The following is a 46,003-nucleotide window of genomic DNA, read 5'->3' on the forward strand; positions in this document are numbered from 1 at the left end:
AGGCCAAAAACTGTCACCCATCCAAGGCCAAAAACTGTCACCCATCCAACCGGGCTAAATCGTCACCTCTCTATCCGCTGGACAGGGGCCCGCCGCGCAGCGGTGGGAGGGTGAGGGGTCACACCCTCACCGCTTATCCCAAACGCCCTGCCGGCACGCCGTCGGACGTCTAAACCCCTCACCCTCCCAAGCTTCGCTTGGGCCCCTCCCTCTCCCTTTGGGAGAGGGCTTCAGGACTCTTCCTTCCACCCGTTCCGCAGCAGGTCCACCGCCAGCAGGTGCGCGGCCTCCAGCGTCATGTCCTCCAGCTGCTCCAGCAGGTCCAGGCGATGCTGGGGCGACCGGGTGTGGGCGTACAGCGCGCAGATGGCGTGCAGGCGCGCCCGCACCTCCAGCCGCGGCGACGGCGCCTGCAGCAGCGGCGAGGTCTCGGCCAGTTGGGCCGGCGCGTCGCCCTTGCGGCCGAAGGCCCGCTGCGGCGCGTCGAACTCGAGGGATTCCAGGCCCGGCCAGTCGAGGGCGTTCATCGTCTTGCTCCATGCACCTTGGGAAAACTCATGCGACCAACGCCGCCGCGCCGCACCGCAGGCCATTGACCCGCACATCGGCCTCGCCCACGCCCACGCCCAGCAAGTCGGTCAAGGCGATGATCAGGCCGTCCAGCGGGGCCGCCGCCGCCGCCAGCACCGGCTTCAGGGCCGCCAGTATGATGCTGTCGCCCAGGCCCAGGGTCAGGATGCTGTTGAGGAGCACGACGTCGAGATCCAGATTGGTCAGCAGCGAGGCCGTGGCCGCCGCCAGGGCGTCGTTGGTCTTCACCGTCTTGATCGCGCGGGCCTTCACGTCGGCGTCGGTGAAGTTCACGGTCTGCCAGGTCGCCCCGCCGATCGCCACGTCCGACTTGCCGGTCACCGTGAACAGCGGCGCCTTCACCAGGTCGGTCTTGGTCACGGTCAGGGGCTGCTTGAAGTCGTCGAGGCTATCGATGTCGATGTCGCCGATCTTCAGGGAACCAATGCTGGGCTTGACCTCCAGGGCGGTGGTCTTGTGGCCGCAGTCGATGCTCTTCAGCTTGGCCTCTCCGGACGCCAGCTCCACCAGAAGCGGCAAGCGCACCTGGGCCAACCCGCCCAGCAGCCCCGACCCCAGCAGCTTGGTGTCGATGAAGAGCCGCGTCTGGGCGGTGCGCACGATCACCGTCTTGTCCTTGGTGACGGTCATGTAGGGCGCGTTGTTGAGGGGCTCGCCGACCGCCAGCCAGACATCGACGTCGGCCAGACCCGGCACGGTCGCGCCCAGGTCCAGCTTGACCTGCCGGGCGCCCTGGCCGACCTGCAGGAGCGCCTGGGTCAGGTCCATGGCGTTCAGCGCCACCAGCGCGCTCTGACCGCCCGACACATGGTCCTGGCCGCCATAGGGCCCGAGCGAGACCAGGGCGTCCAGGTGGGCCTTCTTGCTGTTGCCGGCCGAGACCGCCAGGGACCGCGTCGCCGCCGCCGCCTGGGTGTCGCCGGCGGTGGTCAGGGCGTCGGCCAGGGCCTGGAGGGCCTGGCCGGTCGTCAGGTCGGCCGTGAGCACCTCGTTATAGGTCGCCGCCTCGAGGTCCAGGCGCGTCTTCACCGCGTCGAGATAGCTGAACAGGGTGACGTCGCTGGCGATCAGGGCGTTGTAGTCCATCACCGACAGATTGACCTGGCTGCCGATCAGGCCGCTCAGCAGGGCGTTGGCCAGTCCGCCCTGCAGGCTGAGCAGGCGCGTGCCGATCGAGAAGCTGGCCAGGTCGGCCCGCGCGGCCGTGGCCTGGCGCTTGATCGGCATGTAGGGGCGGCCCACCAGCGCCGCGCCGAAGAACAGGTCGGCCTGGCCGCTGACCGACACCTTGACGGCGTCGGCGTCGACGCTGGTCAATTGGAAGCGTTGCGCCACCGGCACGGCGGAATCGGCGGCGTAGCGCCCGGTGGTCACTTGCACCTTCAGCGGCGCGCGCCAGCCTTCGCCGTTGGCCTTCACCGTCGCCTCGGCGGCGACCTGGGCGCGGGCGATGTCGTTGGCCGCCGACATCGCCGCCAGGTCGGCGACGCCTTGCAGGCGGCGGGTCTGCAGAAACACCGAGCCGGTATCGACCGCCAGGGCGCACAGGGCGATGAGCATGGTCAGGGAAATGGCGGTGACGACCGAGATCGCGCCGCGCCGGTTCTCGCGGAAGGCGCTGAGGGGCGAGCCACGCATCGCGCCCTCAATAGCCTCCCATCTGGATCGAGGCCTGGCGCGCGATCTGGTCGGACGGCATCGGCGCCACGCCGCGCGCCGCGAAGGCGAAGGAGTCGGCGGCGTTGTAGGAGACCCGCACGGTCAGCCGGCCGTCCTTGTCGATGACCGTGGTCGACACCTTGCTGGGGGTCAGTTGGGCGTAGTCGCCGGCGCCGCTGGTCACCGACGCCTTGGCCAGGCTGGCGCGTTCGGCGACGGTCATGCCGGGGATGGCGGCGCGGGCGGCGTCGTTGGCCAGTTGCTGCACCGAGTGCGACATCCAGAAATAGCCGCCGTAGCCCATGATCCCCATCATGATCAGGATCAGCACCGGCGCCAGGAAGGCGAACTCCACCGCCACGGCGCCAGAATCCTCACCCCGAAATCCGAACCTCGAACCCAGCCTTCTCGCTTGCCTTTGCATCGGTCGATCTCCTGACGCGAAAGTCGCGCCTAGAGATTTCCACGGCCAAGCATGCGAGTCCGTGTATACGTAAAATGCGTAATTTCCGTACTTCACGGCGACTGCGTGCCTCGCCCCCCAGTGGTCGCCCTTCATTGTCGCTCAACTCTCGCGATGGTATTTTCCCCAGGAGGGCGGCGGGTTTGCTGGGGAGCGATCACTGGCAAGTCGGAGAAACCGGATTCTCTGTAGTTTCTGGAGAGGCCATGAAAAATCCCGTCGTCGCCGCGCACGCCACCGCCGGTGAAGTCAGTCGAAATTTCGGCCAATGGCAGGATGTCGCTCTCACTGGGCCGGTGATCATCACCCACCATGGCCGCCCACGCGTCGTGCTGCTGTCGGCCGATCGCTACGCCAGCTGGAGCGACATGCCCGAGGTCGCGGGCGCCGCCGGCGATCGCACCGCCGAGACCAGCCGCGAAGCCATTCTCGAACACCTGGCCGAGGGATTCATCGCCCTGGACCCCACCCTCCACGTCACCTCGGTCAACCCGGTGTTCGAGGCCCTGGCCGGCCGCAGCGCCGGTCAGCTGATCGGCGCCAACTGGAGCGACCTGTTTCCCCTGGCGCCCCAGGCGGTGATCGCCGAACAGATGCGGCGGGTGCTGCGGACGGGCGAGGCGGTCGAGTTCGAGGCCGACTCCACGCTCCAGAGCGGCCGCTGCTACGGGGTCCGCGTCTTCCCCTATCCGGACGGCGTGGCGGCCCTGTTCGTCAACCGCACCGAGGAGCACGACCTGCGCAACCGGCTGCGCTACGCCCAGGCCATGCGGGCGGCGACCGCCGCCCTGCCCCAGCTGGCGGTGGCCCGGCTGAACATCCGCGGCGTGCTGGCCGAGATGGACACCGACTTCCTGCGGCTGACAGGCTTTTCCAGCGCCGAGCTTCTGGACTGCCGGCTGACCGACATCATCCGCCCCACCGACCGTCGCGCCCTGACCCAGGCCCTGGAGAAGGTGCTGCAGGGCGGTCCGGCCGCGCGGGTGGCGACCGCCCTGATGGTCAAGGCCGGCGACGAGCGCCCGGTCGAGCTGTCCCTCGCCCCGATCCTGCGCGAGGGCGCCGCCGACGGCGTGATGGTGCTGATGATGACGGCGGACGAGGCGTAGGGCGCTTGGGCGGTTGAAATCGGGAGCGCCGTGCGTCCTTCAACGCCTACTGTCCGCAGCTCCTAGCTGTAGCGACGCACAATAATGGATGCCTCAACGCGAGATTCATGGCGTTTTTCGACGCGAATTAGCTGACACGGATAGTGTCGGCTAATCCACAGTGTACGAGACGCGAACCACATTGGTCGAGACTGGCGCACGCTATTTGAGATCGACGCACAGTCAATGAGACGCACGCATCGTGCCTGACAAACTTCCGAGATGTGCCCGGTTAGTGCTTTTGAACATACTGTAGCGAACAAACCTTGGGGTCGGCGCTATGGCGCGGCCGTCTCTTTCCCGCCCAGCGCGACCTTTTCCCGCTTTCCGGTTTGCGGGTCCGTGCGGTGAAGGTGAAAGGCCGCGTAGCGCTTCTGAGCTTTGCCAGACGACGCAGTCACGCTAGGACGCTACAGTTGCGAGCAAAGCAGGACGAATACATATGGTAGCGAGTTGGGCGCGAACTCCAGAACAGAACAAGGCGCTCGCGATCAAGCGGGTCCAGGTATTCCTCGACCACGTCAAGACGCTCTCGTTCGGGTTCATCGGAGCGGCCGCATTGACCCCGACCTTCAGGGGTCAGACGATCGGACCAGATGGCTGGCTCGTGATTGTGGTCTGTGGCCTCATTCTGGGCTTGATGGTATTGTTCGCTGATCACGTAAGGTGAGTGTGATGGAATTCAGCGCAATGAACGCGACGATGCTGGGGGTCCTCGGAGCCCTTGGCGCGATCGGCGTCCTCCTCCAGCTCCAGGTCATCAAGGCCGACAAAGCCGTCGCAGCGGACCTGGCCGAGCGTCAGAAGGCGGTTCCCGAGCCAGAGTCAAAGCCACAGCCCACGCGTCGATGGTTCAAAGGCACGATCAGGCACGGCCGCACGGCCGATCTTACAGAGGTTCCAGCCGTCACGCTGGACGTCGAGGGCGGCGGCGGTTTCGCCATCATCGGTGATCAGGTAGTCGCTGTGCCGAAGGCGCTAGAGGGCATCTACAAAGGCCGGCGATTTTTCTGGTCGATCACCGATCCGAACATCTCGCCTGTCAGCGGATCTGTCATCTCGCCCTCCGCTGGCGCAGAGTTCAGCAAGAAGGGTCTGAAGGGCTTCCTGTAAGGGACCTGGTGTTTCCCATCTCTGGTGCCACTCGACCACAGGACTCCACGATAATCGATCGCGAACTTTTCGAGGCCGCTGACATAGCGTCGACCCACTACCTGCTCCTGAAGAGCGACCTTCCCTCGCCTCTGGATATGCGCGCCGCTCTGAAGCGTCTCACAGATCGTACGTCAGTCTCAAATAACCTGCGTCCGTCTCAAGCTATGTGACTTGAGTCTCGTTTATTTTGCGTCGGCAGACACGTACAGTCTCCGCTAATTCGCGTCGAATTACGCCATGAATCTCGCGTCGAACCGTTCACTATTGCGCGCCGCTACACCTAACCCTCGGCCTGGACCTTGAGGCTGGCCAGGCCGGTGTCGAAGTCGGCGCCGATCATCTTGTCCATGTTGAAGAACACGCCCATCAGCTTGTGCATGTAGGGCGCGGGCCCTTCCATCGTCCAGGTGACGCGGGTGGCGTCGCCCTGCGGTTCCAGGGTAAAGACCACCTTGTTGTGGGCGGTGAACGGCTTGGTGAAGTTCAGGTCCAGGGCCACCTTGGACGAGGCCACGGCCTGGGTGATCTTCATGTCGCCCACGCCGGCCTTGCCCTTGCTGTTCCAGCCATAGGTCGCGCCGGCGCCCGCCGCGGGGCTCGAGAAGGTCCGCTCCATGGCCGGATCCAGCTTCTCGTAGGGCGACCACGCACCCCAGCGGTGGAAGTCCTGGATCTGGGCGAAGATCGTCTCCGGCGGGGCCTTGATCACCGTCGAGCGGGTGACGCGGAAGATGTCGGGCCGGGTCGCCGCATAGCCCAGCAGGGCGGCGATCAGCACGACGATGACGATGGCGATGATCTTGATCATCCTTTTGTTCCCTCTGTTGGTCTTGGCGGACGGGACCGGCGACCGGTCCCGTCCAATCTTTCAGCCCTAGGTTTTGCGCATTTTCTTCACGCGAACCGGCATCCACTTCGCTCGAAAATGCTCTAAGCCTTCGGCGTGGTGGCCAGCGACCACGAGAAGCCGAACGGGTCTTTCAACTGGCCGTAGCGGTCGCCCCAGAACATCAGCTGCACGGGCAGGGTGACCTCGGCCCCGGCCGCCACAGCCCGGTCGAACCACTTGTCCACGTCGTCGACCTGCAGGTGCAGGGTGAAGGCGCCGGGCTTTTCCAGCGCGTAGCCGTGGTCGGGATAGGCGTCGCTGAGCATCAGCGAGTTGCCGTTGACGCGCAGGTGGATGTGCATGGTCCGGCCCTGTTCGTCGACCGGATGGCGGAACAGGTCCTGCGCCCCGAAGGCCTTCACATAGAAGTCGGCCGCGGCGGTGGCGTTGCTCGGCGACAGATAGGGCACGATGCCGCCGACCGGCGGCGGGCTGGCGGCGAGGGGTTGGGCGTCGGTCATGGTCGATTCTCCTGTTGGAGCTTGTTGCTGTGAGTAGTGATCGAGCGGGCCCGTTCAGGGCTTCAGGTGGACGGCCGCCTTGAAGCTGCCGTCCATCAGGAAGGGCACGGACTCGTGTTCGTGGACGATCGTCCAGGCGCCGTCGCGCTTGCGCAGGCCCAGGGTGGCGCGGAACCACAGATCGACGACCTCGCCGTCGGTCTTGGTTCCGGTCATGTGGGCCAGGCCGTGGACGAAGGCGACATCGCCGGCCACCGCGACGGCCGGATCGGCCAGGACGTAGCCGATCGGCCCCGTCCAGGTGTCGAACCAGCCCTGCAGCCCCTCGGCGTCCGGACCGGTCGTGCCCAGCGGCGGCGCCAGGGCGTACAGCGTCAGGTCCTCGCCCGTGACGGCGGCGACGCCCGCCGCGTCCTTGGCGCCCAGGGCGGCGGCCCAGGCGTCGACGGCGGCGCGGACAGCGGCTTCTTCGCTCATGGTCGTTTCCTTCTTCCGGCGCCCCGCGGGGCGGCATGCTCGAAGGACGAAGCCGACCCGGGCGATCCGACAGAGGCCGCGAATTATTTTTCGGCCGCCGCCCCGTCCGTCATCAACCGGTCCAGGTGCAGGCGGATGTGCGAAGCCTCGGCGGCGGTGTTGGCCAGGGCGATGGCCTGGTCGAAGGCGGCGCGGGCCTCTTCCCGGCGTCCCAGTTGCAGCAGCAGCCCACCTTTCAGGCCGAAGAAATGGAAATAGCCCGACAGCCGGGGCGCCAGCGGTTCGATCATCGCCAGGGCCGCCTCGGGCCCCGCCACCTTCGACACCGCCACCGCGCGGTTCAGGCTGACCACCGGCGACGGCGCCAGCTGTTCCAGGTCACCGTACAGCAGGTCGATCCGCGCCCAGCTGGTGTCCTGGGCCCGTTCGGCGCGGGCGTGCTCGGCGGCGATCGCCGCCTGCACCAGGTAGGGCCCCGGTCGGCGATGGCGCACCGCCTTGTCGATCAGGGCCAGGCCCTCGGTGATCATCCGGCGGTTCCACAAGCCTCGGTCCTGGTCCTCGAGCAGCACCACCGCCCCCTCGGCGTCGAACCGGGCCGGGGCGCGGGCGTGCTGCAACAGCAGCAGCGCCGTCAGGCCCATGACCTCCGGCTCGCCCTGGAACAGCCGCAGCAGCAACCGCGCCAGCCGGATAGCCTCGTCGCACAGCGAGCCCTTGGCCTGCACGGCCTCGCCGCTGGCCGAATAGCCCTCGTTGAAGATCAGATAGACCATGGCCGCCACCGCGTTCAGCCGCTCGGCCCGCTCGAGCGGGCCAGGCGTGTCGAACGGCACGTCGCCGGCCCCGATCCGGGCCTTGGCCCGGGTGATGCGCTGCTCCATCGCCGCCTCGCTGACCAGGAAGGCGCGGGCGATCTGCCGGACCGACAGGCCCGAAACGATGCGCAGGGCCACGGCCACCTGCTGGGTGGCCGGCAGGTCGGGGTGGCAGCAGATGAACAGCAGCCGCAGCACGTCGTCGCGATAGTGCTCGCCGTCCAGGCGGTCGGCCAGGGCGGCCTCGGCGTCGTCGAGGTCGGAGATCAGCTCTTCCGACGGCAGGGGCGCGGACTTGCTGCGCTTGCGCACCCCGTCCAGCGCCGCGTTGCGGCCGACCAGGATCAGCCAGGCGGTCGGATCGCGCGGCGGGCCGTTCTTGGGCCAGGCCTTCAGGGCCCGCAGGCAAGCGTCCTGGAAGGCCTCCTCGGCGGTGTCCAGGTCGCGGAAATAGCGCAGCAGCGCCGCCACCGCCTGCGGACGGGCCGCGGTCAGGGCCGCGTCGATCCAGGCCCCGTCCATGCCGGCTCCTCCCATGCTCGCCATCTCGCTCATGCGCCGAACCGTTTCATGGCCCCGCCCAGGACGGTGCGGACGGCGACGGGCCGGTACAGGCCGATCGGACGGATTTCATAGGCGCCGGCCCCGGGATTGGCCATCGCCAGTTCGCGCGCGGCGTCGATCGCCTGCTCCAGCCCGTCGCAATCGACGACATAGAAGCCCAGCAATTGCTCCCGGGTCTCGGCGAACGGGCCGTCGATCACCAGCACCTCGCGGCCCTTGCGCAGGGTGACGGCGGTGGTGGTCGGCAGCAGGCGGGCCACCGGCCCCAGCCGCCCTGTCACGGCCAGCTTCTGTTCGACGATCGCCAGCCTGCTCATCACCGCAGCATCCTCCGCCGAGGTCCAGGCGCCGACCACGTCCTCGCAACTGTAGCAAAATATGGCGTAAAGCATCGGACCGCGCACCTCTCGTTCCCAGGACGATCAGCGACGCCTCAACCCGACACGCGGCGGTAAAATTCGCGCCGCCTCGCGCCGCCCACGGTGAAGTAGCCATATTTCGAACAGGGCGCTCCCCCATGGTTAACTGGCCTGGAGCGACATCGGGCAAGGGGGATGCTGCTCAGCCGGGAGTCGTTCGTGTTTCAACTTGTCTCTGTTTTCATCATCGTCTTCCTGCTCGCCATGCTGGCCTGGCCGAGCGTGGCGCCGCGCCTCAAAAACCTGCGGCGCAGGCGCAGCCGGCGGCTGCGGCGGTATTTCCAGGACTGATCCCCAGCTGGACGACACGCCGCGCGGCCGTGGTGGCGGGCACGCCCGCGCCGAGGCGCTGCACACCCAGGGCCTCTTCTGACCGACCTGAGGAGGTTCCCGTTCCTGACGGAACGTCAGCGCGCACGAGAATCCGTCGGGACTCTTCGCGGAACAGCGCGTTGGACGATCAGCCTACTTGGCGCCCGCCTCGTCGAGTACTTTTATCTCCGCCAGGATATCGTTCGAGATGTTGAGGCACTGCTGTCCGGTGAGGTTTTCCTTTCCGGCGTCCGCCCGTCCCTTCGCATAGAGTGAACTCCAGAGGCCGGCGATAGCGTATTGATCCTTGATCTGGTCGGGATTGTCGCCGCCCGACATCGATTTGACCATGTTGTCGGCAGTGGCTTTCGGAAAGTACTGCTCACAGACCCCGAAGATGTAGGCCACTTCTCCCAGCAAGCTCATGCGCTTCTGGTAAACTTCAGGACTATCTTCCGCCAATGCTGGTCCCGTCAGGACCAGCAGAGCCGCCACGGCCAGCACTACGCGCATCTCGAAATCCCCCAACCCTGGCGCGAAGGTATGCGTCGGGGTCGGAAAGCTCAAGCTGCCGTTGCGCTTGCCGCATCGGCCGCGAAGGGTCGGGAACGCGGCGTCAATCGTGAAGGGCCATCATGCGTCAAGGCAAGCTGGCGGAGCTGGTGAAGAAACCGCCGACGCCCAGAACACTCGGTTGGGGGCGTTGGTGGCTGGGGGCGGGATCGAACCGCCGACCTGTGGGTTATGAATCCACCGCTCTAACCATCTGAGCTACCCAGCCCGCGCGAAGCGGAGGCGGGCTTATAAGCGCAAAGCGGGGGCGGCTTCAAGCCCGTCCGAGCATCAGATCGAGCACCGCGTCGAGACGCCGCTTCAGGCTCTCCGGACCATAGTCGGCCAGCACCTTGGCGCGGGCCGCGACGCCCAAGGCCACGGCGGTTTGGGGCGCGGCGATCAGGCCCGCCAGGCTGGCGGCCAGGGCGGCGGCGTCGCCCGGCGGGACCAGGCGGCCGTCGACGCCCTCGGCGATCATCTCGACCGGGCCCGGAATGGCGCTGGAGACCACCGGCAGGCCGACGGCCATGGCCTCCAGCAGCACCAGCGGAAAACCCTCCTGGTACGACGGGAAAGCGAAGACGTCGCCGGTGGCCAGGAAGGCCGAGACGTCGCTTCGCCAGCCGACCAGGCGCACGCGATCGCCCAGGCCATGCTCGGCGATCAGCCCCTCCAGCTTGCCGCGCTCGTCGCCCTCGCCGGCGATCTCGGCCTCGAAACCCTGCCCCTGGTCGCGCAGCTGGGCCAGGGCGACGACCAGCACGTCGAAGCCCTTCTTGGGGTGCAGACGGCCGGCGGCGACAATGCGGGGCGCGCAAATCCCGTCCTTGAACGGCGTCGCCAGGACGGCCGGCGGCCTGACGGCGTTGGGCACGAAGTGGACGCGGTCGGCCGGGACGCCACGCTCGATCGCCAGATCGGCCAGGTGCCGGCCGACGCAAATATAGTGGGTGCGGGTGGTCTCGACGTCGAAGGCCGGCTTGTGCACGCAGACCGCCAGCACCGCCTCGGGCGGGGCGACCCTGGCCAGCAGCCGGGCCGGGCGCTGGCCGTGGCTGAGGATCAGGTCGGGGGTCCTGGCCTTGACCAGCCGCCGGGCCGCGCCCAGCGTGACCGGGTCCCAGTCGGTATAGGCCGGCAGGGTCGCCAGGGGCGGAACGCGGCGCGCCTCCTGGGCGGCGACCTTGCCGCCGGTCCGCACCACGCCTGTGGCCGCGCCGCCGCTGGCGGCCGCATAGGCCTCGAGGATCGGCTGGTAGTCGAGGAACACCTGCTCCAGGCCGCCCAGACCCTTGCCCAGCATGGCGTGCAGGATGGCGGTCAAGGCGGACTCCGCGAAACAGGCCAGGGCGTGGCGAGGCCGGACCTTCGTCGGGGCGCCCCTGGAAGTCAACGTCGCACCCCTTCTCCCAGACTGTCATCCCGGGCGTAGCGCAGCGAAGACCCGGGACCGCCGAAAGCGCCGGCGCTCAGGCCCCGGTCCCGGATCGGCGCGCTGCGCGCTTGTCCGGGATGACAACGAAAGTTGGCGCGTTCCAAGGCAGGTAAGGTCTGATGACAACCGGACGTCGCGATGACAACCTAATCACCTGCCCGCCCCCAACTGGACAGTCCCCATGCGTCTTCGCCACCTCACCCTCGTCGCGCTCGCCCTGTCGGCCTGCGGTCCCGCCGGCCAAGTCCAGGCCCTGCCGAACCCGCCGGTCCAGACCGCCGCGCCCAACGCGCCCGACCAGAAGCCCGCCTTCCCGCAGCAGACCCGCGCGCCCGAGGAGAAGCTGGGCGTCGCCTACCAGGTCGAGACCCTGGCCACCGGCCTGAACCATCCCTGGAGCCTGGCCTTCCTGCCCGACGGGTCCAAGCTGGTCACCGAACGGGCTGGCGCCCTGCGGATCCTCGGCGCCGACGGCAAGCTGTCGCCGGCCGTCGCCGGCCTGCCGGCGGTCTATGCCGAGGGCCAGGGCGGCCTGCTGGACGTGGCGCTGGACCCCGACTATGCCAGGAACGGCCTGATCTACTGGACCTATGCCGAGGCCCGCAAGGGCGGCGGCAACGGCACGACGGCGGCGCGTGGCAAGCTGGTCCCGGGCGCCGCGCCCAGCCTGGAGAACGTCCAGGTCATCTGGCGCCAGGCGCCGGCCCTGGACTCGTCCCTGCACTTCGGCGGCCGCCTGGCCTTCGCCCGCGACGGGGCGCTGTTCGTCACCACCGGCGAGCGTTCGATCCTCCCGGGTCGGATGCAGGCCCAGCACCTGGACGCCGCCCTGGGCAAAGTCATCCGTATCCGTCCCGACGGCTCGATCCCCGCCGACAACCCCTATGTCGGCAACCCGCAGGCCAAGCCCGAGATCTGGTCGATGGGCCACCGCAACGTCCAGGGCGCGACGATCAACCCGTGGACCGGCCAGCTGTGGACCGCCGAGCACGGCGCCAAGGGCGGCGACGAGATCAACACCCCCAAGGCCGGCAAGGACTATGGCTGGCCGACCATCACCTATGGCGAGGACTATTCCGGCAAGCCGATCGGCGACGGGATCACCCAGAAGGCCGGCATGGAGCAGCCGGTCTATTACTGGGACCCGGTGATCGCCCCCTCGGGCCTGGCGTTCTACGACGCTGGTCTGTTCCCGGCCTGGAAGGGCAGCCTCTTCGTCGGCGGCCTGAAGGGCTACCTGGTGCGCCTGACGCTGAAGGACGACAAGGTAGTGGGCGAGGAGCGCCTGCTGTCGGAGCTGAACTTCCGGATCCGCGACGTGCGGGTGGGCCCGGACGGGGCGGTGTACGTGGTCACCGACGAGGACGACGGGCGGGTGCTGAGGCTTTCGCCGAAGGGGTAGGGATAAAGTCCTCCCCCTGTGGGGGAGGTGTCGGCGAAGCCGACGGTGGGGGGAGTGATAGGCGGTCGACCGGCGCACAAGTCCACCGCCCCAAGCTCCCCCCACCGGTCGCTACGCGACCGCCTCCCCCACAGGGGGAGGACCTCCTGCCCATCCTACCTCGGCTTGCCCTTCCGCGCCTCCCACAGGCTCGCCGCCAGCGACGGCTTGCCCTTCAGCAGGGTCGCGGCGGCCATGCCCGCCAGGAACGACGCCGTGGGATGGGCCTGCATCAGGCCCATCACCCGCTGCTCCAACGGCGGCTGGCGGACGCGGTCCCTGTGCTGCTTCTGCAGCAGGGCCCAGACCGCGACCACCACGGCCGCCACCGCCGCGACGATGGCGTAGGCCCAGGCCGCGCCGACCCACTGACTGAGAAAAGCGAACACCGCCATCGCCCCGGCCACGGCGGCGATCGCGGCGGCCATGATCAGCCCCGCCCCCGCCATCAACCGCGAAATCAGTTTGTCGATGAAGTCATCGAGCATCGCGCCCTCCTGAAAAGCCAAGATCGCAACGCGCGAAACGAGAGTTGGTGGCAAATGCCGTGCGTCCTTCGAGGCCTGCTGCGCAGGCGCCTCAGGATGAGGGTTTCAGAGCCAACTCACGGTCCTCATCCTGAGGTGCGAGCCGAAGGCGAAGCCTCGAAGGACGCAGGGCCTTACGCCGCCAGCCGCCGCGCGACCTCTTCGCCGATGGCCAGCGAACTGGTCAGGCCGGGGCTCTCGATGCCGAACAGCGCCATCAGCCCTTCCAGGCCGTGGGTGTCGGCGCCGCGCAGCTGGAAGTCGGGCTGCGGTTCGTCCGGGCCGTGCAACTTGGGCCGCACCCCGGCGTAGTCGGGAACCAGTAGGTCTTCCGGCACGGCCGGCCAGAACTTGCGGATATAGGCGGCGAAGGCGGCGGCCTTGGCCGGGTCGACCGAATAGTCGGGGGCCGGGACGTATTCCAGGTCGGGGCCGAACACCGCCTGGCCGCCCAGGTCGTTGCGGTAGTGGGTGCCCAGGGCCCCGTGGATCGGCGGCGGATAGATCAATCGCTGGAACGGGGCCTTGGCCGCCAGCCGGAAATAGACGCCCTTGCCGAAGTGGCCTTGCGGGATCTGGTCCTTCGGAAAGTCCTCGATGCGCGCCGCCACGGCCTGGGCCGACAGGCCCGGCGCGGTGACCAGCAGCCGGCAGGTCAGGGTCGCGGCCTCGGCCCCGCCGATCCGCACGGCAAAGCCGCCGCCGGCAAGGGGACTAGCGCCCTCGAACGGCGTATTGACCACCACCGCCCCGCCGGCCGCCTCGACCTCGCCCTGCAGGGCCAGCATGTAGTCGTGACTGGCGAACACCCCACTCTCCGGCGACAGCAGGGCGGCGTGGGCGTTGAGGCCGGGCTCCAGGGCCCGGGCCTGGGCGCCGGTCAGATGCTCCATGCCCTCGACGTCGTTGGCCAGGGCCTGGTCGAAGATCGTCTCCAGCCGCGCGACCTCGGCCTCGTCGGTGGCCACCACCAGCTTGCCGCACTTCTTGTAGTCGACGTGGTGCTTGTCGAGGAACGCGTAGAGCAGCCGCCGGCCCTCGACGCACAGCCGCGCCTTCAGCGAGCCGGTCGGGTAGTAGAGCCCGCCATGGATCACCTCGGAATTGCGCGACGACACCCCCTGGCCGATATGGCCCTCGGCCTCCAGCACCGCGACGACCAGGCCGCGCTGGGACAGGGCGTAGCCACAGGCCAGGCCCACGGCGCCGGCCCCCACCACGACGGCGTCGAAATCGAAGGCTTGGGTCATTTCAAGGTCGCCGAATGCTCGACCACGCGGATCAAGACCTCGCTGTCGGTCACCTCATAGAAGATGACATAGGCCCCATAGGGAAGCCGACGAAAGCGCGGATGACTACCGACCGCCTGGGCCATGAAGGGAAAGGGAACAAGCTTGTCCAGATCCGTGCGCAAGGCCGACACGAACCGCTCGGCCGCTCGCGGGCTGTCGGCCGCGATATGATCGCGGATGCGGTTCAGGTCCCGCACCGCGCGCGGCGTCACGACAAGCTTTCGGCTCACTCTCCGGCGGCCTCGGCGCGCGCCTTGAGGTCCGTTAGCATCTCCGAGAAGAACGCTTCCGCATCAACACATTCGGCGGGATCGACCACCTCCGCCTCAAGCTCGTCGAGAAGACTCTCGAGCTTTTCCGAACCGCCCACGATCTCGGCGGCGCGACGATAGTTCAACTCGGCCAGCTCGGCGGCGACGGCCTCCTCCAGCGACGAGAATTCGCCACGTTCGACCCGCGCCTGAAGATCGAAGGCGTCTTCGGGCGAAAGGGTCACGGCGACCGGGGCTGGATGGACCGGCTTGTTCATGCCCCGAGCCTATCACGAAGCCTGGGGCGCGCCAGTCTTCACCCCTCCCACTGGCTCCACCACGGAGCGACGACGCCGAAATCCGTTATCGAATATTCTTCGGCAAGCGAGCGCCGTGGATCACGCGCTCGATGAAAACATCCAGGTCGGAGAAGCGGTACAGGATGATGTAGGGCGGAAAAGATAGTCCACGAATACCCGCGCCGTAGATCGGCCGAGCCGGCCCCAGTTCAGGATTGTCGCTCAAGCCCGCCGTTCGCTCGACCAGCGCCTCGACGAACCTGCGCGCGGCACAAGGGCGGTCCTTGGCGATCCAGTCGCCAATGCCGATGAGATCAAGCTTCGCGCGACGCGAAAACCGGATCCGCCTCAATCGCCGCCCTCGCCGTAGCGCTGGCGCAATTCCGCGAACACGACTTCGGCGTCCAGATAGTCGCCATCCTCGATCGTCTTCTCGATCGACAACCGGATCGCCTCGACGTCGTCGGTGACGCCGAACTCCATCCGGTCGGCGAAGGCGCTGGCGGCCACAAAGATCGCTTCGCCCACCGATTCGAACACGCCCTTATCGACCAGCGGCTGGAACCGCGCCGCGAGGGACGGCGGGATGAAGAAGGTGTCAGGCGGGCGAACAGGCTTGTTCATGCCCCGAGCCTATCACGAAGCCCGGGGCGCGCCAGTCTTCACCCCTCCCACTGGCTCCACAGCGTCGCCGCGTCGGCCTTGGCGGTGACCACCGAGGCGTCCTTGACGTGGCCGTAGCCGCGGATGGCCTGCGGGACCGCCGCGATGCGGGCCGCGAGCGGCAGGCGCTCGGGGGTCAGGCCGCCGGCCAGGCGGTCGAGGGTGAGCTCGTAGTCGGCGAGCAGACCGCGCTCCATGCGGCGTTCCTCGGTCTTGCCGAACACGTCGAGCGGCCCGCCGCGCAGGCCCTTCATCCTGGCCATCAGCGGGAAGGCGTAGTCGAGCATCCAGCCACCGAACGCCATCTTGCGCGGATGGCCGTCCTTGTCCTTGGCGCCGATGATCGGCGGGGCCAGCCAGACCTTGGCCTTGCCGCCCTTGAAGGTCCCGGCCAGCTCGGCCGCGAACCGCCCGTCCGTGTACAGACGGGCGACCTCGTATTCGTCCTTGTAGGCCATCAGCTTGTAGAGGTTGACCGCCGCCGCCCGGGTCAGGGCCTCCCCGCCGCCGGCCGCCGCCTCGGCCAGGGCGACCTTTTCGATCCTGGCGGCGTAGCGCCTGGCGTAGGCCTCGTTCTGGTAGGCGACGAGGTCGGCGGTGCGCTTGGCGATCAGCTCGGCCAGCGGCATGGTCTCGGGAGTCGGCACGTCGGCGTCGCGCGGACCGGCCGAGGCCGGGTCGTGGGCGACGCGGCGGCCCAGCTCGAAGGCGGCCAGGTTGGACTCGTAGTCCACCCCGTTCAGCTTGATGGCCCGATAGACCGCGCGGCTGGACAGCGGGATCACCCCGCGCTGCCAGGCGAAGCCGACCATGATCATGTTGGCGAAGATGGCGTCGCCGAACTGGCTCTCGGCCAGGTGCTGGGCCGGGCAGGAATCGAACGACTTGGTCGCGCCCTTGATCCGGCGGGCCATGGCCCCGCTGTCGAAGCGGATGTCACGGCTGGTGACGAAGTCGGCCGTCGGGGCGAAGTCGCTATTGCCGAACGCCGCCGTGCGGTCCTTGGCGTAGAGCGACAGGCCCTCCGGCGAAGCGGCCACCAGCATGTCGCAGGCGATCAGCACGTCGGCGCTGGCGGCGGGCACGCGGCCGCCGACCACCGTCTCCTCGGTCTCGCCGATCTTGACGTGGCTGAACACCGCCCCGCCCTTCTGGGCCAGGCCCGTCATGTCGACCACGCTGCCGGCCCGGCCGTCGACGTGGGCGGCCATGGCCAGGATCGAGGCCACGGTGGTCACGCCGGTGCCGCCGACCCCGGTGAACAGGATCTTCCGCACGCCGTGGAAGTCGTCGAACACCGGCAGCGGCGTCGAGTCCGCCGTCAGGGCCGGGACCTTCTTGGCCTGGGCGCTCTGCGCCCCTTCCAGGGTGATGAACGACGGGCAAAAGCCGTCGACGCAGCTGTAGTCCTGGTTGCAGGTCGACTGGTTGATCTTGCGCTTGCGGCCGAACTCGGTGTTCAGCGGCTCCACCGACACGCAGTTGGACTTGATCGAGCAGTCGCCGCAGCCCTCGCAGACCAGGGGGTTGATGAACACCCGCTTGGTGGCCTTGGCCATCGTGCCGCGCTTGCGGCGACGGCGCTTCTCGGTGGCGCAGGTCTGGTCGTAGAGCAGCACCGTCGTGCCGGGGGTGTCGCGCAGCATCTTCTGCACGCTCATCAGTTCGGCGCGCGGGAAAACCTCGACACCGGGGGCCAGGTCCTTGATGTCGGCGTAGCGTTCCAGCTCGTCGACGACGATCACCGTCCGGGTGACGCCTTCGCTGGCCAACTGGCGGGTGATCTGGGCGGGGGTGAAGCCGCTCTCGGCCCGCTGGCCGCCGGTCATGGCGACGGCGTCGTTGAACAGCAGTTTGTAGGTGATGTTGGCCCCGGCCGCGATCGCCGCCCGGATGGCCAGCGAGCCGGAGTGGTTGTAGGTGCCGTCGCCCAGGTTCTGGAAGACGTGCTTCTCGGTGGTGAACGGCGCCGCGCCCACCCAGGTCAGGCCCTCGCCGCCCATGTGGGTGTTGAGGTCGGTCGAGGGGTCGTTGAAGCTGGCCATGTAGTGACAGCCGATGCCGGCCAGGGCGCGGCTGCCCTCGGGCAGCTTGGTCGAGGTGTTATGCGGACAGCCCGCGCAGAAGAACGGCTTGCGAGCCTGGTCGGCGGCCAGACTGACGGCGGCGACGCCGGCCGCCGAGACGCGGTTCAGATAGGCCTGGGCCCGCTCCATGTGCGGTCCCTCCGGCAGGCGGTCGTAGATCGCCAGGGCGATTTCGGCCACCGACAGCGAGCCCAGCTCCGACAGCAGCGGATGACCGTGCTCGTCCTGCTTGCCGATGATTCGCGGCCGGGCGTGGGCTGGCAGGTCGTAGAGGGCGGCGCGCGCCTGGGGCTCGATCAGCCCGCGCTTGTGCTCGATGACCATCAGGGTCTCGAGGCCGGCGGCGAAGGCCCGCATGCCCAGGGGCTCCAGCGGCCAGGGCATGCCGACCTTGTAGATCGAGACGCCCAGGTCGGCGGCCTCCTCCAGGCTCATGCCCATGGCGGTGAAGGCTTCCAGCACGTCCTTGTAGGCCTGGCCCTGGCAGACGATGCCCAGCCGCGCCTTGCCGACCCGCACCGAGTGGGCGCCCAGCACCACTCGGTCGATGCCGTTGGCGCGGGCGAAGGCCAGGGCGGCGGGCAGCTTGTGGAGACGCAGGCGGCGCTCCTTCTCCATCGGCTGGTCCTTCAGCCGGATGCCCAGGCCGCCGGGGGGCATGGGGAAGTTCTCGGGAATAACGAGCTTGTGGCGGTCCAGCGAGACGTCGATGGTCACGCCTGAGTCCATGGTGTCGGCCAGGGCGATCATGCCGACCCACAGGCCGCTGAAGCGCGACATCGAAATGCCCATCAGGCCGTAGTCCAGCACCTCCTGCACGTCGGCCGGCGACAGCACCGGCATCTCGAAGTCCTGGAAGGCGAACTCCGACTGCGACGGCAGGGTCGAGCTCTTGCAGGCGTGGTCGTCGCCGGCCACCGCCAGCACGCCGCCGGTCGGGAAGCTGCCGGCGAAATTGGCGTGCTTGAAGACGTCGCCGGTGCGGTCGACGCCGGGCGCCTTGCCGTACCACATGCCGAACACGCCATCATGGGTCGCGCCCGGGAACAGGTTGGCCTGCTGACTGCCCCACACGGCGGTGGCGGCCAGGTCCTCGTTGAGGCCTTCCTTGAAGACCACGTCGTGGGCGGTGAGCAGCTTGCTCATGCGCGCCGCCTGCTGGTCCAACCCGCCCAGGGGCGAGCCGCGATAGCCGGACAGGAAGCCGGCGGTGTTGAGTCCGTTGCGGGTGTCGAGACGCTTGCGATCGAGCAGAACGCGGATCAGCGCCTGCACGCCGGTGATGAAGGCGCGGCCATCTTCGAGCAGATATTTGTCGTCAAGCGTGACTTCCGAGTGCCGCATAGCAAAAAAATTCCTCCCGGGTCTTCCTGCCCGCACAGCAATATCTTATAGAAACGGGGAAATTGTTTGCCCAAGGCGTGCCCGGTTCATGGCCGGTTTGCGCACGATCAACGCACTAAACACCCTCTGGGGGAGGAATTCTTGTCCGAACAACTCGACGCCGTGGATGCCAAGATCCTCGATCTCATCCAACACGACGCCGGACTGTCTGTCGCGGAGATCGCGGAGCGGGTCGGGCTGTCTTCCAGCCCGTGCTGGCGACGGATCAAAAGGCTCGAGGACGCGGGCGTCATCCAGCGCCGCGTGACCATCCTGGACCGCGAGAAACTGGGCCTGGGCTTCGAGGTCTATTGCACCGCCAAGCTGTCGCTGCCGACCAAGGAAAACCTCGACACCTTCGAGCAGGCCGTCGGCAAATGGGCCGAGGTGGTGCAATGCGCCACCGTCACCGGCGCCGCCGACTACGAGCTGCGCATCGTCACCCGCGACATGCGCGCCTTCGACGAATTCCTGCGCGACAAACTGCTGTCGCTGGGCCTGGTGTCCAATATCGAGAGCCGGATCGTCATCCGCGGCGTCAAGAATTCCACGGCGGTGCCGCTGGGGCTGGTCAGTCCGTATGTGAGCCCGCTGGGCTGATCTTTCCAAGCCTCCCCCTGTGGAGGAGGCGATCGCGCAGCGATCGGTGGGGGGAGTTTTAGGGTCGAAGATCCGGCTTGGGGCCATCGTCCGATCACTCCCCCCTCCGTCATCCCCGACCAAGTCGGGGACGACACCTCCCCCACAGGGGGAGGATTTTTGTTCTAGAATCCCCCTCTCGCTCCCGCCACAATGCCGGCTCCACCCCACCGGAGCCCTCCCATGATCGACCTCGTCATCGACCAGCGCCGCAAGGACCTCGGCGGGTTCGAGGTGGGCCGCGTGCTGCCGTTCCACAGCCACCGGATGGTGGGGCCCTTCACCTTCTTCGACCACATGGGCCCGGCCAGCTTCGCGCCCGGCTTCCCGCGCAATGTCGACGTGCGGCCCCACCCGCACATCGGCCTGTCGACCCTGACCTACCTGTTCGAGGGCGAGATCACCCACCGCGACAGCCTCGGCTCGGAGATCGACATCCGTCCCGGCGAGGTCAACTGGATGACGGCCGGCAGCGGCATCACCCATTCCGAGCGCTTCGAGACCCTGCGCCGCGACGGCGGCGTGATGCACGGCATCCAGGCCTGGGTGGCCCTGCCGGAAGACAAGGAAGAGATCGACCCGCTGTTTTCGCACCATGGCCGCGACGAACTGCCCAGCTTCGAGGACAAGGGCGGCCTGAAGGCCACGCTGGTGGCCGGCAAGGCGTTCGGCGTCGAGGCCAAGGTGCCGGTGTTCTCGCCGCTGTTCTACGTGCACTGGGAGCTGGCGGCCGGGACCAAGGCCGGGCTGCCTGCCGAATATCCCGAGCGCGCCGCCTATGTCGCCACCGGCAAGGTCGAGGTCGGCGGCCAGACCCTGCACGCCGGCCAGATGGCGGTGTTCGCGCCCGGCGAGACCATCGTCTTCGAGGCCCTGGAGCCCTCGACGGTCATGCTGCTGGGCGGCGAGCCGATCGGCCCGCGCTTCATCGAATGGAACTTCGTCCATTCGTCCAAGGACCGCATCGAGCAGGCCAAGGCCGACTGGCGGGCCGGCCGCATGAAGCTGCCCGACCTCGACCACGACGAGTTCACCCCCCTGCCCGAGCCGCCGCCGCCCCCGCCGCCGATGTCTTGAGGCGAAGAGCGGAGGGGGACAGGCGCATGCGCCTGTCCCCAAGGGGCGCCAAGAGGGCCCGAACTAGGTCAGCCGCTCCGGGCCCAGATCCGCCGTCTCGTAGTGCGCCGACAGCTTCGCGCACGCCCCCAGGAACAGCCCCTCGATAAACGCCATCGTCCGCCCGGTCCTGGCGACGATCTCGGCCAGCGCGTGGCCCCGCCCCGCCGCCATGTCCATCACCGCCACCTCCCGCGCCGACAGGGCCCGCCGCGCGGCGGCCAGGCGGTCCTGAGCGTCCAGGCGCTTGAAGCTGTCGTCCAGGGCCAGGGTCTTGCGGTAGTCGCGGCCGTACATCGCCGCGGCGTTGGCGTCGGCGAAGCTGATCGCCGGGCCGGCGTCTTCGATCGGCGCGGGAAGAGGGTCTTCGGGGGGCACGGGATCTTCTAGCCCAGAAGGCCGTGGATGGGGACAGGCGCATGCGCCTGTCCCCACTTCCAGCTCTTGACCCCGCGCGCTGTCGGACCGATCACATTCCCATGACCGATCTCGCCCTCGAAACCTTCATCCGCGGCCTGCCCAAGGCCGAGCTGCACATGCACATCGAGGGCAGCCTCGAGCCCGAGCTGATGTTCGAGCTGGCCGCCCGCAACGGCGTCGTCCTGCCGTTCAAGACGGTGGACGAAATCCGCGCCGCCTACGATTTCTCCAACCTGCAGGACTTCCTGGACATCTACTACCAGGGCGCGGGCGTGCTGCTCACCGAGGCCGACTTCAAGGACCTGGCCCTGGCCTATTTCCGCCGCCTGGCGGCCGACGGCGGGACCCACGCCGAAATCTTCTTCGACCCCCAGACCCACACCGACCGCGGCGTGGCGTTCGGCACGGTGATCGGCGGGCTGACGGCGGGCATGGAAGAGGCCGAGCGCACGCTGGGCGTCAGCTCCAAGCTGATCCTCTGCTTCCTGCGCCACCTGGACGAGGCCGCCGCCTTCGCCACCCTGGAACAGGCCAAGCCCTATCTCGACAAGATCGCCGGAGTCGGCCTGGACTCCTCCGAGGTCGGCCACCCGCCCGCCAAGTTCGCCCGCGTGCTGCAAGCGGCCCGCGACCTGGGCCTCAAGGTCGTCGCCCACGCCGGCGAGGAGGGCCCGCCGGCCTATGTCTGGGAGGCGGTGGACCTGATCAATGTCGACCGCATCGACCACGGCAACCGGGCGCTGGAGGACGACTGCCTGACCGCGCGGCTGGTGCAGGACGGCACGACGCTGACCGTGTGCCCGCTGTCGAACCTCAAGCTGTGCGGGGTGAGCGACCTCAAGCACCACCCGCTGAAGCGCATGCTGGCCCTGGGCCTGAAGGCGACGGTCAATTCCGACGACCCGGCCTATTTCGGCGGCTACCTGCTGGAGAACTACCTGCAGACGGCGGAAGCGCTGGACCTGACCCGCGACGAACTGGTGACCCTGGCCAAGAACAGCTTCACGGGGTCGTTCCTCGGCGAGGCGGAGAAGGCCAAGCGGGTGGCGGGGATCGACGCGTACGTGGCGGCGGCGAACTGAAACCCTCTCCCAGAGGGAGAGGGAGGGGCCCATGGCGGAGCCATGGGAGGGTGAGGGGTTTAGACGTTCGACGGCGTGCCGGCAGGGAATGGGGCCGATACGGCGTAACCCCTCATCCTCCCACGCTCCGCGCGGGCCCCTCCTTCTCCCTCTGGGAGAAGGTGATTTTTACAGCGCCCTACGCACCGCGTCCGCCAGCTCGTCCAGTTCCGTGATCCCCAGATCGGCATGGAACGGCAGGCTCAGCACTGACTTGGCCAGGCGGTCGGCCACCGGCATCTCGTCGCGGGCCGAGTGTCCCGGCCCCACGGGATTGGTCACGTAGCCCTCGGCGGCCAGCTTTGCGGCGACGGCGGGGGCAGCGCCTTCGGCCAGGCTGACGACCCAGGCGTCGGACACCCAGCTCATCCCCCAGCCCGGCTGGAAGCGGATCGGGGCGCCCAGCAGCAGCATGCGCAGGCGCTGGGCCGCGGTGGCCAGGCGCAGGCGCTGGCCCGACCAGGCCTCGAGCCCCGCCTCGCCGGCGAAGGCGGGCGCATCAAGGCGGGCGATGAAATCGGCGTCCTCGCAGGCCACGAACACGCCGCGTCCGCTGGGCAGGCCGACGACCACGGGAACCGGGGCGTCCATGACCACGTCAAAGCCCTCGCAAGCGTCGACGACGATCGGCAGGCCGGTCTCGGCATGGAAGGCGGCCCAGGCGGCCATGTCGGGCGCGCGGCCAAAGGCGCAGGTGGGGACGATGGCCTCGATCGGCGGCGGGGCCTCGCCCAGGCGCTCGCGCAGGTGAGCCGGATCGAACATCCAGCTGTAGGGGTCGACGTCGACCAGCCAGGGCTTCAACCCTGCGGCGGCGATGCCTTCGAGGGTGGCGGCGCAAGCCAGGGCCGGAACGATGCAGACCCCGCCGCGACGCGCGCCCGAAACGGCCAGGGCGGCGGCCAGGGCGGCGACCCGGGTCGAGACGGCGCGGACGGCGGTGGGACGGTCGAAACGCTCGGCCAGGCGGCTGTCGAGACCCGGCGCCAGGCCTTGTCGCAGCAATTGCTCGACGGCGGCGAAATCCTGCGGGACGCCCCGGGCGACGAGCTTGTCGCGCTTGCGGGCTTCCAACGACGGCGCGGTTCTGGGTTGAGGTTGCATCGGGACGGCGCTTCCGAAGATCCGGCTCTGCACAGGGCATCACCTTATGGTTAAGCAACCGTATCGAGTGACTCGCGGGGCGTGCATGCGGCGCGCCGTCGCGGCATTTTTGGGGCCGGAATCTTCCCGCTAGGCAGAAGCGGCCCAGCCGTCGCGCAATTCACGCTTCAAAACCTTGCCGATATGGCTGCGGGGCAGGGATTCCACCAGTTTCAGGTCGACCAGCCGCTGGGTCTTGCCGAGGCGCGCATTGACCCACGCCCTCAACCCCTCCGCGTCAATTCGCCCGACTCCCTCCATGGCGGGCCTTAACGCCACGAAGGCCACCGGCGATTCGCCCCAGGCGTCGGAGGGCACCCCGACCACGGCGGCCTCGGCGACGTCCTCGTGCTTGACGATCTCGGCCTCCAGGTCGCTGGGATAGATGTTGAAGCCGCCGCTGATGATCATGTCCTTCTTGCGGTCCATCAGCGTCAGGAAGCCGTCCTCGTCGAACCGGCCGACATCGCCGGTGCGGATGAAGTTCCAGCCCTCGGGCGAGACCCAGGTGGCTTCGGCGGTCTTGCCCGGCTGGCCGTGATAGCCGTTCATCATGCCTTCCGAGCGCCCGACGATCTCGCCGATCACCCCGGACCCGACCTGGACGCCGTCCTCGTCGATCAGCCGGATGTCGTGGCCGGGCGCGGGTCGGCCCACCGTGTGCAGCTTGTCCGGGTGCTCGTGGGCCATCAGGATGCAGGTGCCGCCGCCTTCGGTCATGCCGAAATACTCGACCAGCCCACCCGGCCAGCGCTGCAGCACCTGGGCCTTCAGCTCGGCCGCGAACGGGGCGCTGGTGCAGAGCTTCAGGTGGGTGGACGACAGGTCGAAGTCGCCGAAGTCGGGGCGGTCCATCAGCCGGCGGTACTGCACCGGCACCAGCATGGTGTGGGTCATGCGATGGCGCTGGGCCAGCTCAAGATATTTGCCGGCGTCGAACTTCTTCATCAGCACCACCGTGCCGCCGCCCGCCAGGGTGGGGAAGAAGCAGACCAGGGTGGTGTTGGAATAGAGCGGGGTCGACAGCAGGGTGACGGCCTCGCCGCCGTAACCGACCGCGTCGCCGCGGAACACGTGCTTCCAGCGCATGCCGTGCGACTGGACGATGCCCTTGGGCGCGCCGGTCGTGCCGCTGGAATAGATGATGTTGAACGGGGCCTCGGCGGTGATCGTCACCGACGCGGGCGTGGCGCCCTCCGGGGCCAGCCAGGCGTCGAAGGCGTCGCCGAACGCCGCGCCATCCAGGGCGATGTAGCGCACGGCGATCGGCGCGGGCGTCTGGGCCCGCGCCACGCCGGCGTCCATGAAGAACAGCCGCGCGCCGCAGTCGGCGACCATGCCGGCGATGGCCTCGGGCGTCGAGGACGGGGCCAGCGGCGCGACCGCGACGCCGGCCCGCAGGGCGCCGAGAAACAGGGCCGCGTAGGGAATCGACGACAGGGCGCAGACCGCGACGGCCTCGCCCGGCTTGATCCCATCGCGCTGCAGGGCGACGGCGACGCGGTCGGCCAGGGCGTCGAACTGGGCGTAGGTCACGGCCTCGCCGGTTTCCATGATCACGGCGGGATGGTCGGGGTTTTCCCGGGCCCGCAGCCGCAGGATGTCGCCCATCACGCCGTAGTCGGCGGTCATCATGGATTGGATCGAGGTCATGGCGATTTAAGTCCGCATCACAAAAACTGTTGTCATCCCGGAAGCCTCGCAGAGGCTGTCCGGGACCCAGGGGCGGTGCGCACCGCCCCTGGGTCCCGGGTCTTCGCTTCGCTACGCCCGGGATGACAACGGGAGAAGCGGAGATTTCAGATCAAGCGTCCTTGAAGCCCTTGCCCTCGGCCACCAGCCGTTCCAGCAGGGCCGACGGCTTGAAATCGTCGCCGAGCTTGGCCTGGAACTCCTGCATCCTGGCCAGGATCTTGGACAGGCCGACCAGCTCGCCCCAGAACATCGGGCCGCCCGAATAGACTGGCCAGCCGTAGCCGTTGATCCAGACGGTATCGATGTCCGAAGCCCGGATGGCCTTGCCCTCCTCGAGGATCTTGGCCCCCTCGTTGACCATCGGATACAGGCAGCGCTCCAGGATCTCCTGGTCGCTGATCTCGCGGCGCTGGATCTGGCGCTTCTCGGCGAACTCTAGAATGACTTGCTCGACCTCGGCCGAGGGCTTGGCGACCCGGTTCTCGTCGTAGTCGTAGAAGCCCTTGCCGTTCTTCTGGCCGCGCCGGTCCATCTCGCACAGCACTTCGCGGACGGTCGAGGACGAGGTCTTGGCCGGGTCCCAACCGATATCGAGGCCGGCCAGGTCGCTCATCGCGAACGGCCCCATCGGCAGGCCGAAATCGTAGAGCACGCGGTCGACGTCCCAGGGCATGGCCCCTTCGAGGATCAGCTTCTGGGCCTCGCGCTGGCGCTGGGCCAGCATGCGGTTGCCGACGAAGCCATGGCAGTTGCCGACCAGCACCGCGACCTTGCCGATCTTCTTGCCGATCTGCATCGCGGTGGCGATCACCGACTTGTCGGTCTTCTCGCCGCGCACGATCTCCAGCAGGCGCATGACGTTGGCCGGCGAGAAGAAGTGCAGGCCGATCACGCTCTCGGGCCGGCTGGTCGAGGCGGCGATCACGTCGATGTCGAGGTACGAGGTGTTGGAGGCCAGGATCGCGCCGGGCTTGGCGATCGCATCCAGCTTGCCGAACACTTCCTTCTTGATCTCCATCAACTCGAACACCGCCTCGATGATCAGGTCGCAGTCGGCCAGGTCTTCCAGGTGCATCGAGGGCGTCAGCAGCGCCATGCGCTTTTCGACGTCGTCCTGGGTCAGGCGGCCCTTCTTGGCGGTGTTCTCGTAGTTCTTGCGAATCACCCCGACGCCGCGGTCGAGGTTCTCCTGCTTGGCCTCGATGATCGTCACCGGGATGCCGGCGTTGAGGAAGTTCATCGAGATGCCGCCGCCCATGGTGCCGGCCCCGATCACCCCGACCTTCCTGACCGGAATGATGGCGGTGTCGTCCGGCACGTCGGGGATCTTGGCGGCCTGGCGTTCGGCGAAGAACACGTGGCGCTGGGCGGCCGACTGGCTGCCGGTCATCAGCTCCATGAACAGCTTGCGCTCTTGCTTCAACCCCTCGTCGAAGGGCAGGTTCACCGCCGCCTCGATGCACTTGATGTTGTTCTCGGGGGCCAGGAAGCCGCGGAATTTGCGGGCGTTGGCCTTGCGGAATTCGCTGAAGATCTCGGGCTTGCCGCGCGCGGCCTCGACCTTGGCGTTCTGGTCGCGGATGCGGGTCAGCGGCTTGTCCTCGGCCAGCACCACGCGGGCGAAGGCGATGGCCCCGTCGCGCAGGGCGCCTTCCTCGACGATGGAGTCGAACAGGCCCATGGCCAGCGCCGCCTTGGCCGGCACGTGCTGGCCGGTGGTGACCATCTCCAGCGCCTTCTCGACGCCCACGACGCGCGGCAGGCGCTGGGTGCCGCCGGCCCCCGGCAGCAGGCCGATATTGACTTCCGGCAGCCCGGCCTTGGCGGAGGGCACGGCGACGCGGAAGTGGGCGACCAGCGCCACCTCCAGCCCGCCGCCCAGCACCGTGCCGTGGATCGCGGCCACGACGGGCTTGGGCGAGTTCTCGATGGTGTTCTGCACGTCCTGCAGGGACGGGCCGGTCATGGCCTTGCCAAACTCGGTGATGTCGGCGCCGGCGATGAAGGTCTTGCCCTCGCAGATCAGCACGATCGCCTTGACCGCCGGGTCAGCGACCGCCGCCTCGAAGGCGCCTTTCAGCCCCTCGCGCACGGCCGCCGACAGGGCGTTGACCGGCGGCGAGTTGAGCGTGACGACGCCGATGTCGCCTTCGACGGAGAGATCTGTAACGGCGTTAATGGCGGCCATGGCGCTTCCACCCCTGTTCTTGAGTTTGCCCGCTCTTGAGTTTGAACGGTTGTTTGAAGCCAAACCTGCACGACGCGGCGGCGAAGTCCAGAGGGCGAGGGCGGCGCCGGGAATTTAGGCGCCGGCCGTTGACGCCGCCGCGATCATACTAGAAATTCTAAAACTCCAGTTTCAGCTGGAGTTGTCCGGACGGCGGGGGAGCGCCGTTCGGGCGCCGCGTTCGTCAACCCTTTGGCGATCGCGGGCAAGGCTCAGGCTGACCAGGGGCGTACGCGTGAAGTCGAGCCTTCAGGACGTGACTTGCACGCGTCCCACTTTTTCGAAGCCGACGTTCAGGCGGACGCGGCGCGCCGCGATGGCGCGTCGACTAGGTGAAGCGCACTTGGCGCGGGAGCACGCTCCCGCGCCGCTTTCTCTCCGCCGCTACACCCGCACCACGATCTTGCCGAACGGCCCGCGATCCAGGTGGTCAAGCGCCGCGTGCAGATCGGCGAAGGCGTATTCGCGGTCGATCACCGGCTTGAGGCCATGCTGGTCGACGAAGCGGACGAAGTCCTCCAGCGCCCGCCGGTGGCCGACCACGACGCCGCGCACCGACAACTGCTTGAGCAGCAGCGGAAACACCGTGCCCTTCAGTTCGGCCCCGTCCAGCAGGCCGATCACCGAGATCTGGCCGCGCACCGCCGACGCGGTGATCGAGCGGTCGAAATTGGCGCCGCCGGCCAGTTCCAGGATGTGCTCGGCGCCGCGTCCGTCGGTCAGGTCGATCACCGCCTGGGCCCAGTCGGTCTTCAGCCGGTTGACGCCGTGGTCGGCGCCCAGGGCCATGGCGCGGACCAGCTTGTCGTCGTCACCCGAGGTGATGATCGCCCGCGCTCCGGCCGCCTTGGCGATCTGCACCCCGAACAACGCCACTCCGCCGGTGCCCTGGGCCACCACGGTCTGGCCGGGCGCCAGGTGGCCCTCCTCGATCAGGGAGAACCAGGCGGTCAGGCCGGCGACCGGCAGGGTGCTGGCCTCGGCGTCGGTCAGGCTGGTCGGCGACGGCGTCAGCACCTGTTCCGACAGCACGACATATTCCGCCGCCACACCCGGGAACTTGCCGCCCAGGGTGGGGTAGCCGGGTTCGGCCGCCGAGCCGAACGCCGCCCCGTCGATCCAGTGGGGGATGAAGGTCGAGATCACCCGCTCGCCGCCGCTGAACCGCGCGACACCAGGCCCGACCGCCTCGACCGTCCCGGCCAGGTCCGAGACCGGGGTGAACGGGAAGGCCAGGTCCATGCCCATGCCGCTCTCGATCACCATCTTGTCGCGGTAGTTCAGCGACAGCGCCGTGACCTTGACCAGCACCTGGCCGGGGCCTGGCGTCGGGACGGAGACCGCCTCCAGCGCCAGGTGGTCGCGGCCATAGCCGCTCAGGGTCCAACGTTTCATCAACTTGGCCATTGCGCTCTTCCTCGACGCGGGAGCCCGGGGGCTCGGAGGAGGCGCACACTAATGGCCCAATAAATCTACGGTGGCGGCCGTTTGTCCCATCACTGTAGACTACTGAGAACCAATGGAGCGCGACGATGAGCGAACGGTTGAGCGGGGTCGAGGCCTTCGTCGAAGCGGTCGAGGCCGGCGGCTTCGCCCCGGCGGCCGTCCGCCTGGGCCTGTCGCGGTCGGCGGTGGGCAAGACGATCGCCCGGCTGGAGGCCCGGCTGGGCGCGCGCCTGTTCCATCGCACCACCCGCAGCCAGAGCCTGACCGACGACGGCCAGATGTTCTACGAGCGCTGCGTGCGGGCCCTGGCCGAGCTGGAAGCCGCCGAGGCGGCGCTGGAGTCCGGCCGGGCCGAGCCGGCGGGCCGCCTGCGGGTCACCGCGCCGGTGATCTTCGGCCGCCACTGCGTCGCGCCGATCCTGCTGGACCTGCTGCGGCGACACCCGGCGCTGGAGCTGGGCCTGTCGTTCAGCGATCGCCCCGCCGACCTGGTCGAGGACGGCTACGACCTGGCGATCCGCAACGGCGCCCTGCCCGACAACGCCGGGCTGATGGGGCGGCGGGTGTCGGGCCAGCGGATGACGGTCTGCGCCGCCCCGGCCTATCTGGACGCCCAGGGCCGCCCCAAGGCCCTGGCCGACATCGCCGGCCATCGGGCCGTGGTCTACGGTCGCGGCGACCGCGCGCGGCGCTGGCTGTTCCCGACGCCGGGCGGGCCGGACCGCGAGGTCGCCCCCGCCAACCGCGTCCGCTTCGACGACCTGGAGGCGATCACCGACGCGGCCGTGGCCGGCCTGGGCCTGGCCTGGCTGCCCTGCTGGCTGGTGCGCGAGCACGTCGCGGCGGGCCGGCTGGAACAGGTGCTGACCGACCAGCCCGGCCTGGTGTTCGACACTCACCTGCTCTGGCCTCGCGGCCCCCATCTGCCCCTGCGGGTGCGAGCCGCGATCGACGCCCTGGCGGCGGGATTGCCGCCGATGATGCTGGCCTAGGCGAGGCCCGGCGTTTAAGTCGGGGGCGCACGCTCTAGCCCCTCCGGGAGTCCCTCATGTCCGTCGTTCATCTGAAGTCGTGGAATCTCTCGATCGGCGCGGGCCAGCCCCTGGCCGTGATCGCCGGCGTGAATGTGCTGGAGAGCCTGGACCTGGCGCTGAACGTCGGGCGCGAGCTCCAGGCGATCACCACCCAGCTGGGCCTGCCGTTCGTGTTCAAGGCCAGCTTCGACAAGGCCAACCGCTCGTCGATCACCAGCTATCGCGGCCCCGGCCTGAAGGACGGCCTGGCCATACTGGCCGAGATCAAGCGCGTGCTGAACGTGCCGATCGCCACCGACATCCACGAGGTGGAGCAGGCGCGGCCCGTGGCCGCCGTCGCCGAGCTGGTGCAGATCCCCGCCTTTCTGTGCCGCCAGACCGACCTGGTGGTCGCCGCCGCCCGCGCCGCCCAAGCGGCCGGCGGCTGCCTGCACGTCAAGAAGGCCCAGTTCCTGGCCTCGTGGGACTGCAAGAACATCATCAGCAAGGCCCGCGAGGCGGCGCCCGGCGTCGAGATCATCCTGTGCGAGCGCGGGGCCTCGTTCGGCTACAACAACCTGGTGGTCGACATGCTGGGGATCGGCCAGATGCAGGCCCTGGGCGTGCCGGTGTCGATCGACGCCACCCACGCCGTGCAACTGCCCGGGGCCGACCCGCGCACCAACGGCGGCTCGACCGGCGGTCGCCGCGAGGGCGTGCCGATCATCGCCAAGGCCGCCGTCGCGGCGGGCGCCGACGCGGTGTTCCTGGAATTCCACCCCGAGCCCGACAAGGCCCTGTGCGACGGCCCCAGCTGCCTGCCGCTGGACGGGGCGGCGGGCCTGCTGAAGACGCTGAAGGCCCTGCACGGGGCGGTGCGGGCTTAGGGGGCCGTTGACGCTTGCCCCCGCCCCATTCGTCATCCCGAACAAGTCGGGGGATGACGAAACTTTTGAGTTGAAGAAGCGCTCGCTAGCGGCGAACGCCTTGCGTCCTTCGAGGCTTCGCTACGCTTCGCACCTCAGGATGAGGAAAACGGCACAACGCTCCTCATCCTGAGGAGCCCTCCAACGGAGGGCCTCGAAGGACGCACGGCTTCCCGCCTAAGCCGCTGACTCCGTGAACGCCGCATAGACCAGCGTCCGCAGCTCCCTGCGGATCGGATAGGCGCTCGACGGCGTCAGCTGGGTCATGAACACCACCGCCAGGTCCTCGACCGGGTCGATCCAGAAGGCCGTCGAGGCCATGCCGCCCCAGAAATATTCGCCGTGCGAGCCGATGTTCTTGGTCCGCGCCTGGTCCACGGTCATGGCGAAGCCGAGGCCAAAGCCCAGGCCCTCGAACACCGCCTCGCTGAACAGCGACTTGGACAGTTCCGTCAACTCCTTGCCGCCCGGCAGGTGGTTCATGGTCATCAGCTTCAGCGTCTTGGGGCTGACGATCCGCGCCCCGTCCAGCTCGCCGCCGTTCAGCAGCATGCGGCAGAACCGCATGTAGTCGTCGGCGGTCGAGACCAGGCCGCCGCCGCCCGACTTCACCGCCGGATCGGACAGGTAGCGGCTGGTCTCCGGGTCGTCCTGCAGCACCACCTGCCCCTTGGGGTTGAGGGTGTAGCAGGCGGTGAAGCGGCCGCGCTGGCTCTCCGGCACGAAGAAGCCGGTGTCGACCATCTTCAGCGGGTCGAAGATCCGGGTCTTGAGGAATTCGTCGAACGGCCGGCCCGAGATCGCCTGGACCAGGTAGCCCAGCACGTCGGTGGCCACCGAATAGTTCCAGGCCTCGCCGGGCGAGAACTCCAGCGGCACGGTCCCCAGCGCCTCGACGAAGGCCTCCAGCCCGCCCTCGCTGTCCACCCCGTCCAGCTTCAGCTTGCGATAGGCGGCGTCGACGTTGCTGCGCTGCTGGAAGCCATAGGTCAGGCCGGCGGTGTGGCGCAGCAGGTCGATGATCCGCATCGGCTCGGCCACGGGCTTGGTCAGGAAGCCGTTCAGCACCCCGGCCTGGAAGACGCCCAGCTTCTTCCACGACGGGATGTAGCGGTGCACCGGGTCGTCCAGCGAAACCAGCCCCTCCTCGACCAGCATCATGAAGGCGATCGAGGTGATCGGCTTGGTCATCGAATAGATGCGAAACAGGCTGTCGGCCTTCAGCGGCAGGCCGCGCTCGACGTCGGCCGAGCCCAGGACCGTGGCGTGGGCCAACTGGCCGCGCCGCCACACCTGGACCAGGGCGCAGGGCAGCTTTCCGGGCGCGATGTACTTGTCCTGGATGAAGGCGTCGATGCGTTTCAGTCGGTCCGACGACAGACCCACGGCTTCCGGCGTACTCAAGATGGCGTTCCTCCCGCGGCCGTCCAGGAGCGGACGGCGATCATGATCTTGGCGGCGACCGAAGGCGACGCGACACCGCCCCCCGCCGATCAAGCGCATATCAATTGAAAACTAGGGAGCGAGGATCGGCAAGCGTTTGCGCGACCCAGGACGACGCGGCGAGCGAACCAGACCTTCGAACCGCCACGTCTCCGCCCTAGTCCTGCAACATGCCAGCAAGATTCCGCGCTCACGAAAGCGGCGCCGGAACGCGGCCGCGCGCCTTGTCGCGACCGCGAGGCTTCCTAAATTGGACTAACCGGTCCAAAGACCCGCGCGACGACCGGCGATGAGGGGCGAGCACATGGACGACGGCCGGATCGCGAGCCCCGCCACCGAGCGGTACGCGAAGAAGAAAGAGGCGATCCTCGCCGCCGCGACCGCGATCCTCAATCGCCAGGGCGTCAAGGGCATGACCCTGGCCGACGTCGCCGCCAAGGTCGGGCTGATCACCACCAGCGTCACCTACTATTACCGCAAGAAGGACGACCTGGCCGCCGCCTGCTTCATGCGCGGCCTGGAACGTTTCGACGCCCTGGTCACCGAGGCCTCGCGGGCGCCGGACGCCCCCTCCCGGCTGCTGCGCTTCCTGGACCTCTATCTGGACCTGAACCGCCGGGTGCGGCTGGGCGAGGCCGCGCCCCTGACCAGCTTCACCGAGATGCGGGCCCTGAAAGAGCCCCTGCGCGGCTCGGTGCAGGGCGCGTTCAACGACCTGTTCCGCCGGGTGCGCGGCCTGTTCGAGGGCGCCGGCTTCGAGCACCTGGACAAGCGCGAGCGCAACGCCCGCACCCACCTGCTGCTGGAGCAGGTCTTCTGGTCGGGCTCCTGGCTGCGGCGCTACGACACCGACGACTACGGTCGGGTTCGCGACAAGATGTACGACATCCTGATCCACGGCCTGGCCCCGAAGGGCCGGGACGGCGCCGACCGCTGGGCTCCGGTCGCCCTGCCCGACCCGACGCCGGCCGCGCCCGAGAACCAGGAATGGCGCGAGACCTTCCTGGTCGCCGCCACCCGGCTGATCAACCAGCGCGGCTATCGCGGGGCCTCGGTCGAGGAGATCTCGGCCCAGCTGAACGTCACCAAGGGCTCGTTCTACCACCACCACGAGGACAAGGACGCCCTGGTGGTCGAGTGCTTCGAGCGAACCTTCGCCGTCACCCGCAAGGCCCAGGCCGACGCCCGCGCCCTGGCTACGGACGGGGGGGCCGGCGACGGCTGGAACCAGCTGGTCGCGGCGACCGCGGCCCTGGTCGAATACCAGCTGTCGGACCACGGCCCGCTGCTGCGCGCCTCGTCGATGGGGGCCCTGCCGATCGAGATCCGCCACGAGATGTCGCAAGGCTACAACCGCGGCTCGGAGCGCTTCGCGGCGATCATCTCGGACGGCGTGGCCGAGGGCTCGGTGCGCGCGGTCGACCCGATGATCGCCGCCCACATGATCAATTCGATGCTCAACGCCGCCGCCTCGCTGGGCGTGTGGATCCCCGGCGTCGAACGCGGAGAGGCCGCCGGGCTGTTCGCCCGGCCGCTGCTGATGGGGCTGTTCACGAAGTAGCGCGCCCTGCGTCCTTCGAGGCCCGCTGCGCGGGCGCCTCAGGATGAGGAGCGTTGTGCTGGATTCCTCATCCTGAGGTGCGTAGCGAAGCGAAGCCTCGAAGGACGCAATGCGCCCAACGAAAAAGGGCGGCCGAAGCCGCCCTTCCCCGTTCAAACCCGGAGGCTAGAACTTCTTCCGCACCCCCACCTTGTAGGTCCGGCCCAGCGGGTCGCCCGTGAACGGGTCGTAGCCCAGGTCGAGGCGGGCGTAGGACGGCTCCTGGTCGAAGACGTTGGTGATCGCCGCCGTCAGGGTGGTGTCCCACGGCAGGAAGACCCGATAGGCCAGGTCGGTGAGGATCTGGGTGTCGATCTTCTTGCCCGCCGACACCGTCACCGGCGCGCCGGTGGAGTCCTTGTAGGCGCCGGTCAGGAACGGCGCGACGCGCTGGTCCGTATAGCTGTCGATGTAGTGGACCGTGGCGCGCAGGTTATGCGGGCCCATCGTCCATTCGGCGAAGACGTCGCCCTTCCACTGCGGGATCGGCACGGCGATGGTCTGATAGTTCAGCTTGCCCACCGCGTCGAAGGCCGGCGAGACTAGGACCCCTTCGACGGTCTGGGCGCTGACCTTGTACTCCTGGATGTAGGTGGCGTTGGCGCCGATCGAGAGGTCGCCGCCGAGCACGCCCTCGAACCGGTAGTCGGCCGCGAGGTCGAAGCCCGAGTTCCTGATGTCCGGTCCATTGACATAGAAGGTCTTCAGCCGGGCGATCGACGAGATCGTGTTGCAGCTGGTGCTGTAGGTGAAGCGCGCCTGCAGGGCCGCATAGGCGGCGACGCCGCAGTTGTTGGCCCCCGCCGCGCCGTTCGGATAGAGGGCCGCGACCATGCCGGCCACCGGTTCGGCGACGATCGGCTTTTCGAAGTCGAAACGGAAGTAGTCGATGCTGGCCTTGAAGTTGCCCGCCTTGAACAGGGCGCCGGCGTTGTAGGTCTTGGCCTTTTCCGGCTGCAGGGCGGGATTGCCGTAGATGTCGACGGCGCGGAACACCCCCAGGATGCTCTGCAGCGAGGTGATCGACGAGGTCACCAGCTGCGGATCCGGCGGCCCGCGGAAGGTGGAGCCCGCCGAGGCGCGGAACGCCAGCCAGGGAGTGGCCTGCCAGCGGATCGCGGCCTTGGGATTGAAGGTCGAGCCGGTCTGGCCGCCATAGTCCTCGTAGCGCGCGGCCAGTTGCATCTGGATGGCCTCGGTGATCGGCAGGCTCAGCTCGCCGAACCCGGCCATGACCTCGTTCTGCTTGTCGGCCTCGGTGCCGACGCCCAGGAACATGAACGGCCCGTTGCGGACCGAGCCGGTGCAGGTGGTCACGCCGTAGTCCGGCGTGTTGACGCACGGATTGATCGCCGCGTTGCTGATGTCGTTGTAGTCCGACTTGAAGTAGGTGCGGCGGTACTGGGCGCCGGCCGCCCAGGCGATGTCGCCGCCCGGCAGGGTGATGTTGGTCTTGCCGTTCAGCACCGCCTCGCCGACGAACAGCCGCGAGGCCTGCTTGGTCGACAGCTTCTGGAAGAACCAGCGGGTGACTTCCTCGCTGTTGGCCAGAGCCGGGTTGAAGGCCGCGTTGGCCTGGCCGGTCATCACGTTGCCAGGAATGGCGTTGGCGAACGGGTTGTAGAACAGGCAGCCATTGACCCCGGGAACGCCCTGGATGCCGGGGGTGGCCGCGTCGGTGTCGCAACGCGGGCCGCCCAGGCCGCGCAAGGCCAGTTCGAAGCGGTTGACCAGGGTGTCGTAGCCCGTGCGGATCCCGACTTCCTGCGAATAGGTCAGGGCGATGTCCCAACCGATGCCGTTGTCGAACTCGCCCGAGAGGTCGCCCGACACCCGGAAGGCGTCATAGGCCCGCGCGCCGATCGAGGCCCCATAGCCGAAGGCGGGGTTGCCGCCCAGGCCGTAGGGCCGGTTGGCGGCGACGATCGCCCCGCCCAACAGGATGCTCGACGGCACCGTGGTCTGCGCCCCGGTCACCAGGCTGGTGGTGGTGATGGTCGGGTTGGCGGCCATGAAGGCGATCAGGCCGGGGTTGTTGGCCGGCACGTAGTAGCGCCCGGCCAGGGTCGGCGCCGCCGAGGCCTCGGCGGTGGGCACCGCCAGCGCCGCGTAGGACGGCGAGGTATTCCAGTCGGGCACGTCGGTGTGGGAATACAGCACCTCGGCGTGGAACTTGGTCTTGGCCGACAGGTCGGCATTGACCTCGGCATAGGCCTGGATGGCGTCCTGCTTCTCGACCAGGTTGTCGAACGGCGTGTAGTGCCACAGGCAGATGGGCGTTATGCCGCTGAAGCCTGGGGTGCCGCCCAGGGGCGCGCAGGCGGGGTCGCGAAAGCCCGTGGTCGAGGCGGCGGCCGGGACGAAGGTCGAGGGGTTGCCCGCCGCCGACCAGCCGGCTTCAGGATTGGACAGGTACGACTTGTTGGCCCAGTCGCGATCGCCGACGCTGAGCTTGGAGCGGTGTTGCCAGCCGACGCTGGCCAGCAGGTTGGCGTTGTCCCAGACCTTGCCGTAGGTGACGTTCAGGCCGTAGTCGCCCTTCGAGCCGTCGATATAGCGATAGTCGGCGCCGGCCTCGAGGCCGTTGAAGTTCTTCTTGGTGATGAAGTTGACGACGCCGGCGATGGCGTCCGAGCCGTAGGTCGCGGCCGCCCCGTCCTTCAGCACCTCGATCCGGCCGATGGCGGCGGTGGGAAGGATGTTGGTGTCGACGATGCCGGCCCCGGCCGCGGCCAGGGGGTTGATGGCCAGGCGCCGGCCGTTCAGCAGCACCAGGGTGCGTTGCGAGCCGAGGCCGCGCAGGTTGACCGAGCCCGAGCCTTCCGAGCCCTGGGCGCGGCTGTCGAACTGGTTGGTGTCGCCCAGCACGCCGTTCGAGACCGGCAGGGCCTTGAGCAGTTCCACCGTCGAGGGCGAGCCCTGCTTCTGCAGGTCCTCGGCCCCGATCACGTCGACCGGCAGCGACGCGTCCTCGGGCGTGCCGCGGATGAACGAGCCGGTGACGATGATCTCTTCGACCTCGACCGGTCCGTCTCGTGAGGGCTTGGTCTGGGCCAGGGCCCCCGTCGCCATGGTCATGACAAGCGTCAGGGCCGAGGCCCCACGCAGGAACATCGTTCTTCTCATTGGTCTTCCCTCCCGAGCTGCTTTTTTGAATGCAGGCATTTTGGGCTTCGGGGGATCTCAGTCGGCGGCGTGCTCCACGCCGCGCCTGTCGGGCGAGAACATGACGGCCTCCACCGCCACGTCACCCGCAAGACGCGTTTCGAAAATTGAAGATGCGTGTTCGTGGACCGACAACCTTAGGTTCCCCCTAGGCCGGATAACTAAAACGCTTTCACTTACTGCCCGCTACTCCGCACGGACGGGCCACGACTCTCGGAGTCGAACACCTGTTTCGATGATGCGGTATGTTTTGACGGTACGTCAACCTCGCGCCGGTCATTGGCCCGCGACAGGGGGCCTGCTGGCGTCCTGCTGACAGAAACCGGCGCGTCGCGATGCTAGGCGACGACCAGGCAGGCCGGGGGCCGGCGGGGCGACACGAACTCTTCGTGGCGACGATGTCGCAAAGCCGCCTCCTCGTTCGTCGTCCCTAGGAAGCCGGACGGACAACCTCCTTCCGTCGCCTGAAAACCGCGGTGTGGGCCAAGATCGAGGAGCATTCATGAGGGCCGCCGAACCGACCCGCGCGGACGAGACCGGTAACGGCGGAATCATTGCGCAATTGTCATGCTTGATCGACGGCGCGCGGCCTTTCCACCGGGCGTTGCAGCCCCTAAATGAGCGAACGGCGATCCGCCAACTCCCCCGGCGCGATCGTCCGTCCAGGCGCCTCTTGATGAGATCAGTCGTGACCAGAGCGCTCGCGCGCCCTTGGCCCGCTCGCCCCGGCGCCGCCGCGACCGGACCTGGACGTCGCGCGCGAACGGCGCCCAGGCGATCCTCGCCTCCAACATTGCTAAATCAATTGACTATTAATTTGCTTAGCAATATCCGTTCTGGCATGGCGACGGATGATCCCTTTTCAGCATGTCTGGCGACCTACAAGTCGCGGATGACGGGCGACCCGATCGGTCAGCGCCTCAAGGAAATCTCGATCCTGACGCGCGAGATCGGCAAGAAGATCGGCGGGTCCCTGGGGGTGAACGTCACCGACATGGCGGCTCTGGAACAACTTCTGACCAGCGGCCCCCTGACGCCGGGCGAACTGGCCGCTCGCCTCGAGGTGACGACCGCCGCCAGCACCCAGATCGTCGACCGCCTCGAACGGGCGGGACACGTCCGCCGGGAACGCCAGGCCGGCGACCGTCGCAAGGTGTTCGTCGTTCCGACCTATGCTTCGGTGGACAGGGCCTTTCAGCAACTGGCCCCGATGCTGGATGGGCTGGACGGCGTCATCGCCAGTCTGGACCAGGCCGAGCGCCAGGTGATCGAACGGTTCCTGGACCAGGTGATCGACGTCTATCGCAATGTGGCAGGCTTCCCTCCGTCGGCTTCCGAGCCCCTTTGAAATAACGGCGGCCGCCCCCGCGGCCGCAACTTCAGGTGTTTCTTGATGAGTTCAGTCATGACCGGTGAGCGCACGCGCCCTCGGCCCCTCCGATCGGGAGCCGCGCTGGCGGCGCTGGGCCTGGGCGGCCTGGCCCTGACGGCTTGCGTCTCGACGCCGCGCCCCACGCCCGACACCCGCCTGCCGGCCGCCTATGAGGCTCCGGCCGGGACCACCTTGCCCCAGGCCAGCCTGGACCGCTGGTGGACCAGCTTCAACGATCCGCAGCTGACCGCCCTGGTCGAGGCGGCCCTGGAAAAGGCCCCGGACGCCCGCAGCGCCCAGGCCGTGCTGGACGAGGCCCGCGCCGTGCGCAAGGGCCAGGTCCGCCAGCTCTACATCCCCTCGACGCCGCTGACCGGCAGCGGCAGCAAGACGCACACGAAGATCCTGGATCAAAAGTTGCCGGCCGGCGTGTTTCCGTTCACCCAAGGCGGCGATACCGAGAGCTACGCCGCCAATTTCGACGTCAGTTGGGAACTCGACCTGATCGGCCGTCGTCGCGCGGCCCGCCAGGTGGTCGACAACGACCTGGCCGCCGCCCGCTTCGGCTTCGAGGGGGCGCGCGCCGCCCTGGCCGCCAATGTCGCCCAATCCTATTTCGAGGCCCGCGGCCTGGCCGTGCAACTGGACGACGCCCGCGAGACCGTCCGCATCAACGGCGGCCTGCGCGACAGCGCCGTGAAGAAGGGCGAGGCCGGCCTGGTCGCCACCTCCGAGGGCGACCGCGCCGAGGCCGACATGGCCCAGGCCCAGGCCCAGGTCGCCGACCTGGAAGCCCAGCTGGCCGTCGCCCGGCGCAGCCTGCTGATCCTGGTCGGGCGCGGGATCGACCCGTTGGTCAGCCTGCCGGTCGATGCGGTGCTGGACGCCCCGCCGCCCGTCCCCGCCACCGTACCCGGCGAACTGCTGGCCCGCCGCCCCGACGTGCGCGAGGCCCAGGCCAAGCTGGCCTCGGCGGCCGGCAACCTGAAGATCAACGAACTGGCGCTGTTCCCGACCTTCAACCTGACCCCCGGCGTCGGCCTGTCCAAGAGCATCTCTCCTAGCTTCGGCTTGGCGGGCGGCAAGACGGAAACCACCAGCTCGACCTGGACGCTGGGCGCCAACCTGTCGATCCCGGTGCTGAACATCCCCTCGTTGCTGGCCGACATCGACGCCCAGAACGCCCGCACCCGGCAGGCGGCCATCGCTTACGAGAAGGCTGTGCAGACCGCCTATGGCGAGGCCGAGAACGCCATGGTCCAGCTGAACGCCGACCAGCGCCGCGTGACCCTGCTGACCGCCGGCGAGATCCGGGCCGAGCGGGCCTATGCCGCCGGCCGCAAGGGCTACGCCCTGGGCCTCACCGACCTGACCACCACCCTGCAGGCCGAACAGTCCTGGCGCCTGGCCCGCACCGCCCTGACCGGCGCCAAGACCCAGGCCCTGCTGCGCGCCGTCCAGACCTACAAGGCGCTGGGCGGCGGATGGTCGCCCAATCCTGCCCAAGAGAGCACGGTCCCCACCCAGGTTTCCTCGAAATGAGATCCTCCCCCATGACGACCCGCACTTCGCTCGCCGCCATGCTCCTGATCACCGCGGTCGGCCTGACCGCCTGCGGCGAGAAGAAGGACAAGGCTCCCCCCAAACCCGCATCGGTGGCCCGCACCGTCAGCGTCGGCGGCGTCGAGGCCCGGCCGCTGGGCGGCGGGGTCGAGGCGTCCGGCCTGCTGGTCGCGCGCGAAGAGGCCGCCGTCGGCTCGGAGCTTTCGGGCTACCGCGTCGCCCGGCTCTATGCCGACGAGGGCGACTATGTCCGGGCCGGCCAGCCCCTGGCCCAGCTGGACGACACCCTGCTGCGGGCCCAGGTCGACCAGCAGGCGGCCGTGACCGCCCAGGCCCAGGCCGAGGCCAAGCGCGTCGCCGGCCTCGACGGCCAGGGCGTGCTGTCCCAGGAGCAGATCGAGACCCGCCGCTACACCGCCAAGGCCCAGGAAGCGGCCCTGAAGGAACTACGCACCCGCGTCTCGCGCATGACCATCACCGCCCCGGTCGGCGGCCTGGTCCTGCAGCGCGGCGTGCAGCCGGGCCAGATCGCCGGCGGCGGGACCACCCCGTGGTTCAGCATCGCCCGCGACGGCCTGGTCGAGCTGGAGGCCGAGGTCAACGAAGCCGACCTGGCCGGAATCCGCGCCGGACAGCCGGCCCAGGTCAGCCTGCCCGGCGGCCAGTCGGTGTCGGGCGTCGTCCGCCTGGTCAGCCCCCGGGTCGACAGCGCCAACCGCCTGGGCAAGGTGCGGGTGCGCCTGCCGGTCCGTCAGGACCTGCGGCCCGGCGGCTTCGGCCGCGCCACCTTCGGCGCCTCGGGCTCCAGCGTCGTCGCCGTGCCGGAATCGGCCATCCGCTACGAGGCCGACGGCCTGTCGCTGATGACCGTCGACGGCAACAACCGCGCCCACCAGGTGGCCATCAAGGTCGGCCAGAAGGGCGGCGGCTGGGCGCAACTGATCCAGGGCCCGCCGGCCGGAACCCGCGTGGTGCTGGGCGGAGCCTCGTTCGTGGCCGACGGCGACCTCGTCCGGCCGTCCAACATCCAACAGGCGGCCCGCTGATGGCGACCGAACTCAAAATCTCCGCCTGGGCGATCAAGAACCCGATTCCCGTCGCGGTCCTGTTCATCGCCCTGATCATCGCCGGCGTCGGCTGCTACATGGCCCTGCCGATCAAGCAGTTCCCCAATGTCGAGTTCCCCGCCGTGACCGTAACGGTCACCCAGAGCGGCGCGGCGCCCGGCGAGATGGAGACCCAGGTCACCCGTCCGATCGAGGACGCCGTGGCCAGCATCTCCAACGTCAAGACCATCCGCTCGTCGGTGGTCCAGGGCGCCTCGACCACCACCATCGAGTTCGAGCTCGGCGAGGACCTGCAGAAGGTCACCGACGAGGTCCGCTCCAAGGTCGACCAGACCCGCTCGATCCTGCCGCGCGAGGTCGACGAGCCGATCGTCCAGCGCCTGGAGATCACCAGCGCCCCGATCATCACCTATGCCGTCTCGGCCCCGAACATGAGCCCGACCGAGCTGTCGTGGTTCATCGACGACACCGTCACCCGCGCCCTGCAGGGCGAAAAGGGCGTGGCCCAGGTGGCCCGGGTCGGCGGCGTCGACCGCGAAATCAACGTCATCATCGATCCCGACCGCATGGCCGCGTTCGGCGTCACCGCCCCGCAGCTGAACACGGCCCTGGCCAGCTTCAGCGTCGACGCTCCCGGCGGACGGGCCAAGATCGGCGGCCGCGAGCAGACCTTGCGCGTGCTGGGCGCGGCCACCACGGTCGAGCAACTGCGCAACATCACCATTCCCATCAGCGGCGGCCGCTACGTGAAACTGACCGACGTCGCCCAGGTCGGCCAGGGCGCCGAGGAGCAGCGCGGCTTCGCCCGCCTGGACAGCCGCCCCGTCGTCGCCTTCCAGGTGATGAAGACCCGCGACTCCAGCGACGTCGCCGTCGAGGACCGCGTCAAGGCGGCCGTCGACAAGCTGGAGGCCAAGCAGCCCGGCGTGACGTTCGTGAAGATCTTCTCGACCGTCGACGAGACCCGCGCCAGCTTCACCGCCACCGAGCACACCCTGCTGGAAGGCATGCTGCTGGCGTCGCTGGTGGTGTTCCTGTTCCTGCGCGAGTGGCGGGCCACCCTGATCACCGCCATCGCCATGCCGGTGTCGCTGATCCCCACCTTCGCCTTCATGGCGGTGATGGGCTTCTCGTTGAACGTCGTGACCCTGCTGGCCCTGACCCTGGTCATCGGCATCCTGGTCGACGACGCCGTGGTCGAGATCGAGAACATCGAGAAACGCGTCTCGCGGGGCCAGAGGCCCTTCCAGGCGGCGATGGAGGGGGCGGATTCCATCGGCCTGGCGGTCGTGGCCACCACCTTCACCATCGTGGCGGTGTTCGTGCCGGTGTCCTACATGCCCGGCACGCCCGGCCAGTTCTTCAAGGAGTTCGGCCTGACCGTCGCCGTGGCGGTGCTGTTCTCGCTGGTCGTCGCCCGCCTGCTGACCCCGCTGCTGGCCGCCTATTTCCTCAAGCCGTCCAGGAACCCGCATCCGCGCAAGCCGTTCGAGGGCTTCTATCGCGGCGCCCTGGACTGGGCGCTGGATCACCGGATCCTCAGCTGCATCATCGGCGGCCTGATCTTCGTCGGCTCGATCATGCTGGCCGGCCTGCTGCCGACCGCCTTCCAGCCGGCCGGCAACGCCAACTACTACTATCTGAAGGTCCAGGGCCCGCCCGGCGCGACCACGGCCGACATGGAACGCACGGTCCAGGCCGTGACCAAGATGTTCAAGGCCCGCCCGGAGACCGCCCACGTCTTCGCCCAGGTCGGGTCCAACATCGGCAGCGGCTGGGGCGGCCAGAGCGGGGCCGACATCCGCGACGCCACCATCACCATCGTCCTCAACGCCAAGCGCGACCTGCGGGTGACGCAGATCAAGCAGGTGGTCCGCGCCGGCCTGCGCGACATCCCCGACGCCCGGGTCAACCTGCTGGGCGACTGGGGCACCTCGGACGTCCAGACCATCCTGACCGCCGAGGACGGCCCGCTGCTGGAACGCACCGCCTTGCAGGTGGAACGCGAGATGCGCGGCCTGACGACGGTCGCCGATCCCCGCCCCTCCTCGCCGCCCAGCGGTCCGGAAATCATCATCCGCCCCAAGGCCGACGAGGCCGCCCGCCTGGGCGTCAACGCCGCCGACATCGCCGCCATCGCCCGGGTGGCGACGGTCGGCGACATCGACTCCAACGTCGCCAAGATGACCCAGGGCGAGCGGAGAATCCCGATCCGCGTGCGCCTGCCGGCCGAGACCCGCGCCGACCTCGACGCCCTGGGCGCCCTGCGCATCCCCACGGCCGGCGGCGGCACCACGCGATTGGATAGTGTCGCCGACCTGTCGTTCCAGGCCGGCCCGGCCAAGATCGACCGCTTCGCCCGCAAGCGTCAGCTGACCATCGAGGCCGACCTCAACAACGGCGCCCAGCTGGGTCAGGCGATGGCCGACGTCAACAAGCTGCCGACCATGGCCAAGCTGCCGGCCGGCGTCACCCCGGCCGCGGCCGGCGACCAGGAGGCCTTCGTCGAGCTGTTCACCGGCTTCGCCGTGGCCCTGCTGTCGGCGGTCGGCCTGGTGTTCGGCGTGCTGGTGCTGCTGTTCCGCAGCTTCTTCAAGCCGGTGACCATCCTGTCGGCCCTGCCCCTGGCGATCGGCGGCGCGTTCTTCGCCCTGCTGGTCACCGGCCAGTCGCTGTCGATGCCGTCGCTGATCGGCTTCCTGATGCTGATGGGCCTGGCGGCCAAGAACTCGATCCTGCTGGTCGAGTACGCCATCGAGCAGGAACGGTCGGGCATGAGCCAGCGCGACGCCATCCTCGACGCCTGCCACGAACGGGCCCGGCCGATCGTCATGACCACCCTGGCGATGATGGCCGGCATGATGCCGACCGCCATGGGCATCGGCACCGGTTCGGAGTTCCGCCAGCCGATGGCCGTGGCGGTGATCGGCGGCCTGATCACCTCGACCGTGCTGTCGCTGGTGCTGGTGCCGGTGGTCTACGAGATCGTCGACGACATCGAGCGCTGGCTGACCCCGCATCTGGCCCGCTGGACCACCCCGCGCGAGGCGCCCACGGGGGCCTTGTCGCCGGTGGATCGGCTGTAGGGCGAACGAACGAACGGGGACACACACTGGTATGTGTGTGTCCCCAAGCTTCCGACCTTTACCGCTGCTTGCCGCTGTCGAGCAGCGAGCCCACCGCCGGCGCGCCCGCGGCCTTGGCGCTGATCGGCTCGCACCACGAGAACCGGCCATACGCGGCCTCGGTGCGCCGGCTCGCCAGACCCGCCTCGTAGAGCGCCTGTCCCAGATCCTCGCCGTCCAGCCTGACGACGGCCAGCTCGCGATGGAACTCGTCGAAGCCGTCCGGCGTCTCGATGGCCACGACACGGGCTTCGCGCACCTTGCCCCGGACCCAGTCGGTCACCTGCTTGGCGGCCGCCGCCTCGGCCCAGCAGCGGGCGTCGGGCACGCCCTGCGGCGCATAGGCGTTGGCCAGGCGCACGTGCCGCCCGTCGATCACGAAGGCGTCGGCGCTGAGCACCCGCACGCGGTCGCCCAGGCCGGGTGGCGCGCTGATCGAGGCCGGCGGGTCCGGTGTCCTCTGGCAGGCCGCCAGCGGCACGGTCAGCGACAGGGCTCCCAGCAGGGAGAAGAGGCGATGGCGGTTCACGGGGTCTCTCGCGTTTCCCTTAGGGTAGAGTCGTCTCGCTCCGCCGCCTAGAGCGTTTCCCGACCTGATTGCATCAGGCCGGGCGCTCTAGGTTCTTGTTTTTGCGTATTTTCTTCACGCGAACCGGTGTCCACTTCGCTCGAAAATGCCCTAGCCCGCCGGCGTCACCGCCCCGAACAGCTTGTCGGCGAACAGGTCCAGGGTCTTCTGCGACATCGTGGTGTTGTTGAGGATCACCACGCTCGCGCGGGTGTCGAAGCGGTGGCCCAGCACCGAGCGGAAGCCGGCGGTGTTGCCCGTCTCCCAGCCGGCTGGATAGGGCTTGCCGTCGACCACCAGGGTACGGATCCGGCCGCCCAGGGCGTAGCGGTCGCTGGCCACCTCGACGGTCCGCAGGGCTCTTTGCGAAGCGGGCGACAGGAAGCCGGTGTCGAAGATCAGATGGGCCGCCTTCAGCAGGTCCGACGCCGCGCCGAAATAGCCGCCCGCGGCGGCCATGTAGGGCTGGCGGTCGTTGGGACGTCGGGTCGGCGGCTTAGCGTCGGTATAGCCGACGGCGGTGTTGGGCTCAGCGGTGATCGCGTCGTCGGCCCGGATGCCGTCCAGCCCCAGCGGGCTCAGGGTGATCTCGCGCACGGCCGTCTGGAACGGCAGGCCGGTGACCCTCTCGACGGCGGCCAGCACGATGATCCAGTTGGTGAGGGCGTAATCGAACCGCGTCCCCGGCTCGAACGCCAGGTCGCCCAGGCAGAAGCGCTCCAGGGCCTCCGCCGTGCTCAGCCGCGCCTTGAAGAGGGAGGGATCGGCCTTGATCGCCGTGGTGAAACCGTTGGGCACGCCGCTGCTGTTGGACAGCAACCGCCGCAGGGTGACCTTGGCGCCGGTGTCGGCGCGATAGTCGGGCAGCCAGGTGGTGATCGGCGCGTCCAGCGACAGCTTGCCGGCCTCGACCAGCTTGAGGACGGTGACGGCGGTCAGCCATTTGGACATCGAGGCGATGGCGTAGACGGTGTCGATCGTGGCCGGGCGCGCGGCCTCGATGTCGGCCATGCCGAAGGCCCGGGCATAGGTGGCCTTGCCGGCCTTGCCCAGCATGACCACGCCCTGGAAGGCCTGTTCCTTGACGAAGGCGTCGACGACCGGATTGTCGCCCCCCAGGGGTCTTGCGGCGGCCAGGGCCGTCGTGGGCGCCAGCATCAGGCCGGCCCCGGCCAGGATCAGGTCGCGTCGCTTGAGCATGGGAGGTTCCGACTGGGCCCGCCGGTCGAGGCCATGGCCACGCTAGGCGGCGCGGCCCGGGCGGTCATCTTAAGGTGTCGTAATGGAGGCCCCCTTGCCCCCTCCGACCCTTCGGGCCACCTCCCCCGAAGGGGGAGGAATGCAAAAGGCCCCGGGGTTTCCCCCGGGGCCTTGGCTAGTTCGGTAGAGACTTCAGAAGGTCGAAGACTATTCGACGATCTTGGCCACCACGCCGGCGCCGACCGTGCGGCCGCCTTCGCGGATG

General features: G+C 68.6%; 40 protein-coding genes and 1 tRNA gene. 14 read left to right on the plus strand and 27 right to left on the minus strand.

All coding sequences use genetic code 11. From position 1 onward, the window contains the following. Positions 1–230: 230 nt before the first annotated feature. From ASD79_RS08755 to ASD79_RS08765, 3 genes are read right to left on the minus strand one after another with little or no spacing between them, the layout of a single operon-like run. Positions 231–527: a hypothetical protein gene (locus ASD79_RS08755; RefSeq protein ID WP_007662489.1), complete on the minus strand. Its 297-nt coding sequence runs from the start codon at positions 525–527 to the stop codon at positions 231–233. Positions 528–555: 28 nt separating this feature from the next. Further along, the gene (locus ASD79_RS08760) at positions 556–2,229 is read right to left on the minus strand and encodes a pilus assembly protein TadG-related protein (RefSeq protein WP_056720659.1); all 1,674 of its coding nucleotides are present in this window, start codon (positions 2,227–2,229) and stop codon (positions 556–558) included. A 7-nt stretch (positions 2,230–2,236) separates the two neighbouring features. Then, on the minus strand, positions 2,237–2,611 hold the full coding sequence (locus ASD79_RS08765; RefSeq protein ID WP_235524374.1) for a TadE/TadG family type IV pilus assembly protein: 375 nt from the start codon (positions 2,609–2,611) through the stop codon (positions 2,237–2,239). 308 nt (positions 2,612–2,919) lie between these two features. Here ASD79_RS08765 and ASD79_RS08770 point away from each other — a divergent pair, with 308 nt between their 5' ends. Both ASD79_RS08770 and ASD79_RS08780 read left to right on the plus strand, forming a co-directional pair. Beyond that, positions 2,920–3,822, plus strand: coding sequence for a type II toxin-antitoxin system prevent-host-death family antitoxin (locus ASD79_RS08770; protein WP_056720663.1), 903 nt, complete (start codon positions 2,920–2,922; stop codon positions 3,820–3,822). A 714-nt stretch (positions 3,823–4,536) separates the two neighbouring features. After that, positions 4,537–4,974: a hypothetical protein gene (locus ASD79_RS08780; protein WP_056720667.1), complete on the plus strand. Its 438-nt coding sequence runs from the start codon at positions 4,537–4,539 to the stop codon at positions 4,972–4,974. Between the two features lie 322 nt (positions 4,975–5,296). Here the strand turns inward: ASD79_RS08780 and ASD79_RS08785 are convergent, their stop codons facing one another. The 5 genes from ASD79_RS08785 to ASD79_RS08805 all read right to left on the minus strand — a co-directional run bounded on the left by ASD79_RS08785 (position 5,297) and on the right by ASD79_RS08805 (position 8,617). Then, positions 5,297–5,824: an SRPBCC family protein gene (locus ASD79_RS08785; protein WP_056720669.1), complete on the minus strand. Its 528-nt coding sequence runs from the start codon at positions 5,822–5,824 to the stop codon at positions 5,297–5,299. A 122-nt stretch (positions 5,825–5,946) separates the two neighbouring features. Further along, positions 5,947–6,366, minus strand: coding sequence for a glyoxalase/bleomycin resistance/extradiol dioxygenase family protein (locus ASD79_RS24575; protein WP_056720672.1), 420 nt, complete (start codon positions 6,364–6,366; stop codon positions 5,947–5,949). 54 nt (positions 6,367–6,420) lie between these two features. After that, positions 6,421–6,843, minus strand: a complete 423-nt coding sequence (locus ASD79_RS24580; RefSeq protein WP_056720674.1) for a nuclear transport factor 2 family protein — start codon at positions 6,841–6,843, stop codon at positions 6,421–6,423. Positions 6,844–6,926: 83 nt separating this feature from the next. Next, on the minus strand, positions 6,927–8,216 hold the full coding sequence (locus tag ASD79_RS08800; RefSeq protein WP_200952290.1) for an RNA polymerase sigma factor: 1,290 nt from the start codon (positions 8,214–8,216) through the stop codon (positions 6,927–6,929). After that, a complete protein-coding gene (locus tag ASD79_RS08805; RefSeq protein WP_056720679.1) occupies positions 8,213–8,617 on the minus strand; it encodes a YciI family protein in 405 nt (134 codons plus the stop codon). Before ASD79_RS08805 ends, ASD79_RS08800 begins: the two co-directional genes overlap by 4 nt. Before the next feature lie 162 nt (positions 8,618–8,779). Between ASD79_RS08805 and ASD79_RS23790 the strand changes: the two genes are divergently transcribed. Continuing rightward, positions 8,780–8,935: a hypothetical protein gene (locus ASD79_RS23790; RefSeq protein ID WP_156400424.1), complete on the plus strand. Its 156-nt coding sequence runs from the start codon at positions 8,780–8,782 to the stop codon at positions 8,933–8,935. A 174-nt stretch (positions 8,936–9,109) separates the two neighbouring features. Here ASD79_RS23790 and ASD79_RS08810 read toward each other — a convergent pair whose 3' ends face one another. The 3 genes from ASD79_RS08810 to ASD79_RS08820 all read right to left on the minus strand — a co-directional run bounded on the left by ASD79_RS08810 (position 9,110) and on the right by ASD79_RS08820 (position 10,835). Beyond that, positions 9,110–9,469 carry a hypothetical protein gene (locus ASD79_RS08810; RefSeq protein ID WP_156400425.1) on the minus strand — a complete coding sequence of 120 codons (360 nt, stop codon included), beginning with the start codon at positions 9,467–9,469 and terminating at the stop codon, positions 9,110–9,112. A 191-nt stretch (positions 9,470–9,660) separates the two neighbouring features. Continuing rightward, a tRNA-Met gene (locus tag ASD79_RS08815) sits at positions 9,661–9,737 on the minus strand. 45 nt (positions 9,738–9,782) lie between these two features. Next, on the minus strand, positions 9,783–10,835 hold the full coding sequence (locus ASD79_RS08820) for a glycosyltransferase (protein WP_056720682.1): 1,053 nt from the start codon (positions 10,833–10,835) through the stop codon (positions 9,783–9,785). 292 nt (positions 10,836–11,127) lie between these two features. Between ASD79_RS08820 and ASD79_RS08825 the strand changes: the two genes are divergently transcribed. Then, positions 11,128–12,348 carry a PQQ-dependent sugar dehydrogenase gene (locus ASD79_RS08825; protein ID WP_056720683.1) on the plus strand — a complete coding sequence of 407 codons (1,221 nt, stop codon included), beginning with the start codon at positions 11,128–11,130 and terminating at the stop codon, positions 12,346–12,348. Between the two features lie 155 nt (positions 12,349–12,503). Here ASD79_RS08825 and ASD79_RS08830 read toward each other — a convergent pair whose 3' ends face one another. From ASD79_RS08830 to ASD79_RS08860, 7 genes are all read right to left on the minus strand, one after another. After that, positions 12,504–12,875, minus strand: a complete 372-nt coding sequence (locus tag ASD79_RS08830; protein ID WP_056720685.1) for a hypothetical protein — start codon at positions 12,873–12,875, stop codon at positions 12,504–12,506. Positions 12,876–13,048: 173 nt separating this feature from the next. Further along, entirely contained in the window at positions 13,049–14,164 is a 1,116-nt protein-coding gene (locus tag ASD79_RS08835; protein ID WP_056720688.1) for an NAD(P)/FAD-dependent oxidoreductase, read from the minus strand. Next, complete coding sequence (locus tag ASD79_RS08840) at positions 14,161–14,418, minus strand: type II toxin-antitoxin system RelE/ParE family toxin (RefSeq protein WP_235524375.1); 258 nt, start codon at positions 14,416–14,418, stop codon at positions 14,161–14,163. The genes ASD79_RS08835 and ASD79_RS08840 overlap by 4 nt, the downstream gene beginning before the upstream one ends. A 14-nt stretch (positions 14,419–14,432) precedes the next feature. Then, a complete protein-coding gene (locus ASD79_RS08845; protein ID WP_235524376.1) occupies positions 14,433–14,702 on the minus strand; it encodes a hypothetical protein in 270 nt (89 codons plus the stop codon). Between the two features lie 118 nt (positions 14,703–14,820). After that, positions 14,821–15,108, minus strand: coding sequence for a type II toxin-antitoxin system RelE/ParE family toxin (locus ASD79_RS24250; protein WP_056720694.1), 288 nt, complete (start codon positions 15,106–15,108; stop codon positions 14,821–14,823). Further along, positions 15,105–15,380: a hypothetical protein gene (locus tag ASD79_RS24255; protein WP_056720697.1), complete on the minus strand. Its 276-nt coding sequence runs from the start codon at positions 15,378–15,380 to the stop codon at positions 15,105–15,107. Before ASD79_RS24255 ends, ASD79_RS24250 begins: the two co-directional genes overlap by 4 nt. A gap of 38 nt (positions 15,381–15,418) precedes the next feature. Then, entirely contained in the window at positions 15,419–18,850 is a 3,432-nt protein-coding gene (locus tag ASD79_RS08860; protein WP_056720699.1) for an indolepyruvate ferredoxin oxidoreductase family protein, read from the minus strand. A gap of 141 nt (positions 18,851–18,991) precedes the next feature. On the opposite strand from ASD79_RS08860, the gene ASD79_RS08865 reads away from it, so the two are divergent. Both ASD79_RS08865 and ASD79_RS08870 read left to right on the plus strand, forming a co-directional pair. Next, positions 18,992–19,489, plus strand: a complete 498-nt coding sequence (locus ASD79_RS08865; protein WP_056720701.1) for an Lrp/AsnC family transcriptional regulator — start codon at positions 18,992–18,994, stop codon at positions 19,487–19,489. A gap of 222 nt (positions 19,490–19,711) precedes the next feature. Further along, positions 19,712–20,605, plus strand: a complete 894-nt coding sequence (locus tag ASD79_RS08870) for a pirin family protein (RefSeq protein WP_056720703.1) — start codon at positions 19,712–19,714, stop codon at positions 20,603–20,605. Positions 20,606–20,668: 63 nt separating this feature from the next. On the opposite strand, the gene ASD79_RS08875 is transcribed toward ASD79_RS08870, so the two are convergent. Continuing rightward, positions 20,669–21,022: a hypothetical protein gene (locus ASD79_RS08875; protein ID WP_056720705.1), complete on the minus strand. Its 354-nt coding sequence runs from the start codon at positions 21,020–21,022 to the stop codon at positions 20,669–20,671. Positions 21,023–21,123: 101 nt separating this feature from the next. On the opposite strand from ASD79_RS08875, the gene ASD79_RS08880 reads away from it, so the two are divergent. Beyond that, the gene (locus tag ASD79_RS08880; RefSeq protein WP_056720707.1) at positions 21,124–22,146 is read left to right on the plus strand and encodes an adenosine deaminase; all 1,023 of its coding nucleotides are present in this window, start codon (positions 21,124–21,126) and stop codon (positions 22,144–22,146) included. A gap of 168 nt (positions 22,147–22,314) precedes the next feature. Here the strand turns inward: ASD79_RS08880 and ASD79_RS08885 are convergent, their stop codons facing one another. The 4 genes from ASD79_RS08885 to ASD79_RS08900 form a co-directional block, all read right to left on the minus strand. Further along, positions 22,315–23,289: a DegT/DnrJ/EryC1/StrS family aminotransferase gene (locus tag ASD79_RS08885; protein ID WP_056720736.1), complete on the minus strand. Its 975-nt coding sequence runs from the start codon at positions 23,287–23,289 to the stop codon at positions 22,315–22,317. Between the two features lie 129 nt (positions 23,290–23,418). Beyond that, a complete protein-coding gene (locus ASD79_RS08890) occupies positions 23,419–24,981 on the minus strand; it encodes a class I adenylate-forming enzyme family protein (protein WP_056720709.1) in 1,563 nt (520 codons plus the stop codon). A 151-nt stretch (positions 24,982–25,132) separates the two neighbouring features. After that, positions 25,133–27,211: a 3-hydroxyacyl-CoA dehydrogenase NAD-binding domain-containing protein gene (locus tag ASD79_RS08895; protein WP_056720711.1), complete on the minus strand. Its 2,079-nt coding sequence runs from the start codon at positions 27,209–27,211 to the stop codon at positions 25,133–25,135. A 423-nt stretch (positions 27,212–27,634) separates the two neighbouring features. After that, positions 27,635–28,657: an NAD(P)-dependent alcohol dehydrogenase gene (locus ASD79_RS08900; RefSeq protein WP_056720713.1), complete on the minus strand. Its 1,023-nt coding sequence runs from the start codon at positions 28,655–28,657 to the stop codon at positions 27,635–27,637. A gap of 125 nt (positions 28,658–28,782) precedes the next feature. Between ASD79_RS08900 and ASD79_RS08905 the strand changes: the two genes are divergently transcribed. Then, complete coding sequence (locus ASD79_RS08905; protein ID WP_056720714.1) at positions 28,783–29,688, plus strand: LysR family transcriptional regulator; 906 nt, start codon at positions 28,783–28,785, stop codon at positions 29,686–29,688. Between the two features lie 56 nt (positions 29,689–29,744). Continuing rightward, positions 29,745–30,596, plus strand: coding sequence for a 3-deoxy-8-phosphooctulonate synthase (kdsA, locus tag ASD79_RS08910; RefSeq protein ID WP_056720716.1), 852 nt, complete (start codon positions 29,745–29,747; stop codon positions 30,594–30,596). Positions 30,597–30,812: 216 nt separating this feature from the next. Here the strand turns inward: kdsA and ASD79_RS08915 are convergent, their stop codons facing one another. After that, complete coding sequence (locus ASD79_RS08915; protein WP_056720717.1) at positions 30,813–32,039, minus strand: serine hydrolase; 1,227 nt, start codon at positions 32,037–32,039, stop codon at positions 30,813–30,815. A 343-nt stretch (positions 32,040–32,382) separates the two neighbouring features. On the opposite strand from ASD79_RS08915, the gene ASD79_RS08920 reads away from it, so the two are divergent. Beyond that, positions 32,383–33,639 carry a TetR/AcrR family transcriptional regulator gene (locus ASD79_RS08920; protein WP_082584857.1) on the plus strand — a complete coding sequence of 419 codons (1,257 nt, stop codon included), beginning with the start codon at positions 32,383–32,385 and terminating at the stop codon, positions 33,637–33,639. Positions 33,640–33,804: 165 nt separating this feature from the next. Here the strand turns inward: ASD79_RS08920 and ASD79_RS08925 are convergent, their stop codons facing one another. Further along, entirely contained in the window at positions 33,805–36,804 is a 3,000-nt protein-coding gene (locus ASD79_RS08925) for a TonB-dependent receptor (protein WP_056720721.1), read from the minus strand. 880 nt (positions 36,805–37,684) lie between these two features. Here ASD79_RS08925 and ASD79_RS08930 point away from each other — a divergent pair. From ASD79_RS08930 to ASD79_RS08945, 4 genes are read left to right on the plus strand one after another with little or no spacing between them, the layout of a single operon-like run. Then, the gene (locus ASD79_RS08930) at positions 37,685–38,191 is read left to right on the plus strand and encodes a MarR family winged helix-turn-helix transcriptional regulator (protein ID WP_056720723.1); all 507 of its coding nucleotides are present in this window, start codon (positions 37,685–37,687) and stop codon (positions 38,189–38,191) included. A 57-nt stretch (positions 38,192–38,248) separates the two neighbouring features. Further along, on the plus strand, positions 38,249–39,757 hold the full coding sequence (locus ASD79_RS08935) for an efflux transporter outer membrane subunit (protein WP_056720725.1): 1,509 nt from the start codon (positions 38,249–38,251) through the stop codon (positions 39,755–39,757). Beyond that, on the plus strand, positions 39,700–40,824 hold the full coding sequence (locus ASD79_RS08940) for an efflux RND transporter periplasmic adaptor subunit (protein WP_056720728.1): 1,125 nt from the start codon (positions 39,700–39,702) through the stop codon (positions 40,822–40,824). Before ASD79_RS08935 ends, ASD79_RS08940 begins: the two co-directional genes overlap by 58 nt. Then, positions 40,824–43,931, plus strand: coding sequence for an efflux RND transporter permease subunit (locus ASD79_RS08945; RefSeq protein ID WP_056720730.1), 3,108 nt, complete (start codon positions 40,824–40,826; stop codon positions 43,929–43,931). The genes ASD79_RS08940 and ASD79_RS08945 overlap by 1 nt, the downstream gene beginning before the upstream one ends. 58 nt (positions 43,932–43,989) lie before the next feature. Here the strand turns inward: ASD79_RS08945 and ASD79_RS08950 are convergent, their stop codons facing one another. Continuing rightward, positions 43,990–44,499, minus strand: a complete 510-nt coding sequence (locus ASD79_RS08950) for a thermonuclease family protein (RefSeq protein ID WP_056720732.1) — start codon at positions 44,497–44,499, stop codon at positions 43,990–43,992. A gap of 150 nt (positions 44,500–44,649) precedes the next feature. Next, on the minus strand, positions 44,650–45,738 hold the full coding sequence (locus ASD79_RS08955; protein WP_056720734.1) for a serine hydrolase: 1,089 nt from the start codon (positions 45,736–45,738) through the stop codon (positions 44,650–44,652). Positions 45,739–46,003 lie beyond the last annotated feature (265 nt).

Source organism: Caulobacter sp. Root655, from assembly GCF_001427665.1.
Taxonomy (GTDB): domain Bacteria; phylum Pseudomonadota; class Alphaproteobacteria; order Caulobacterales; family Caulobacteraceae; genus Caulobacter.

Bases quoted from the DNA above. Each gene is read 5' to 3' on its own strand.
- ASD79_RS08755 (WP_007662489.1), bottom strand. From the start codon at position 527: ATGAACGCCCTCGACTGGCCGGGCCTGGAATCCCTCGAGTTCGACGCG.
- ASD79_RS08760 (WP_056720659.1), bottom strand. From the start codon at position 2,229: ATGCGTGGCTCGCCCCTCAGCGCCTTCCGCGAGAACCGGCGCGGCGCG.
- ASD79_RS08770 (WP_056720663.1), top strand. From the start codon at position 2,920: ATGAAAAATCCCGTCGTCGCCGCGCACGCCACCGCCGGTGAAGTCAGT.
- ASD79_RS08780 (WP_056720667.1), top strand. From the start codon at position 4,537: ATGGAATTCAGCGCAATGAACGCGACGATGCTGGGGGTCCTCGGAGCC.
- ASD79_RS08785 (WP_056720669.1), bottom strand. From the start codon at position 5,824: ATGATCAAGATCATCGCCATCGTCATCGTCGTGCTGATCGCCGCCCTG.
- ASD79_RS24575 (WP_056720672.1), bottom strand. From the start codon at position 6,366: ATGACCGACGCCCAACCCCTCGCCGCCAGCCCGCCGCCGGTCGGCGGC.
- ASD79_RS24580 (WP_056720674.1), bottom strand. From the start codon at position 6,843: ATGAGCGAAGAAGCCGCTGTCCGCGCCGCCGTCGACGCCTGGGCCGCC.
- ASD79_RS08800 (WP_200952290.1), bottom strand. From the start codon at position 8,216: ATGAGCGAGATGGCGAGCATGGGAGGAGCCGGCATGGACGGGGCCTGG.
- ASD79_RS08805 (WP_056720679.1), bottom strand. From the start codon at position 8,617: ATGCTTTACGCCATATTTTGCTACAGTTGCGAGGACGTGGTCGGCGCC.
- ASD79_RS23790 (WP_156400424.1), top strand. From the start codon at position 8,780: ATGCTGCTCAGCCGGGAGTCGTTCGTGTTTCAACTTGTCTCTGTTTTC.
- ASD79_RS08810 (WP_156400425.1), bottom strand. From the start codon at position 9,469: ATGCGCGTAGTGCTGGCCGTGGCGGCTCTGCTGGTCCTGACGGGACCA.
- ASD79_RS08825 (WP_056720683.1), top strand. From the start codon at position 11,128: ATGCGTCTTCGCCACCTCACCCTCGTCGCGCTCGCCCTGTCGGCCTGC.
- ASD79_RS08830 (WP_056720685.1), bottom strand. From the start codon at position 12,875: ATGCTCGATGACTTCATCGACAAACTGATTTCGCGGTTGATGGCGGGG.
- ASD79_RS08835 (WP_056720688.1), bottom strand. From the start codon at position 14,164: ATGACCCAAGCCTTCGATTTCGACGCCGTCGTGGTGGGGGCCGGCGCC.
- ASD79_RS24255 (WP_056720697.1), bottom strand. From the start codon at position 15,380: ATGAACAAGCCTGTTCGCCCGCCTGACACCTTCTTCATCCCGCCGTCC.
- ASD79_RS08860 (WP_056720699.1), bottom strand. From the start codon at position 18,850: ATGCGGCACTCGGAAGTCACGCTTGACGACAAATATCTGCTCGAAGAT.
- ASD79_RS08870 (WP_056720703.1), top strand. From the start codon at position 19,712: ATGATCGACCTCGTCATCGACCAGCGCCGCAAGGACCTCGGCGGGTTC.
- ASD79_RS08880 (WP_056720707.1), top strand. From the start codon at position 21,124: ATGACCGATCTCGCCCTCGAAACCTTCATCCGCGGCCTGCCCAAGGCC.
- ASD79_RS08885 (WP_056720736.1), bottom strand. From the start codon at position 23,289: ATGCAACCTCAACCCAGAACCGCGCCGTCGTTGGAAGCCCGCAAGCGC.
- ASD79_RS08890 (WP_056720709.1), bottom strand. From the start codon at position 24,981: ATGACCTCGATCCAATCCATGATGACCGCCGACTACGGCGTGATGGGC.
- ASD79_RS08895 (WP_056720711.1), bottom strand. From the start codon at position 27,211: ATGGCCGCCATTAACGCCGTTACAGATCTCTCCGTCGAAGGCGACATC.
- ASD79_RS08900 (WP_056720713.1), bottom strand. From the start codon at position 28,657: ATGGCCAAGTTGATGAAACGTTGGACCCTGAGCGGCTATGGCCGCGAC.
- ASD79_RS08905 (WP_056720714.1), top strand. From the start codon at position 28,783: ATGAGCGAACGGTTGAGCGGGGTCGAGGCCTTCGTCGAAGCGGTCGAG.
- kdsA (WP_056720716.1), top strand. From the start codon at position 29,745: ATGTCCGTCGTTCATCTGAAGTCGTGGAATCTCTCGATCGGCGCGGGC.
- ASD79_RS08920 (WP_082584857.1), top strand. From the start codon at position 32,383: ATGGACGACGGCCGGATCGCGAGCCCCGCCACCGAGCGGTACGCGAAG.
- ASD79_RS08925 (WP_056720721.1), bottom strand. From the start codon at position 36,804: ATGAGAAGAACGATGTTCCTGCGTGGGGCCTCGGCCCTGACGCTTGTC.
- ASD79_RS08930 (WP_056720723.1), top strand. From the start codon at position 37,685: ATGGCGACGGATGATCCCTTTTCAGCATGTCTGGCGACCTACAAGTCG.
- ASD79_RS08935 (WP_056720725.1), top strand. From the start codon at position 38,249: ATGACCGGTGAGCGCACGCGCCCTCGGCCCCTCCGATCGGGAGCCGCG.
- ASD79_RS08940 (WP_056720728.1), top strand. From the start codon at position 39,700: ATGGTCGCCCAATCCTGCCCAAGAGAGCACGGTCCCCACCCAGGTTTC.
- ASD79_RS08945 (WP_056720730.1), top strand. From the start codon at position 40,824: ATGGCGACCGAACTCAAAATCTCCGCCTGGGCGATCAAGAACCCGATT.
- ASD79_RS08955 (WP_056720734.1), bottom strand. From the start codon at position 45,738: ATGCTCAAGCGACGCGACCTGATCCTGGCCGGGGCCGGCCTGATGCTG.